Annotated in this window: 49 protein-coding genes and 1 pseudogene (2 of these 50 cut by a window edge); 16 read left to right on the forward strand and 34 right to left on the reverse strand. The window is 71.3% G+C overall.

The window, feature by feature from the left end; genetic code table 11:
• Nucleotides 1–436, forward strand: partial view of a YggS family pyridoxal phosphate-dependent enzyme gene (locus CFK39_RS11990; RefSeq protein ID WP_089066424.1) — the 3' portion only. It extends 323 nt beyond the left edge of the window; 436 of the gene's 759 nt are visible here — the last part of the coding sequence; the start codon falls outside the window, past its left edge; it ends in the stop codon at nt 434–436.
• A gap of 36 nt (nt 437–472) precedes the next feature.
• On the opposite strand, the gene CFK39_RS11995 is transcribed toward CFK39_RS11990, so the two are convergent.
• Nucleotides 473–1,582 (reverse strand): ROK family transcriptional regulator, encoded by a 1,110-nt coding sequence (locus tag CFK39_RS11995; RefSeq protein ID WP_089065657.1) that lies wholly within the window; start codon nt 1,580–1,582, stop codon nt 473–475.
• 135 nt (nt 1,583–1,717) lie between these two features.
• Between CFK39_RS11995 and CFK39_RS12000 the strand changes: the two genes are divergently transcribed.
• From CFK39_RS12000 to cls, 4 genes are all read left to right on the forward strand, one after another.
• The gene (locus tag CFK39_RS12000; protein ID WP_089065658.1) at nt 1,718–3,133 is read left to right on the forward strand and encodes an MFS transporter; all 1,416 of its coding nucleotides are present in this window, start codon (nt 1,718–1,720) and stop codon (nt 3,131–3,133) included.
• 100 nt (nt 3,134–3,233) lie between these two features.
• A complete protein-coding gene (locus tag CFK39_RS12005) occupies nt 3,234–4,370 on the forward strand; it encodes a trans-sulfuration enzyme family protein (RefSeq protein WP_089065659.1) in 1,137 nt (378 codons plus the stop codon).
• Between the two features lie 139 nt (nt 4,371–4,509).
• On the forward strand, nt 4,510–5,409 hold the full coding sequence (locus CFK39_RS12010; RefSeq protein WP_089065660.1) for a Bax inhibitor-1/YccA family protein: 900 nt from the start codon (nt 4,510–4,512) through the stop codon (nt 5,407–5,409).
• A 109-nt stretch (nt 5,410–5,518) separates the two neighbouring features.
• Entirely contained in the window at nt 5,519–6,991 is a 1,473-nt protein-coding gene (cls, locus tag CFK39_RS12015) for a cardiolipin synthase (RefSeq protein ID WP_420836222.1), read from the forward strand.
• A 9-nt stretch (nt 6,992–7,000) separates the two neighbouring features.
• Here cls and CFK39_RS12020 read toward each other — a convergent pair whose 3' ends face one another.
• The gene (locus tag CFK39_RS12020) at nt 7,001–7,807 is read right to left on the reverse strand and encodes a flagellar basal body-associated FliL family protein (RefSeq protein ID WP_089065662.1); all 807 of its coding nucleotides are present in this window, start codon (nt 7,805–7,807) and stop codon (nt 7,001–7,003) included.
• A gap of 53 nt (nt 7,808–7,860) precedes the next feature.
• The gene (locus tag CFK39_RS12025; RefSeq protein WP_245822546.1) at nt 7,861–8,628 is read right to left on the reverse strand and encodes a hypothetical protein; all 768 of its coding nucleotides are present in this window, start codon (nt 8,626–8,628) and stop codon (nt 7,861–7,863) included.
• Between the two features lie 348 nt (nt 8,629–8,976).
• Here CFK39_RS12025 and thiD point away from each other — a divergent pair, with 348 nt between their 5' ends.
• On the forward strand, nt 8,977–9,849 hold the full coding sequence (thiD, locus tag CFK39_RS12030; protein WP_089065663.1) for a bifunctional hydroxymethylpyrimidine kinase/phosphomethylpyrimidine kinase: 873 nt from the start codon (nt 8,977–8,979) through the stop codon (nt 9,847–9,849).
• Between the two features lie 223 nt (nt 9,850–10,072).
• On the opposite strand, the gene CFK39_RS12035 is transcribed toward thiD, so the two are convergent.
• On the reverse strand, nt 10,073–11,257 hold the full coding sequence (locus CFK39_RS12035) for a glycoside hydrolase family 3 N-terminal domain-containing protein (RefSeq protein WP_245822548.1): 1,185 nt from the start codon (nt 11,255–11,257) through the stop codon (nt 10,073–10,075).
• Between the two features lie 85 nt (nt 11,258–11,342).
• Here CFK39_RS12035 and CFK39_RS12040 point away from each other — a divergent pair, with 85 nt between their 5' ends.
• From CFK39_RS12040 to CFK39_RS12060, 5 genes are all read left to right on the forward strand, one after another.
• Nucleotides 11,343–11,534: a hypothetical protein gene (locus CFK39_RS12040; RefSeq protein WP_089065665.1), complete on the forward strand. Its 192-nt coding sequence runs from the start codon at nt 11,343–11,345 to the stop codon at nt 11,532–11,534.
• Nucleotides 11,531–13,702: a prolyl oligopeptidase family serine peptidase gene (locus tag CFK39_RS12045; protein WP_089065666.1), complete on the forward strand. Its 2,172-nt coding sequence runs from the start codon at nt 11,531–11,533 to the stop codon at nt 13,700–13,702. The genes CFK39_RS12040 and CFK39_RS12045 overlap by 4 nt, the downstream gene beginning before the upstream one ends.
• Nucleotides 13,699–14,349, forward strand: coding sequence for a DinB family protein (locus tag CFK39_RS12050; RefSeq protein ID WP_089066425.1), 651 nt, complete (start codon nt 13,699–13,701; stop codon nt 14,347–14,349). Before CFK39_RS12045 ends, CFK39_RS12050 begins: the two co-directional genes overlap by 4 nt.
• Nucleotides 14,346–15,806, forward strand: coding sequence for an alpha/beta fold hydrolase (locus CFK39_RS12055; RefSeq protein ID WP_172805665.1), 1,461 nt, complete (start codon nt 14,346–14,348; stop codon nt 15,804–15,806). Before CFK39_RS12050 ends, CFK39_RS12055 begins: the two co-directional genes overlap by 4 nt.
• 83 nt (nt 15,807–15,889) lie before the next feature.
• The gene (locus CFK39_RS12060) at nt 15,890–16,690 is read left to right on the forward strand and encodes a hypothetical protein (protein WP_089065667.1); all 801 of its coding nucleotides are present in this window, start codon (nt 15,890–15,892) and stop codon (nt 16,688–16,690) included.
• A gap of 38 nt (nt 16,691–16,728) precedes the next feature.
• Here the strand turns inward: CFK39_RS12060 and CFK39_RS12065 are convergent, their stop codons facing one another.
• Nucleotides 16,729–18,180, reverse strand: coding sequence for a DUF2079 domain-containing protein (locus CFK39_RS12065; protein WP_245822550.1), 1,452 nt, complete (start codon nt 18,178–18,180; stop codon nt 16,729–16,731).
• Nucleotides 18,181–18,348: 168 nt separating this feature from the next.
• Between CFK39_RS12065 and CFK39_RS17590 the strand changes: the two genes are divergently transcribed.
• Together CFK39_RS17590 and CFK39_RS12075 are read left to right on the forward strand one after the other, a co-directional pair.
• A complete protein-coding gene (locus CFK39_RS17590) occupies nt 18,349–20,529 on the forward strand; it encodes a S8 family serine peptidase (protein ID WP_172805666.1) in 2,181 nt (726 codons plus the stop codon).
• A gap of 65 nt (nt 20,530–20,594) precedes the next feature.
• Nucleotides 20,595–21,050 carry a hypothetical protein gene (locus CFK39_RS12075; RefSeq protein ID WP_157697160.1) on the forward strand — a complete coding sequence of 152 codons (456 nt, stop codon included), beginning with the start codon at nt 20,595–20,597 and terminating at the stop codon, nt 21,048–21,050.
• A 56-nt stretch (nt 21,051–21,106) separates the two neighbouring features.
• On the opposite strand, the gene CFK39_RS12080 is transcribed toward CFK39_RS12075, so the two are convergent.
• The 7 genes from CFK39_RS12080 to CFK39_RS12115 form a co-directional block, all read right to left on the reverse strand.
• Nucleotides 21,107–22,240 carry a sialidase family protein gene (locus CFK39_RS12080; protein ID WP_089065670.1) on the reverse strand — a complete coding sequence of 378 codons (1,134 nt, stop codon included), beginning with the start codon at nt 22,238–22,240 and terminating at the stop codon, nt 21,107–21,109.
• On the reverse strand, nt 22,240–22,938 hold the full coding sequence (locus CFK39_RS12085) for an N-acetylmannosamine-6-phosphate 2-epimerase (protein WP_089065671.1): 699 nt from the start codon (nt 22,936–22,938) through the stop codon (nt 22,240–22,242). The genes CFK39_RS12080 and CFK39_RS12085 overlap by 1 nt, the downstream gene beginning before the upstream one ends.
• 44 nt (nt 22,939–22,982) lie before the next feature.
• Nucleotides 22,983–24,929 (reverse strand): ROK family protein, encoded by a 1,947-nt coding sequence (locus tag CFK39_RS17365; protein WP_338027723.1) that lies wholly within the window; start codon nt 24,927–24,929, stop codon nt 22,983–22,985.
• A gap of 18 nt (nt 24,930–24,947) precedes the next feature.
• Nucleotides 24,948–25,736, reverse strand: coding sequence for an ABC transporter ATP-binding protein (locus CFK39_RS12100; protein WP_089065673.1), 789 nt, complete (start codon nt 25,734–25,736; stop codon nt 24,948–24,950).
• Entirely contained in the window at nt 25,733–27,793 is a 2,061-nt protein-coding gene (locus CFK39_RS12105) for a dipeptide/oligopeptide/nickel ABC transporter permease/ATP-binding protein (RefSeq protein WP_089065674.1), read from the reverse strand. The genes CFK39_RS12100 and CFK39_RS12105 overlap by 4 nt, the downstream gene beginning before the upstream one ends.
• A 1-nt stretch (nt 27,794) precedes the next feature.
• Nucleotides 27,795–28,760, reverse strand: coding sequence for an ABC transporter permease (locus CFK39_RS12110; protein WP_089065675.1), 966 nt, complete (start codon nt 28,758–28,760; stop codon nt 27,795–27,797).
• A gap of 96 nt (nt 28,761–28,856) precedes the next feature.
• On the reverse strand, nt 28,857–30,494 hold the full coding sequence (locus CFK39_RS12115) for an ABC transporter substrate-binding protein (protein WP_089065676.1): 1,638 nt from the start codon (nt 30,492–30,494) through the stop codon (nt 28,857–28,859).
• Between the two features lie 236 nt (nt 30,495–30,730).
• Here CFK39_RS12115 and CFK39_RS12120 point away from each other — a divergent pair, with 236 nt between their 5' ends.
• Both CFK39_RS12120 and CFK39_RS12125 read left to right on the forward strand, forming a co-directional pair.
• Nucleotides 30,731–31,456 carry a FadR/GntR family transcriptional regulator gene (locus CFK39_RS12120; protein ID WP_089065677.1) on the forward strand — a complete coding sequence of 242 codons (726 nt, stop codon included), beginning with the start codon at nt 30,731–30,733 and terminating at the stop codon, nt 31,454–31,456.
• Between the two features lie 51 nt (nt 31,457–31,507).
• Complete coding sequence (locus CFK39_RS12125; protein ID WP_089065678.1) at nt 31,508–32,044, forward strand: arsenic metallochaperone ArsD family protein; 537 nt, start codon at nt 31,508–31,510, stop codon at nt 32,042–32,044.
• 30 nt (nt 32,045–32,074) lie between these two features.
• Here CFK39_RS12125 and msrA read toward each other — a convergent pair whose 3' ends face one another.
• The 10 genes from msrA to CFK39_RS12175 form a co-directional block, all read right to left on the reverse strand.
• Nucleotides 32,075–32,767 (reverse strand): peptide-methionine (S)-S-oxide reductase MsrA, encoded by a 693-nt coding sequence (msrA, locus tag CFK39_RS12130; protein WP_157697161.1) that lies wholly within the window; start codon nt 32,765–32,767, stop codon nt 32,075–32,077.
• Nucleotides 32,768–32,795: 28 nt separating this feature from the next.
• Entirely contained in the window at nt 32,796–34,307 is a 1,512-nt protein-coding gene (allB, locus tag CFK39_RS12135) for an allantoinase AllB (RefSeq protein ID WP_089065680.1), read from the reverse strand.
• Nucleotides 34,308–34,371: 64 nt separating this feature from the next.
• Nucleotides 34,372–35,592 (reverse strand): glycerate kinase, encoded by a 1,221-nt coding sequence (locus CFK39_RS12140; RefSeq protein WP_089065681.1) that lies wholly within the window; start codon nt 35,590–35,592, stop codon nt 34,372–34,374.
• A 34-nt stretch (nt 35,593–35,626) separates the two neighbouring features.
• Nucleotides 35,627–37,438, reverse strand: coding sequence for a glyoxylate carboligase (gcl, locus tag CFK39_RS12145; RefSeq protein WP_089065682.1), 1,812 nt, complete (start codon nt 37,436–37,438; stop codon nt 35,627–35,629).
• A gap of 27 nt (nt 37,439–37,465) precedes the next feature.
• Complete coding sequence (locus tag CFK39_RS12150) at nt 37,466–38,362, reverse strand: 2-hydroxy-3-oxopropionate reductase (protein WP_089065683.1); 897 nt, start codon at nt 38,360–38,362, stop codon at nt 37,466–37,468.
• 59 nt (nt 38,363–38,421) lie between these two features.
• Nucleotides 38,422–39,252 (reverse strand): hydroxypyruvate isomerase family protein, encoded by an 831-nt coding sequence (locus CFK39_RS12155; RefSeq protein WP_089065684.1) that lies wholly within the window; start codon nt 39,250–39,252, stop codon nt 38,422–38,424.
• A 208-nt stretch (nt 39,253–39,460) separates the two neighbouring features.
• Nucleotides 39,461–40,303, reverse strand: coding sequence for a bifunctional allantoicase/(S)-ureidoglycine aminohydrolase (locus CFK39_RS12160; protein WP_089065685.1), 843 nt, complete (start codon nt 40,301–40,303; stop codon nt 39,461–39,463).
• Nucleotides 40,300–41,685 (reverse strand): DUF6986 family protein, encoded by a 1,386-nt coding sequence (locus CFK39_RS12165; RefSeq protein ID WP_089065686.1) that lies wholly within the window; start codon nt 41,683–41,685, stop codon nt 40,300–40,302. Before CFK39_RS12165 ends, CFK39_RS12160 begins: the two co-directional genes overlap by 4 nt.
• Nucleotides 41,682–43,313 carry a malate synthase A gene (aceB, locus tag CFK39_RS12170; protein WP_089065687.1) on the reverse strand — a complete coding sequence of 544 codons (1,632 nt, stop codon included), beginning with the start codon at nt 43,311–43,313 and terminating at the stop codon, nt 41,682–41,684. The genes CFK39_RS12165 and aceB overlap by 4 nt, the downstream gene beginning before the upstream one ends.
• Before the next feature lie 70 nt (nt 43,314–43,383).
• The gene (locus CFK39_RS12175; protein ID WP_089065688.1) at nt 43,384–44,805 is read right to left on the reverse strand and encodes an NAD-dependent malic enzyme; all 1,422 of its coding nucleotides are present in this window, start codon (nt 44,803–44,805) and stop codon (nt 43,384–43,386) included.
• Between the two features lie 223 nt (nt 44,806–45,028).
• Between CFK39_RS12175 and CFK39_RS12180 the strand changes: the two genes are divergently transcribed.
• Nucleotides 45,029–45,802 carry an IclR family transcriptional regulator gene (locus CFK39_RS12180; protein WP_089065689.1) on the forward strand — a complete coding sequence of 258 codons (774 nt, stop codon included), beginning with the start codon at nt 45,029–45,031 and terminating at the stop codon, nt 45,800–45,802.
• A gap of 91 nt (nt 45,803–45,893) precedes the next feature.
• Here CFK39_RS12180 and aceE read toward each other — a convergent pair whose 3' ends face one another.
• The 12 genes and pseudogenes from aceE to CFK39_RS12240 form a co-directional block, all read right to left on the reverse strand.
• The gene (gene aceE / locus CFK39_RS12185) at nt 45,894–48,680 is read right to left on the reverse strand and encodes a pyruvate dehydrogenase (acetyl-transferring), homodimeric type (protein ID WP_089065690.1); all 2,787 of its coding nucleotides are present in this window, start codon (nt 48,678–48,680) and stop codon (nt 45,894–45,896) included.
• Between the two features lie 93 nt (nt 48,681–48,773).
• Complete coding sequence (locus CFK39_RS12190) at nt 48,774–50,384, reverse strand: nucleobase:cation symporter-2 family protein (RefSeq protein WP_089065691.1); 1,611 nt, start codon at nt 50,382–50,384, stop codon at nt 48,774–48,776.
• A 75-nt stretch (nt 50,385–50,459) separates the two neighbouring features.
• Nucleotides 50,460–51,386 carry a factor-independent urate hydroxylase gene (gene pucL / locus CFK39_RS12195; protein WP_089065692.1) on the reverse strand — a complete coding sequence of 309 codons (927 nt, stop codon included), beginning with the start codon at nt 51,384–51,386 and terminating at the stop codon, nt 50,460–50,462.
• A 56-nt stretch (nt 51,387–51,442) separates the two neighbouring features.
• A pseudogene (gene uraH, locus CFK39_RS12200) lies at nt 51,443–51,768 on the reverse strand (hydroxyisourate hydrolase).
• Nucleotides 51,765–52,262, reverse strand: a complete 498-nt coding sequence (uraD, locus tag CFK39_RS12205) for a 2-oxo-4-hydroxy-4-carboxy-5-ureidoimidazoline decarboxylase (protein ID WP_089065693.1) — start codon at nt 52,260–52,262, stop codon at nt 51,765–51,767. The pseudogene uraH and the gene uraD overlap by 4 nt, the downstream one beginning before the upstream one ends.
• 231 nt (nt 52,263–52,493) lie before the next feature.
• Nucleotides 52,494–52,856: a peroxiredoxin gene (locus CFK39_RS12210; protein ID WP_245822552.1), complete on the reverse strand. Its 363-nt coding sequence runs from the start codon at nt 52,854–52,856 to the stop codon at nt 52,494–52,496.
• A 119-nt stretch (nt 52,857–52,975) separates the two neighbouring features.
• Nucleotides 52,976–53,155: a hypothetical protein gene (locus tag CFK39_RS12215; RefSeq protein ID WP_089065694.1), complete on the reverse strand. Its 180-nt coding sequence runs from the start codon at nt 53,153–53,155 to the stop codon at nt 52,976–52,978.
• Between the two features lie 372 nt (nt 53,156–53,527).
• On the reverse strand, nt 53,528–54,079 hold the full coding sequence (locus tag CFK39_RS12220; RefSeq protein ID WP_089065695.1) for a hypothetical protein: 552 nt from the start codon (nt 54,077–54,079) through the stop codon (nt 53,528–53,530).
• The gene (locus tag CFK39_RS12225; protein WP_089065696.1) at nt 54,079–55,416 is read right to left on the reverse strand and encodes a DUF58 domain-containing protein; all 1,338 of its coding nucleotides are present in this window, start codon (nt 55,414–55,416) and stop codon (nt 54,079–54,081) included. The genes CFK39_RS12220 and CFK39_RS12225 overlap by 1 nt, the downstream gene beginning before the upstream one ends.
• Entirely contained in the window at nt 55,413–56,423 is a 1,011-nt protein-coding gene (locus CFK39_RS12230; protein WP_157697162.1) for an AAA family ATPase, read from the reverse strand. The genes CFK39_RS12225 and CFK39_RS12230 overlap by 4 nt, the downstream gene beginning before the upstream one ends.
• Nucleotides 56,420–56,926 carry a hypothetical protein gene (locus CFK39_RS12235; protein ID WP_089065697.1) on the reverse strand — a complete coding sequence of 169 codons (507 nt, stop codon included), beginning with the start codon at nt 56,924–56,926 and terminating at the stop codon, nt 56,420–56,422. The genes CFK39_RS12230 and CFK39_RS12235 overlap by 4 nt, the downstream gene beginning before the upstream one ends.
• Nucleotides 56,923–57,443, reverse strand: partial view of a DUF4129 domain-containing protein gene (locus CFK39_RS12240; RefSeq protein WP_089065698.1) — the 3' portion only. It continues 238 nt past the right edge of the window; the window shows 521 of its 759 coding nt (coding positions 239–759); its start codon lies off the right edge, out of view; the stop codon is at nt 56,923–56,925. Before CFK39_RS12240 ends, CFK39_RS12235 begins: the two co-directional genes overlap by 4 nt.

The raw sequence follows: 57,443 nt of genomic DNA on the forward strand, positions 1-57,443 counted from the left end.
GGACGTGGTGGCCTTCGCCGAGACGATCCACAGCGTGGACCGGGAGGGGATCGCCGATGCGCTCGAGCGCCGCGCCGAGATGGCGGGGCTCCAACGGGACGTGCTGGTGCAGGTCAACACCTCCGGGGAGGAGTCCAAGGGCGGGTTCGCCCCCACCGTGGAGGCGCTCGCACCAATCGTCGAGCGGCTGCGGGCCAGCAGCGTGCTGCGGCCCGTCGGCCTGATGACCATCGGGGCGAACACCAGCGACGCCGACGCCGTCCGCGCCTCGCTGCACCGGTTGCGGGAGCTGCGTGACGCCGTGCGCGAGCAGCTCGGCGCCGAGGAGCTCACCGAGCTGTCGATGGGCATGAGCGGCGACCTCGAGATCGCGGTCGAGGAGGGCGCGACCATCGTCCGGGTCGGATCGGCGATCTTCGGGGCCCGCCCTGCCTGAGCACCGGGCCGGCTGAGCCCCGGACCGGCGGAGCGCTCAGCCCGGCTCGGGCCCCACCAGCGCGGTCGGCAGCCCGTACTCGTGCTCGAGCACCTGGCAGGCGGCCCCGGCGGCGATCAGATCGATGCCGCGGGTGGACAGCAGCACCTCCACATGGAGGCTCGCCTCGCCGTGCAGTCCCTCGGCGAGAGCTCGTCGGACCGCCTCCATCGTCACCCGGTGATGCGCGTAGACGGCGCGGCCGCCGAGCACCACGCGGTCCACATCCACCAGCCGCACCAGGTCCAGCACCACGGTGGCGAGCACGCGGGCGGCCAGCTCCTGATCGCCGGCCTCGAGGGCGGCGAGGTACTCGGCCTGGGCGCAGCCGCGGCGTCCGCAGGGACAGGGCAGCCCGTCCATCCGCACCACGGTGTGCCCGACCTCCCCGGCCTGCGAGTGGGCGCCGCGCACGATCACGCCGTCCAGGCGCAGGCTCGCTCCCAGCCCCTCTTCGGCGAGCACCAGGGCGGCATTGTCCAGCAGGCCCGGCTGGGACCAGCTCTCACCGACCAGCGCCGCCCGGGAGTCGTGATCGAGATGGACCGGCAGTGCGAGCTCCTGGAGCAGCAGGGCGCGGATCGGTGCGCCCCGCCAGGCGTCGGCGGAGGAGGCCGAGCCGCCGTAGACGCCCTCGACCGGATCGACCGGCCCCGGCATCCCGACGCCCACCCCGAGCAGCTCCCCCCGGCCGTGACAGGCGAGCTCCCGAGCCGTCCCGGCGAGGTCAGAGATCAGTGCGGGCACCGGCCGGCCGGGGTCGATCCTGACGCTGCGACGCTCGAGCACCTGCCCGGTGAGGTCCGCCACCACCCCGTGCAGGCGGGTCCGGGTCAGATGCAGGCCGATCGCCCGGCGGGACTCGGGCACGATCCGGTACAGGGTGGTGGGCTTTCCCGGCCCGGAGGAGAAGGAGCCGCTCTCGGCCATCAGTCCCCGGTCCATCAGCCGGGTGAGGATCTTCGAGATCGCCTGCGGGGTGACCTGCAGGGCCTCGGCCAGGCCGGTGCGGGCGACCGGTTCGCCGCGCCGGGCGACGGCGAGCACGGCGGCGTCATGGGCGCCTGCCACGCGGTCCAGCGGTCCGGTCGGTCTCACGCCGCTCATCCTCCCACGCCCGGGATGTGTGATGAGGATCTGTCCTCGCACCCCCTTGACGTAACGCAACAGCGTTGGCTTATTGTGGTCCCTCGGTCGACGACGCCCTCCTGACCCTGCACCTCCGATCGTCGAGGACCTCCCATGACGCTCCACACCGCTTCCCGCTCGGCACCGCCGCCCGAGGCGACCGAGAACCCCCTCCCCGCCCCGCACGAGCTCTCCATCCGCCGCCGCACCCTCGCCCTGCTCGCCCTCGCCCTCGGCGGCGTGGGCATCGGGGCCTCCGAGTTCGCCACCATGGGCCTGCTGCCCGGGATCGCGGACGGGCTGCTGAGCGAGCAGATGGCCGCCGAGCCCACGGCCGGCATCGCCCGCGCCGGCGGGCTGATCACCGCCTACGCCCTCGGCGTGGTCGTCGGCGCCCCGGTGCTGGCGCTGCTGTCGGTGCGCTGGAGCCGGACCTCCATGATCATCGCGCTCGCCGTCGCCCTCGCCGCCGGGACCGTGCTGTCCGCGCTGATGCCGACCTTCGAGCTCACCCTGGCCGCCCGCTTCCTCGCCGGGGTGCCGCACGGCGCCTACTTCGGGGTCGCCTCGCTGCTGGCCGCCTCCCTGATGGGCCCCGGCAGCCAGGGCAAGGGCGTCGCCGTCGCGCTGTCCGGGCTGACCGTCGCGAACCTCGTCGGGGTCCCGCTGATGACCGCCCTCGGCCAGGTGGCCGGCTGGCGCACCGTGTACCTCGTGATCGCCGGGATCTTCCTGGCCACCGTGCTCGCCCTGCGGTGGACCCTGCCCCCGCAGCCCGCCGTCCCGGGGCGCCGTGCGGTCGACGAGCTCCTCGCCCTGCGCCGCCTGCAGCTGTGGATCGTGATGGCCATCGCGGCGGTCGGATTCGCCGGCGGGTTCGCCGTGTTCAGCTACGTCGCCGACATCACCACCCAGATCTCCGGCGGCTCCGCGACAGTGGTGCCGTGGGTGCTCGCCGCTGCGGGAGCGGGCATGACGCTCGGCAACGTCCTCGGCGGGATCACCACCGACCGCTCCCTGCGGGGCACCCTGCTGCTGGGCTTCCCGCTCTACATCGCCGCGCTGATCGGGCTGTTCCTCGCCGCCCCCGGCTCGCTGCCCGGCCTGGTGATCGGCTTCTTCGCCGTCAACACCGCCAGCTCGGCGCTGAGCCCCGCGCTGCAGACCTGGCTGATCCGGGTGGCGCACCGCTCCGAGGTGCTCGGCGCCTCCCTGAACCACGCCGCCTTCAACGTCGCCAATGCGCTCGGTGCCGCCCTCGGCGGTGCGGTGATCGCCGGCGGTCTCGGCTTCCGGGCCCCGATGGTGGTCGCGATCGTGCTGGCGAGCACCGGATTCGTCCTGGTCGGCGCGACCCTGGTGGCGCTGCAGCTGCGGTCGCGGCGCACCCTGGCCGTGCTGGCCGAGCACGAGGGCACCTTCACCGGCTCGCTCCCGGTCATCGCGGCGGAGGAGGAGCACGAGGAGCACGAGGAGCGCGAGCCGGCCTCCACCACCACCGGCATACTCCCGGTGCTGGCCGACGCCTGAGCCCCGCTGCGCTGTCACAAACGGTCACGGATCCCGGGAGTCCCCCTCACGGAGCCCTACTGTGACGGGGAGAGACCGAACCGAGGAGCGAGGAGCCGCCGTGCACATCCAGACCGCCGCCGTGCATACCCTGCAGGACTTCGAGCACGGAGCCGTGGTCCCGCCGGTCCACCTCGCCTCGACGTTCGAGCTCGACCGGGCCAGCGAGGAGGGCGCCTTCGCCTACCAGCGCGGCGCCAACCCCACCCGGGCCCAGCTCGAGACCGTGCTGGCCGCCCTCGACGGCGCGGAGCACGGCTTCGCCTTCGCCTCAGGGATGGCCGCGACCGCGGCGGCGCTGTCGACCCTGGTCGTCGGCGACGAGGTGCTGCTGCCCGCGAGCGTGTACGGCGGCACCTATCGCTTCGTGGACCTGGTGCTGCCCGGCCGCGGCGTCACCGGGCGCTTCGTCGATGATCTCGGCGCGCTCACCGATGCGGACTTCACCCCCGCGACCCGGGCGGTCTTCGTCGAGACCCCCGCCAACCCCACGCTGCGGATCACCGATCTGCGGCGCATCGTCGAGCTCGCGCACCGCCACGGGGCGCTGGTGATCGTCGACAACACCTTCATGTCGCCGGTGCTGCAGCGACCCCTCGAGCTGGGGGTCGACGTCGTCGTGCAGTCCGCCACCAAGTACCTCGCCGGGCACTCCGACCTGCAGGCCGGTGCCCTCACCACGAACGACGAGGCGCTCGCCGAGGCGTTCGCACTCGCGCAGAAGGCACAGGGCGGGGTGCTCGCCCCGCAGGACTCCTTCCGGCTCATCCAGTCGATCAAGACCCTCCCGCTGCGGCTCGAACGGCAGCAGGCCAATGCGGCGGCGATCGTGACGCATCTGCGCGGCCGTGAGGACATCGCCCGGGTCTGGTACCCCGGCTCCCACAGCGAGCAGGAGGCCCGCATCCACGCCTCCCAGGCCACCGGCACGGGCGCGGTGCTGTCCTTCGAGCTGGAGGAGGGTCTGGACCGCATCGCCTTCCTCGAGGCGCTGCGCTATCCCGCCTATGCGGTGAGCCTCGGCGGGGTCGAGACCCTGATCTGCCGCCCGGCCACGATGACGCACGAGGCCATGACGGACCAGGCGCGGCAGGCTGCGGGGATCTCCGCGGAGCTGCTGCGCCTGAGCGTCGGCATCGAGGACCTCCAGGACCTGCTGGACGATCTCGATCAGGCGCTCGCCGCGGCTGCTCGCTGAACGTCGCCCGCTGCGCGCTTCGCTCGGAGCGGAGCGCGCACACAGCAGGGTCTCGGGATCCGACGGTAGGATGCCCGGGTCGGTCCACGGTCGCCCCACGGCGTCCGCGCAGGACCCCCGATCCCACGTGAGGAGCCACATGGCACGCCACAACATCGTGTTCGGCCGCGATCAGTCCGTGCGAGGCGGTGCGAACCACCACGCCCCCCAATTCGGTCAGAGCGCCCGGACCGCCCCGGCACAGGACACCCAGTGGTCCTCGGGCTTCGCCCCGCAGGGAGCACAGCAGGGCGACTCGCTCGAGGCGATCTACGCCCGCCCCTCCGCGACGGGGCATGACACCGGGCGGATGACCCTCAAGGATGCGCTGAACGCGATCACCGCGACCCTCGGCATCATCGTCGTGGTCGGCTTCGCGGTCGCCCTGCTCCCCTACGCGCTGTCCCTCGTGGCCGGCGAGGCCGGTGCCCAGGCGGGCCTGGCGATCACCGGTGTCGCCACTCTGATCGGCGTGATCGGCGGCCTGGTCGCCGCGCTGGTCAACATCTTCAAGAAGCAGCCCTCCCCGGTCGCGGTGATCGCCTACGCCGGCTTCGAGGGCCTGTTCCTCGGCGGGATCAGCGGCACCCTGGAGTACTTCTACCCCGGCATCGCCCTGCAGGCCGTGGTGGGCACCCTCGCGGTGGCCGGCACCGTGCTGGTGCTGTTCCGCATGGGGGTGCTGCGCACCTCGCCGCGCCTGAACAAGATCTTCTTCGTCGCGATGATCGCGTACCTGCTGTTCGGACTGGTCAACATCGGGCTGATGCTGATGACCGGCCAGAACCTGCGTGACGGCATGCTGGGCCTGGCCATCGGCGGCCTCGCCGTGGTGATGGCCTCCTACTCGCTGGTGATGGACTTCGAGGACGTCCAGCGCGCCGTCGAGGGCGGGGTCCCGCGCAAGTACGCCTGGCGCGTCGCCTTCGGGCTCGCGGTCACCATGGTGTGGATGTACATCGAGATCTTGCGGATCCTCGCGATCCTGCGCGGGGACTGAGCAGGGCACGGCGCGGCACGGTCCGCGCCCGTATGCTGAACGGCGGGTCCCCCCCCGGGGCCCGCCGTTCTGCTTCCCCGCGAGAGGATCACCGATGACCGACGCCTGGATGTGGGTCGTGGACCACGGGGCCCTCTGGCTCCCGTACGTCTACTTCGCCGTGGATATCGTGCTGCGCCTGGTGAGCCTGATCGTCGTGCCGCGGAACCGTCGCCCCGGCTCGGCGATCGCCTGGCTGCTGGCGATCATGGTGCTGCCGCTGATCGGCTTCCCGCTGTACCTGCTGCTGGGCAAGGCGCGGCTTCCGCGCGCGCGGCGTGAGAAGCAGCAGGTCGTGAACCGGCTGATGCGGGTGCGGGCGCAGAACATCCCCGACAGCGAGCTCGACGAGGACGTGCCCAGCTGGATGCAGTCCGCAGTGCGGCTGAACCGGGAGCTCGGCGCCTTCCCGCTGACCGGCAACAACTCCGCGGATCTCGAGATCGACTACGAGACCTCGATCGCGGCGATGGCGGCCGACGTGCGCTCTGCACGCGAGAACGTGCACGTGCTCTTCTACATCATGGGCCTCGACGAGGTCACCGAGGACTTCTTCGAGGCGCTCGCGGAGCGGGCGGACGCCGGGGTCACGGTGCGGGTCCTGTACGACCACTGGGGTGCGCTCAGCCACCGCACGCAGTACCGGGCGATGCGTCGGAAGCTCGACGCCCACGGCATCGAGCACTTCCCGATGAACCCGATCCAGCCCATCCGCGACGGTGCCTTCCAGCGCCCAGATCTGCGCAACCACCGCAAGATGGTGATCGTGGACGGCGAGATCGGCTGGATGGGCAGCCAGAACCTCATCGCCTCCCACTACGACAAACCCGCGAACATCCGCCGGGGCCTGCACTGGCAGGAGACGATGGCCCGCTTCCGCGGTCCGATCGTCTCCGAGCTGAACCTGCTGTTCGCCACGGACTGGTTCTACGAGTCCGAGCAGATGCTCGAGATGGAGACGGTGGTGAAGCGCTCCCCCGACACCTCCGGGACCTACGAGTGCCAGCTGGTCCCCAGCGGCCCCGGCTTCGTCTCGGAGAACAACCTGGCCCTGTTCAACCAGCTGTTCTATTCCGCCACACGGCGCATCGTCGCCGTTTCCCCCTATTTCGTGCCGGATGAGTCGATGCTCGCCGCACTGGTCACCGCTGCCCGGCGCGGGGTGGAGGTCGAGCTGTTCGTCTCCGAGATCGGTGACCAGTTCTTGGTCTTCCACGCGCAGCGCTCGTACTACTCGGTGCTGCTGGAAGCGGGGGTGAAGATCTGGCTCTACCGCGCCCCCACGATCCTCCACGCCAAGCACCTCACCATCGATGATTCCGTGACGGTGATCGGTTCCTCGAACATGGACATCCGCTCGTTCCTGCTGCAGATGGAGTGCTCGCTGATGATCGGAGGCACCGACGCGATGCAGAAGATGCGGGAGGTGGAGGACACCTACCGCTCCCGCAGCCGCGAGCTCACCCTCGAGGAATGGCAGCAGCGGCCGCGCACGATGCAGGTCCTCGACAACCTCTGCCGCCTGGCCTCCGCAGTGGTCTGACGAGAGCGCTCAGGAGACCCCGGTGAGGGACTCGTAGGCCTCGGCGGCCGCCTCCTCGTGCTCGGTGACGCCGAGGGCGGTCTCGGTGCCGAAGACGCTGGGGCCCTCAGCGGTCTCCAGCACCACGATGACCAGCTCGGTCGCGTCGGTCTTCTCCATAGGAGCGGAGGCGAAGTTCACCGTGGCCGTGGTCCGGTATCCGGGGTTCCCGGCGATCGTGACCGGCTCGGTGATCTCGTCATCCAGGGTCCGGCCCGTGGTATCGCCCCAGATGCTCGAGTAGAAGAAGCAGTTCACGATCGTCTGCGAGGCGACCTCCGCGCCGGGGTACTCGATGCCGGGCTGCCATTCGACCGCACCCACGAAGGTGGTCGAGTACCAGGAGCTCTCGACCAGCGCCTGGGCTCCCTGGAGATCGTTCGTGTAGGCGATCCCGTAGGGGGTGGCGCGCTGCTGGTAGATGGCCGGCGGGATGAACTGCAGACCGCCGCCGCGCAGCTTTCCCGAGGGGTTCGTGGAGGTCCGCTCGGGCTCCGGGGTCCAGCAGCGCTCCGCCTCGACATCGGTCGGGCTGGGGGAGGGCGACTCCGCGCCATCGGCGCCCGCCGGATCCGTGGCGGTCGTCGAGCCCGTGACCGGTGGACTGCTGGCCTGCGGATCTCCAGAGCCGGGGCGGAGCACCAGATATCCGACCGTGCCCGCGATGACCAGCAGGAACACGACGGCGAACGAGATCCCGCCGATGAGCAGCGCGGTGCCGCGACTGCCGGGGCCGGGCTGCTGCTGGGTCGTGGGGAACTGCGGTCCGGTGTGCACGGGGGCTCCTTAGACGGGGTGTCTCGTTCTGGACCGGTGGCCCGGTCCTCTGGTCACTCGACGACGTCGAGGCTGGCGATGATGTCTTCGAGGTTCTGGACGTGCTCGGGCTGGTCGGCAGCGACATCGCTGGCCAGGGCGCTGGGACCGTCGGGAGTCTCGACGACGATCGCGGTGACGATCGAGGCGCTCGAGGACTGCAGCTGCTCGGGATCCTCGAAGTGGTACGTGGCCTGGACGATCCAGGCAGGCTCGCCATCCACGGTGAGGGCCTCGGAACGGTAGTCGGTCACCTCCGGGTGATCGCCGAAGAAGGAGACGACGCCCGCGGTGGTGGCATAGCACTGGAAGATCGCGACCGCCGCGTTCTCGCGCCCCGGGTAGCCGCCCTCGTCCTCGCCGAAGGTGACACGGCCCAGGTTGACCACGCTGTACCAGTTGCCCTCGACCTGACGGGCATCGGCGCCGATCTCGGTGAGATAGGGCAGCGAGCTCGTGATCCAGCCCGCGCCCCAGCTCTCCGGCACGGTGAACTCGAGGTCGCCGCCGCGGATCTTCCCGATGCCGGAGGCCGGAGCGGCCCGAGTGTTCTCCGGAACGGTGCATTCGGTGGTCGGCGCCTGGGTGAAGATCGGCGGGGGAGGCGCGATCTCCGGCTCCTCCGGATCGGGCACGTACTCGGACCGGCCCTCAGCGGAGCGCTCGGAGGTCGGGAACGCCGTGGGGCCGGGATCATCCAGGGCCGAGCGGAAGACGGTCTGGGACAGCACCAGTGCGATCACGGCCAGCAGCACCACCGCACCGCCGAGGACGACCAGCATGGTGGTGCGGGAGCGGCGCAGCGCGCGCTCACTGGGGCACCGAGGGTGGCGGGACCGTGATCGGAGTCGAAGCTCGGCAGGTCCTGCGAGGACGATGCGGAGAAATCGGGCAGGCCGGAATCCGTCGAGCGCCGCTCATCGCCTGGCTCCTGGCTCATCGTCACCTCCCCGACCCCCGGGTGATTCTCGCACGCCCGGTCCGTGCTCCGGCGACCAGGATAGTTCGCAGATCCGGAGGGAGAGGCCAGGCACGGTTGATACTCTCCGCTGACGGAGCAGGCCCCGCGCCTCGCCCCGCCCGGCTCCGCGCAGCCGTCGGAGCCCGGGACCCCGAGAGATGGAGACTGCATGCGCCCGCCCCTCGTCCTGACGATCGCCGCCTCCGAGTCCGACGGGGCCGCGGGCCTCCAGGCGGATCTGAAGACGTTCACAGCCCTGGGTGCCTACGGGGCCAGTGCGGTCAGCATGGTCTCGACCATCACCGCCCATGAGGTCCACGGCACCTACCCCCTCCCGGCGGACGTCGTGCGCGGGCAGATCGATGCGGTCGCCGCCGACCTGCGGCTGGACGCGACCAAGATCGGGGCCCTCGGCAGTGCCGCGGTCGTGGAAGCGGTCGCCGGAGCGGTCCGGGAGCACCGGGACCGCCTGGGGCGGATCGTGCTGGACCCCGTGATGGTCAGCGCCCACGGCACGCCTCTGATCTCCGCCGAGGGGGCCGGCGCGCTTGGGAAGCTGCTGCTGCCGCTGGTGGATGTGCTCACCCCGAACATGGCGGAGGCGGCGCAGCTGCTGGGACGGCCGCTGGCCACCTCGATCGAGGAGATCCGGGAACAGGCCCTGGCGCTGCAGGCGATGGGGCCCGGTGCCGTGCTGATCACCGGGGGGCGCCTGGAGGGTGAGGACGTGGTCGATGTGCTGGTCCATGCCGCCGGCACCGACCTGCTGCGTGCCCGCCGAGTGCCGGGCCGCCGGGTCCGTGGGGCGGGCTCGACCCTGTCGGCCGCGATCGCCGCACAGCTCGCCCGCATCGCCGGCTTCGACCGGGCCGGGCAGCTGGGGGAGATCGGGGAGGCCGGGGCCGAGGACGACCTGGTCACCATCGTCGCCTCCGCCCGCGAGTTCGTCGCCAGCGCGACCGAGAACGCCCAGGACTGGAAGCTCTCGCGGCGCTCCGGCGGCTACGGGCCGCTGAACCACCTGATCACGCTCGACACCTGAGCCGCCGACGCGCCGGGACTGAGCCGCCGACGCGCCGGGCCGGAAGCGCCGGCTCGCCGGGACCGAGCCGCCGACGCGCCGGGACTGAGCCGCCGACGCGCGGGCTCCTTGTGGCTGTTCCCCGATATCACTCACCAGTGAACGGGATCGGGGAATGGCTCGGCGTGCCACTCACGGGGTGCCACTCGAGGGGTGCCACCTATGGCGGGTCACTTCCGGTCCGTTACTGCTCCAGCAGCCCCAGCTCCTCCTTGAGCGCGAGCATCCTCCCGGCGGATTCCCGCACCCGCCGGGCCTGCTCCTCGCCCTGGTCGGCCCAGTCCTGGATCGCGTCGACCAGCTCACCGGTGAGCGAGGCGTCGGCGGTCAGCACCACGTCACCCCCGGCCGCGAGCAGCCGGGTGGCACGCTCGGGCACCGGCACCGAGGCGACAGCCTCCGCGGCGCCGACGTCGTCGGAGACCACGAGGCCGCTGAAGCCGAGCTCACCGCGCAGGAGATCCTCGACCGCGGCGGCAGAGAACATCGCGGGCACGTCCGGCTCCAGCCGGGGATAGATCGCCGAGGACATCATCACCAGACCCGCCCCGGCCCCGATCCCGGCCCGGAAGGACTCCAGGAACGGATCCCCGGCATCGGTGACCGGGTCCTCGATGCCCGCAGCGGAGAAATCGGTGTTCTCCTCCACCCGGCCCAGGCCGGGGAAATGCTTGAGAGTCGCGGCCACTCCCTGTGCGGCGAGCGCCTCCGTCGCCGCGACCACGCAGTCCCCGACCGCCTCCGGGTCGGTGCCGAATCCGCGCCCCAGCGCACCGACCGGTCCGTTGGCCCTGCCGAGGTCGGGATCCACGACGTCGGCGACCGGGGCGAGGGCCACCTGGATGCCGCGTGCGGAGAGGTCCTCGCCGATGCTGGTGTAAGCCTCGGTCACGGCGCGGGGACCCTGGGCACCGAGCTCCTCGGCCGAGGGAGTGCGGCGTGCGGCGTCCCCGCGCAGCATCCTCACCTGCCCGCCCTCCTGGTCCACGGCGATCAGCGGCGGGAGGTCGGGGCGGGAGCCCTCGTGGGCGGTGGCGATCATGCTGTCGACCGCGTCGGCGCTCTCCCAGACCTGCAGCAGGAAGATCCCCCCGGCGTGATGCTCCGACAGCACCTCTGACGGGATCTCGCTGCCCGCTGGGATCCCCACCAGGACCAGCTGACCTGCGAGCTCCCGTGGGGAGAGCTCGGCCAGTAGCAGCTCGGCCGGGCTCGGCGGAGCGGTGGTGGCCTCGGTCGTGGGATCTGTGCCGGGCTCCTCACCGCCGGCATTGCTCGCGCCGGTGCTGGCCGGCGACCTCGGGTCCTCGGGCGTGCAGGCGGCGAGCGCCGCGACCGGGGCCAGGGCCAGCAGATGACGACGTCTCATATGGCGAGTCTTCCACGCAGGGACGAGGCTGGCAGACGTGGGCGCGCGGGCCACCGATCCGTCCGCGCCACCGTAGGGTGGCCCCATGAGCATCTCCCCGCAGGAGCATCCCCATGGCGCCCGGATCGGGGCCGGCCCCGGCATGCCGCTGGACGTGTGGACCCGGTGGCTCGCGGAGCCCCGGCTCATCGAGACCGCCGAGGGCCGGGAGGTCTGGAAGACCGCCTGGAAGCGCGTCCTGACCGGCTTCACCACCTTCGACCAGGAGAACAGATGACCGACCCCGTCACCCAGAACGGCCCGCAGCTGCCCGCCCCCGATGGCAGCGCCGATCCTCATCAGTGGCTCGAGGAGGTCACCGGCGAGGACGCCCTGACCTGGGTGCGGGAGCGCAATGCCGCGGCCGAGACCGAGCTCGATGCGGTCGCCGATCCGCAGGACCCCTCGGGACCGCCGCTGGCCGCGACGCTGCAGGACCAGATCCTCGAGATCCTCGACGCGAAGGACCGCATCCCCGGCGTCACCAAGCGCGGGGACTTCCTGTACAACTTCTGGACCGATGCCGAGCATGAGCGCGGGCTGTGGCGCCGCACCACCCTGGACTCCTACCGCACCGACGATCCCGAGTGGGACGTGCTGCTGGACGTGGATGCGTTGAACGAGGCCGAGGGGGAGGACTGGGTGTGGCACGGCGCCCGCCTGCTGCGCCCCGCCGGGCTGGACGAGGGGGAGCCCTACCGCCACGCCCTGATCGACCTCTCGCACGGCGGGGCCGACGCCGACGTCACGCGCGAGTTCGACCTCGAGAACCGCCGGTTCGTGCCGGCCGCCGAGGGCGGCTTCGAGCGCCCCGAGGCCAAGGGCTCCCTGAGCTGGATCGACACCGACACGGTCTGGGTCGCGACCGACTTCGGCGAAGGCACCGTGACCAGCTCCGGCTACGCCCGTCAGGCCCGGATCTGGCATCGCGGCACCCCGCTGGAGGAGGCCGAGCTGGTCCACGAGGTGGCGGAATCGGATATGGCCGTCTTCGCCGCGCATGACTCGACCCCCGGCTGGGAGCGGGACTGGGTGATCGAGGCCCACGCCTTCTACGACATGACGGTGCTCGTGGTGGACCGTTCGCAGCAGCCGCCCGTGCTGCAGCGGGTCGACGTCCCCGCCGATCTCGAGGCCAACGCGCACCGGGATCTGGGCATCTTCTCGCCGCGCAGCGACTGGGAGGTCGGGGAGTCGACGTATCCCTCCGGTTCTCTCGTGGTCGGCGACTTCGCCCGGTTCCAGGAGGGTGAGCCCGAGCTGCACATGCTGTTCGAGCCCACCGCGACCACCTCGCTGGCGGACATGACGATCACCCGCACCACCGTGGTGCTCTCGATCCTCGAGGACGTCGTCCACCGCCTCGAGGTCCACACCCGCGACGAGCACGGCCACTGGGTTCAGCGCGACCTGTACCCCGAGTTGCGCGGTGCGATCGGGGTCGCTGCGGTCGATGCCGACCTCAGCGACGAGGTGTGGGTGACGGTCACCGATTTCATCGATCCCACCCGGCTGCTGCTGGGCGATCTCTCCGAGGTCGCGGAGGACGGGCAGGCCGGGGAGCTCGTCCGGGTCAAGTCTGCTCCGGCGCGCTTCGACGCCGAGGGTCTCGACGTCAGCCAGCACTTCGCGGTCAGCGACGACGGCACCCGCATCCCCTACTTCGAGATCTCCCGCCCGGACCGGGTCGAGGCCGGGCAGCTCCAGCCCACCCTGCTGTACGGCTACGGCGGCTTCGAGATCTCCCTGACCCCGTCCTACCTCGGCGGGATCGGCAAGGCCTGGCTCGAACGGGGCGGCACCTATGTGCTGGCCAACATCCGCGGCGGCGGCGAGTACGGCCCGCGCTGGCACCAGGCCGCGCTCAAGGAGCACCGCCACCGCGCCTACGAGGACTTCTCCTCGGTGGCGAAGGATCTGCTGGAGCGCGGGGTCACCGACCGCGATCACCTCGCGGTGCGCGGCGGCTCCAACGGCGGCCTGCTCACCGGCAACATGGTCACCCAGTACCCGGAGCTGTTCGGGGCGGTGATCATCCAGGTGCCGCTGCTGGACATGAAGCGCTACAGCCACCTGCTCGCCGGGGCGTCCTGGATGGCCGAGTACGGAGATCCGGACACCGAGGACTGGGAGTACCTGCGCAGCTTCAGCCCGTACCACCTGCTCGCGCAGGACCGAGCGGAGGAGTACCCGCCGACCTTCGTGCTGACCTCCACCCGCGACGACCGCGTCCATCCCGGGCACGCCCGGAAGTTCACCGCCGCGATGGAGTCCCTCTCGGCCGATGTGCGCTACTGGGAGAACATCGAGGGCGGCCACGGAGGAGCGGCCACCAACGAGCAGGCGGCCAGGATGAACGCCCTGCTGTACACCTTCCTGTGGGCCACGATCGGGGCGGACTCATGACCGCGGCCAGTACGCCGCAGGAGCCCGCTCCCGTCCCGTCGGGCGGCGCGGTCGAGGACCTGGACACCCTCGTGGATCGGCTCGCCGCGGAGCAGAGCGAGCCCGGCGCTCCGGCGGCGGGACCCGCCGGGACGGCGGCCGAGGCCGACGGGCGACCGGAGCCGCCGCTGCTGGCGGGGGAGCGGGAGACCCTGGAGGGCTTCCTGGACTTCCTGCGCGCCACGCTGCTGTGGAAGGCCGCCCCGCTGAGCGACGAACAGGCCTCACGGCGACTGGTCGGCTCCGACACCACCGTCACCGGGATGCTCCGCCACCTGGCCGACACCGAGCGGTACTGGTTCCGGGAGGTCCTCGGCGGTGTGCCGCTCGAAGACGTCGGCTACTGCTGGTCCGACGGCCAGGACACCGATCGCGAATGGCGGCTCCCGGCCGGGGCCTCCCTCCGGGACGCCCTCGACGACTACCGCGGCGCGACCGAGCAGTCCCGGTCCCAGCTCGCCGGTCGCGAGCCCGAGGAGGAGCTCCACGGCGGGAACGAGGTGCGGACCGTGCGCTGGGTGCTGACCCATATGGTCGAGGAGACCGCGCGCCACGCCGGGCAGCTCGACATCCTGGTGGAGCTGCTGGACGGCCGGACCGGAGAATGAGCGCCGCCCCGGTGTCACCGGCCTCCGCGCTGTCCCTGGCACCCGACTTCTTCGACCGGTCGGCGCAGGACGACCTGCTGCAGCTGCGCAACGACCTGATGACCGTCTACCGGGAATTCTCGGCCGACGACCCGCGGCTGTTCCCGCTGCGCTATGCCCGCACCGTCCCGCGTCGACCGCGCGCCGCGTCACCGCGACCGCGCACCGGCGAGCCTGCTCGGGCGCGGCCCCCGTCGGGCATCGCCCGCCCGCAGGTGCCGGTGCTGCTGATCCCCGACGGGCCCGCGCGGGCCTCCGTGCTGCCCTACGACGTGCTGCGACGCAGCCTGGCCGGCCGCGGACTGGACGTGCTGATGATGGAGCACCGCGGGGTGGGCCTGTCCCGGCTCGATGCGCGCGGCGAGACCCTGCCCGCGCACATCATGACCCTGCGCGAGGTGATCGGGGATCTTCTCGCGGTGCTCGACCACGCGCGCATCGAGCAGGCCGCGGTGGTGGGCAGCGGCTACGGCGCCTATCTCGCCCAGGTGCTCGCGATCCTGCATCCGCAGCGGGTGCATTCCCTGGTGCTCGACTCCCCGCTGACCAGTGCCGGGGACGAGGTCCTGGCCCAGCAGGCCCTGCGCGACCGGTACTGGGACGGCACCGAGCCGGCGACCGCCGCCACCGCTCGCACGCTGCGCCGGCTGGCGCAGGAGGGCACGATCGACGCCCAGCGGGCGGGTCCCGTGGTGCTGGCCGTGCATGAGCACGGCGGGCCGCAGGCGGTGCGTGAGCTGGTCGACCTGCTGGCCGTGGGCCGAGGGAACCTGACCTGGACGAGTGTGCGCCAGGTGCTGAACCAGGTGTGGCTGCAGTCCACGCCCTATGTCGTCGAGCACGATCTGACCGCCCGGATCGCGCACACCGAGCTCGGCGGCGGGCATCATGCCGATGACGGCCCGCTGGATCCGCTGGTGAACGAGGCGGAGCAGGCACGCGCCGTACCGCCGTTCCGCGGGGAGAAGCTGGACCTGCACCAGCTGGCCCCGGCGATCAGTGCCCCGACCCTGGTGATCACCGGCACCCAGGATCTGGTCTCCCCACCGCAGATCGCCCACGAGCTCGCCCGCAGGATCCCCTCGGCGCGACTGCTCGAGGTCCCCGGGGCGCGCCACTCGATGCTCGATACCCGCAGCCGGATCCTCCAGGTCGCCGCACGCTGGAGCGCCTGCGGGACTGCGCATCTGCTGCCCGAGCGTGCCGCGGAGCTGGCCGCGCTGCCGGTCTCGGCCACGGACCTGGCGCTGTCCCGCGGCCTGCAGATCGCGCTGGCGGCCGAGCGGCTGTCACCCTGGCGGCTGCGTCTGGCCTCGGCACGGGCCGAACGTGAGCGGAACCTGCGCGCGAAGGCCCAGGTCGATCCCCGCTCGCACCTCGGGCGCCGGGGCGGCATCGACCGCGCGGACCCGGTGTGAGACCCGAGCCCGAGAAGTCGGGGGACGGGGCGAGGAACAGTAGTCTGACCCCTGGCGATATCGGACGGGGTGGAGGGGCGCGGATGCGGGGAAGCACGAGTCGACGGCGAGCCACGGGCATCCGCGCCACGGTCCCGCCGAGCTCCCGCCAGGGCCTGCTGCGCGCTCTCGCCGTCGCCAGCATCGTCGGGGTCGGCACGGTGACCGGCTTCGGTGCGGCGGGACTGGGTCCCCTCGCCGCGCTCGCCGGAGATTCCCCCGAGACGCCCGCGGAGACGGATCCGCAGATGCCGCCTGCCTCCGACGGTGGTGGGGCCGTGGCGACGACGGGAACCCCGACCGCCGTGCCGACCTCCGAGGAGGAGCCGACGGAGGACGAGCGCGTCCCGACCCCGCCGCCGTCGGAGACCGACGCTGCAGCGATAGAGGACCCGCCGGCGCCCACCGCCGACCCGGCCCCCACCGGGACCGACCAGGAGCGCCGAGGCGGCCGGGGCAGCAGCTCTTCCGACAGCGGGCGCCGGGCAGGCGGCTCCGGTGGGGGCGCGTCCTCCGGGCACGGGAACGGTGGGCAGACCACACCGGCGGCGCCGGGGTCCCCGCCCGTGGAGCAGCCGTCGCGCACGCCCGAGCCGAGCGAGACCACCGGCACGCCGGCCGGCTCCCCGAACCCGCCGACCGACCAGTCGACGGACCCGTCGACCGATGAAGCGACCGATGAATCGACCGGGGAGTCGACCGAGCAGCCCGGCCCCGGGGACCCCGGCACGACGAGCCCCTCGGAGGGTTCGGGCGAGGAGGCGACCGAGGGCACGGGCGAGGAGACCGGTGAGACAGGTGACGGTGGGACCGAGCCGACCGCCGACCCATCGCCGACCTCGTAGCCGGTGCCCCGTCGGCGCCTGCGCGGCAGCTCGCGCCGCTACGTGCGGCACACCACCGTGAACCCGCCGTCCCTGTACACCTGCTGGTAGTCGGTGCCCCACTCCTGCTCCGCCCAGATCGCGAGATCCGCGGGCGGGGTGCCGGCCCAGGAGAAAGCGTAGTGGTCGCCGAGCACGCAGTCGGGCACCCGCCGGTTGGGGCCGTGCAGCCACTGCACGTCATGGTCCGGGACCGCCTGGGCCAGCAGCGTGATGTCCACGGCGAGCACCGCACCGTCGGGCACCGCGGCCAGTGCCTCGGCAGCGCTCGGAGCCCGCCAGGAGGGTTCCCAGCTCGCCGGCCGCAGCACATCCAGCACCGGCATCGCCGGTCCGAGGGCGAGGGTCACCGCCGCCGAGGCCGCGACTGCGGTGATACGGACCCGCCGCCCCGGTCGCTGCGCGTCCCGCCGCCACCAGGCGGTGGCCCGTCCGGTGCGCCGATCCCCGAGGGCATCGAGCAGCGCGGCCAGCGCGATCGGCATCAGCACGGCGTTGTAGTGCCAGTACCAGTCCCAATAGAACTCGACCGTCCCCGTGAAGCGCCAGGCCAGAGTGGGGAGCATCAGCCAGATCAGCGGTGAGCGCCCCCCGATCAGCCCCGCCGCCGCCAGCAGCATCGCCGCTGTCAGCCACTTCGCCGGGGGCCAGAACACCTCCAGCGCAGAGCCGAGGTTGTCCGTGTAGTCGTACTGCCCGGCGGTGTTCAGCCACGGCAGGATCACGAAGGTCGACAGCACGAACCAGCCGGCACCCCACCCGGCCAGGGCGATACCCCATCCGCGATGAGGGCGATACCGCAGTGCGATCATCACACCGAGCAGCGCGACGGTCAGCCCCAGATCCTCCTTGACCAGCACCAGCGGCGCCGCCCAGAGCACGGCCACCGGCACCTTCCCCCGCAGCAGCGCCGTCAGCGACAGCGCCAGCAGCGGCACCGCGAAGGCGATCTCGTGGAACTGCACCGAGACCGCGGACTGCAGACCGAAGGAGAACACGTACGCGCCACCGGCCAGCATGCCGAGGCCGGGCCCCAGGCGATCGATCGCCAGACGCGTCAGCGGGATCGCGGAGAGACCGAACAGCAGCGCCTGCGTCCACAGCAGCGCCTCGCCGGAGGGCCAGACCCACCACACGGGGGCCAGCAGCACCAGCAGCGGATGGAAGTGATCGCCCAGCAGGTTCACCCCGTCACCCTTGATCGGCACGATCGGGGCACGCAGCTCCCCGTAGGCCCGTGCGAGCTGCGTGAAGATCCCCAGATCCCAGGACCGGGCCACCAGGTGGTGGAACTGCTGGGAGCCCTGCAGGCCGTAGGCGAGGGACGCCACCATCGCGAGCACCACGGGAACGATGCGCCGGGCTCGATCCACCGCCTGTTCCGCAGCCGGTGCGGCCCCGCCCGTCGGATCGAGGGCCGCAGGGGCTGAGGTATCGGTCGGGCGGTCCACCCCGCGAGCGTATACGGCCGCTCACGGTGGCCCGCTCGCGCGGATTTCGGCATTCAGCCTCAGAACCGGCCGCCCCATGATGGAATGCTGAACGCCGGCGTACGTTGCGGGACCCCACCTCGCGACGACGCGCCGCACCCCTTTTCCCACCTCCGGAGGAATGCAACGATGCACTTCACCCGCTCAGATCTGCCCCGACCCCGCGGCGCGCTCGCCGCCGGCGCCGGTGCCGCCCTCGTGGCCGGCATGCTGGTCGCCTCGCCCGCCATGGCCGATGGCGATTCTCCCGACTTCCTCGGCTCCGCTGCGGACCTCGGCGTCGAGGTCCCCACCCCCGACGACGTCCTGGACTCCGCCGAGGCCGCGATCCCGGGCCGCTGGCTCGTCGAGGTCTCGGGCGATCCCGTGCTCCGCGGCGGCAGGGCCTCGACGAACACGCGAGCACAGGAGAAGGTCCAGCAGCGGGCCGAGGCCGTCGAGATCCCGATGGACGTCGAGGAGACCTTCGTCGCCGGCTGGAACGGCATGTCCGTCTCGATGAGCGACACGGACGTCGCCGAGCTCCGCACGGTGCCCGGCGTGTCGGCGGTCTACCCGGTGCTCGAGGTCGAGATGCCCGAGCCGGTCGATGCCTCCCCGGAGGACGTCTACGGCAACGCCATGACCGGCGTGGACCAGGTCCAGCAGATCGACGGCCTGAGCGGTGAGGGCGTGACGGTCGCCGTCATCGACTCCGGCATCGACTACAACCACCCTGATCTCGGGGGCTCCGGCACCGACGACCAGACCAAGGACTTCCCGGGCGACCGGGTGATCGGCGGCTACGACTTCGTGGGCGATGCCTACGACTCCGCTGAGGGGACCCCGGTCTCCCCGGACGAGTATCCCGATGACTGCGGCGGTCACGGCTCCCACGTCGCCGGCATCATCGGCGCTGACGGCGACCGTTCCACCGGCGGCGTGCTCGGCGTGGCGCCCGGTGTGGACCTGCTCTCCTACCGGGTGTTCGGCTGCGAGGGCTCCAGCAGCACCGAGGTGATCCTCGAGGCGATGGAGCGGGCGATGGAGGACGGCGCCGACGTGGTGAACATGTCCCTCGGCGCGAGCTTCGTGACCTGGCAGGACTATCCCACGGCGCAGATGTCCGATGTGCTCACCGACAACGGGATCACCATGGTGATCTCCGCGGGCAACGAGGGCACCGCCGGGACCTTCTCGAGCGGCGCCCCCGGCGTCGCCTCCGGCGCGATCACGGTCGCCTCGGTGGACAACACCGACCGCCGCTCGCCCTATGCCCTCGCAGCCGGCCGGGAGATCGCCTACGGCCCGGCGACCGGCGGCTCCGCTGCCGTCCCGACCGCCGGAGAGCTCGCACTGATCTCCGCGGGTGCCCCGGGCACCGAGGCCGCGCAGGGCTGCGACGCCTCCGTCGTCCCGCCGGCCACCGGTTCGGGCCAGGCCCTGCTCATCGAGCGCGGCGAATGCTCCTTCCACCTCAAGGCGCTCGCGGGCCAGGAGGCCGGCTATGACGCCGTGATCCTCTACAACAACGCCCCCGGTGTCGTGAACCCGACCGTCGAGGGCGACCCGGAGATCACGGTCCCCGTGGTCATGATCGGCCAGGACGACGGCCTCGCTCTGCAGGAGGCGCTCGCCTCGGGCGAGGTGACCTGGGCCTGGCAGGAGGGCGCGGCGGTCTTCGAGAACCCCACCGGAGGGCTCGTCTCGGACTTCTCGTCCTACGGCCTGACCGCTGAGCTGCAGCTGAAGCCGGACGTCGCCGCCCCCGGCGGTTCGATCTGGTCCACGCTCCCGCTGGAGCAGGGCGGGCACGGCTCCATGTCGGGCACCTCGATGGCGGCACCGCACGTCGCCGGTGCGGCGGCCCTGCTGCTGGAGTCGGAGCCGGATCTCGGGCCCGCCGACGTGAAGGCCGCGATGATGAACACCGCGGATCCGCTGACCTGGTCGCTGATGCCGGACGTGGGCTACCTCGAACCGGTCCACCGCCAGGGCGCGGGCCTGCTCGACATGGTCGGCGCGGTGCACACCGCGACGAGGGTCGAGGAGCCCTCGGTCTCCCTCGGCGAGGGCGAGGCCGGTCCGCAGACCGTCACGCTCACCGTCAGCAACGATTCCGAGACGGAGCAGACCTACACCGTCGGCGTCCGCCACGGCATCGCCACCAGCCACCCCACCTACGACCCGGGTTCTACGATGCCGAGGGCACCGCGGAGCTCGGTGCGGACACGGTCACCGTACCCGCGGGCGGCAGCACCGAGCTCACCGTCACCCTCGGCGAGGACTTCGGCGAGGACGGCATCATCTACGGCGGCTGGATCACGCTGACCGGTGCGGAGGACGACATCGTCGTCCCCTTCGCCGGGCTCTCCGGTGACTACCAGGCGCTGCCGGTGCTGGATGACCAGGGGATGGGCCTGCCCGCCCTCGGGATCTCCGACGGGGCCGGCAGCGTGCTGCTGGATCCCGACGGCGATCACACCTACACGATGCAGGACGGGGACATCCCGTACATCGCGTACTACTTCGGCTACCCCGTCGAGCGTCTGGAGATCCAGGCTTACAGGGTCACCAGGGGAGGGAAGACCAAGCCGGTCAACCCCGCCGTCAGCCTGATCGACGCCGCCGACCACCTGGGCCGCTCCGCGGCACCCGAGGTCTACGGCTGGGACGGCAGCTACCCGCGCAAGGGCACGAAGCCCAGGACCGTGAAGAACGGGGACTACCTCCTCGAGATGCGGGTGCTGAAGCCCCTGGGCGATCCGGACAACCCGGATCACTGGGAGACCTTCACCTCCCCGCGGTTCTCGATCGACGACCCGGACCCGCGCAGCGGCGCAACCCGCTGAGCTGAGAGGATCGCCAGGGCGGCGGCACCCGGTCCCCGGGTGCCGCCGCCCTGCTCTCAGGCCCTCAGCTGCTCGGCCTCGAGCCGGGCGAAGCGGATCTCCCTCGACTCGACCTCCCAGAGGATCCCGATCGCCTCGTCATCCAGCGCCTGGACCACGGAGTAGTCCAGCGGCCCGGGCTCGAACACCAGCGCCTCCTGCCAGGTCTGCCCGTCATCGTGCGAGGTGCTGAGCGTGCCTCGGATCCGGGCGAAGCGGTCGTGGGCGCCGGTGAACAGCAGCTCGCGTGCCCGCGGGTCCTCGCTCGGGGCCTCGGGGAACCGTCCGGCGAGCTGGGCATTGTTGCCGGGGTCCACGAACTGCGGATCGACGCCCCGATCCGCCCAGCTCTGCCCGCCATCGGCGGAGACGGCGATGCGCCGATGCCCGCCGCGGGCATGATCGCGCGAGTTCAGCAGCACTCGGCCATCGGAGAGCTCCACGATCGTGGTCTCATCCATGTCCTCGCCGACCGGCTCTCCACGCTGCCAGGACTCGCCGTGGTCGTCGGAGTAGAGCACGTAGGAGCGCACCACCTCGCCGCCGGCCGCCGGGGACGCGGCGGCGGCATGGAACCAGCCGCAGTACGGCTGCAGCAGCCTCCCCGCGTACGGGCCGCGCCGCAGCACGATGCCCGCCCCGGAGGTGGGGAAGGCGGTACGGATCAGCGCCGGGGGAGCGGCGACCTCGGTCACCGAACGGAACTCCCAGCTGCGGCCCGCGTCCTCGGAGATGCCGACGGCGGAGCCCATCACGTCCCGGTCCGCGTCATCGGCGCCCGCGACCGCGTCCCACACCCCGCGATCCTTCGCATGGGTATGGAAGACCAGCACCCGTCCCGAGGCGGGATCGTGGAGGTAGCTGGGGTCGCAGTACCAGTGCCGGCCTGTGCGGTCCGCGTCCCGCAGCTCCTCGAAGGGGCCCCAGGTGCGGCCGCCGTCCAGAGACCGCCGCTGCACCAGCCCCGTCGGGTCGGGGACGTCCTGGCCGGTCTCCCGGCCGTCGAAGCCGGCGAGCAGGTGCCCGTCGCCGAGGTGGACCAGGCCCACGATCCGGTAGCGGGGCCAGGGCCCCTCCCCGGCGCGGGCGAGCACGGTATGGGGCACGGGGGCGTCGGGCACGGGCGCCGGGGACGAGCCGAGGGAGATCATCAGCGGGCCTCCGATCGGGCGTCCGTGACGGCGGTGCAGAACCAGCGGGTGATGCTGGTCGGGTGGGTGATCGCGGTGCCGACCACGACCGCGAACGCTCCGGTGGCGCGAGCGTCGGCCGCCTGCAGCGGGGTGTGCACCCGGCCCTCGGCCACCAGCACCGAGGTCGGGGGCAGCTGCCCCGCGAGCTCGCCCAGCAGCTCCAGGTCCGGGCCATCGGTCCGCGGACGGGCCGGGGTGTACCCGGCCAGAGTGGTGCCGATGAGCTCGATCCCGAGATCGGCGGCGGCCAGGGCGGACTCGAGGCTGTCGCAGTCCGCCATCAGCGGGCCCTCGAAGCGCTCCCGCACCGCGGAGACCGTCTGGGCGAGGGTGCGGTCGTCGGGTCGGGGGCGGGTGGTGCCGTCCAGGGCGAGGATGTCGGCGCCCGCCTCGATCACCGCGAGGCAGTGCTCGAGGGTGGGGGTGATGAAGACCCCCTCCTCGCCGTCCTTCCAGATCCCGATCACCGGGACGTCCACGGCGGACTTCACCTGAGCGATGTCCTCGAGGCCCTGGGCGCGCACCGCGGAGGCGCCGCCCTGCTGGACCGCCGAGGCGACCTGCGCCATGGTGCGCGGATCGCGCATCGGCTCACCGGGATAGGCCTGGCAGGAGACGATCAGGGAGCCCTCCAGGGCGGAGACCAGGGGATGCATGGCGAGCCTTTCAGCAGACGGAGCGGGGAGCGGGGGTGTTCAGCTCAGGCGGACAGGTCATCGAGCGCGCGGGCGGCGGCGCCCAGCAGTGCGGCATGGCTGCCGGCGGTCGCGGCGAGCACGGGGGTGTCGGCGACGACGTCCATCGCCTCCTGCGCGATGCCGCGGCTCACGGCCTCGCGCCAGAGCCCGCCGACCTCGGCGACCCCGCCGGTGAGGGCCACCACCTCGGGATCCAGCACGTTCAGCAGGCCGCCGATCACCCGGCCCGTGGCGAGCCCGGCGATCCGGTACGCGTTCAGAGACGCGCTCGCACCGGCCGCGGCCGCGGCCGCGAGCGAGTGGCCGTCATGCACCGAGGCGTCGGCCCCGAGCCGGCGAGCGAGCTGCACGATCCCGGGACCCGAGGCGAGCCCCTCCAGGTGCCCCGTCCGCCCGCAGGGACAGGGGACGCCCTCGGCCTCCGGCACCGCGACGTGGCCGACATGGCCGGCGGAGCCGTGGGAGCCGAGCACCGCCCGACCCGCGATCACCTGAGCACCGCCGAGACCGGTGCCCACCGCGATCAGCAGCATCGAGGCGCGGCCGCGGCCAGCTCCGAAACGGGCCTCGCCGAGCCCGTGGGCGTGGACGTCGTTCAGCACGCTGACCGGGACGCCGAAGCGCGCCTCCAGCGGGGTGCGCACATCGGTGCCCGCCCAGCCGGTGAGGGAAGCGGTGGCGTGGGTGACCCGCCCGAGAGCGCTGTCGATGACCCCGGCGCAGGACATCCCCACCGCGCGCACCCGGGTCCCGGAGCTGACCTGCTCGGCCAGCTCCGCGACGGCACCGAGGATCGCCTCCGGACCGGCGGTCGCGGGTGTGGCCACCTCGGCCACCCGTTCGATCCCCGGTACCGCACCCTCGGTGGGTGTGCCGGTGCTCGACGTCCCCGCACCGTGCACCAGCGCGCCGCGGATCTTGGTGCCCCCGAGGTCGAGGGCGAGGACCGGATCAGGCATCCGCGACCCCGGCCGCCGTCCCACCCTCGGCGCCGCCGAGCAGACCCGTCTGCTCGAGGATCGCGCGGATGCGCCCCACGGCGTCCCCTCGATCGGGGACATGGGCCGGGCCATGGAGTTGGTGGAGAAGATCCCCAGCTCCCGCAGCGCGGTCTTGAAGGCGCCGACGCCGCCGGCGGGACCGACCTTGTCGGTGGGCTGGAAGACGATCTCGAACAGGGCGGCCAGTCGGTCCTGCTCGGCGCGCACCAGCTCCCAATCGCCCGCCTGAGCGGCCCGGTGCATGCGCACGAAGCCGGCCGGGTCCACGTTGCCGAGCCCCGGCACGGAGCCGTCGGCCCCGGCGAGGTAGGCGCCGTCGACGACCACCTCATGGCCGGTCAGCAGCGTCAGCGGGGAGCCCGCAGCGCGGTTGGCGGCCGCGAGGCGACGGAAGCCGACGTCGTCGCCGCTGGAGTCCTTGACCCCGGCGATCACGCCATCGGTCCCCAGCCGCAGCAGCTGGGCGGGGGCCAGTTTCGTGTGCACGCACACCGGGAGGTCGTAGGCCCACAGCGGGCGGTCGGTCGCAGCGGCGATGGCACGGAAGTGGGTGTCGATCTCCTCCGGGCCGGTGATCGCGTAGAACGGGGCGGTCGCGACGTAGCCGGCCAGGTCGAAGCGCTCGGCGGCGCGCACATGCTGGATGACGCGGTCGGTCTGCATGTCGATGGCGCCGGCGAGCACCGGCACCTGCCCGGCGACGGTCCCGGTGACGGCCTCCAGCACGGCGGCGCGGCGCTCGTCGTCCCAGAAGGCGACCTCACCGCTGGAGCCCAAGGCGAAGATGCCGTCGACGCCGCCCTCGAGGAGGCGGCCGACCAGACGCTCGAGCGAGGGCAGATCGATCTCGCCCTCGGCGGTCAGGGGGGTCAGCAGCGGGGGGATGACGCCGGTGAGGGGGTGGTGGTCATGAGGGTGATGCTCCTTCGAGGATCGGAAAGGGTGCAGGACGCCGGTGCGGCGTGCTCAGAGCAGCGAGGGCGCTGCGGCCAGCAGGGTCCGGGTGTACTCGTCCTGCGCCTCGGTGAAGATCTGCGCCGAGGAGCCGTGCTCCACGACCTTCCCGTGGTGCATGACGATGATCGAGTCGGAGATGAAGCGGACGGTGCTGATGTCGTGCGAGATGAACACCAGGCCCAGGCCCAGCTGCTCCTTGAGGTCGGTGAGGAGGTTCAGCACCTGCGCACGGACGGAGACGTCCAGGGCGCTGGTCGGCTCATCGGCCACGATGATCTGCGGCTCCAGCGCGAGTGCCCTGGCGATCGCGACGCGCTGGCGCTGGCCGCCGGAGAGTTGGCGCGGCATCACCGCGAGCGCGGACTGGGGCAGGCCCACCAGGTGCAGCAGGTCCTTCACCCGGCCCCTGCGCTCGGCCTCGGTGCCGATGCCGTGCACCCGCAGCGGATCCACCAGGGTCTCCTGGACCGCCAGTCGGGGGTTCAGCGCGGTGGAGGGATCCTGGAAGATCACCGAGACGGTGCGTCCCAGCTCCTTGCGGGCGGCGCGATCGCGGGCCATGGCCCGGCCGTTGAAGAGCACGCTGCCGCGGGTGACCGGCTGCAGTCCGGTCATCACCCGGGCCAGGGTCGATTTGCCGGACCCGGATTCGCCGACCACGCCCAGCACCTCGCCGCGACGCACGGAGACGCTCACGCCGTCGACGGCGCGGATGGAGTCCGGGCGCAGCAGGCCGCCGGTGCGCAGGCGGTGGACGACGTGCACGTCCTGCAGCTCGATGGTCGGTGCGGAGGTCATCGCGTTTCTCCTTCGAGGGATGCGGGCACGGCGCCGGTGGTCGCCACGCGGTGGCCGGGGGCGTCCACCTCGAGCAGCCGCGGGCGGGCCGTCGGATCGGCCGAGGGGTCCAGCGAGCGCGGGGCGAAGCGGTCGCCGCGGGCGAAGTCGCCGGGGGAGGGGACGATGCCGGGGACCTGGTGCAGGCGCTCGGCGCCGGCCTCGATCGACAGCACCGAGCCCAGCAGGCCGCGGGTGTACTCGTGGCGGGGATCGATCAGCAGCTCGTGGGTGGGGGCCTGCTCCATCACCTGGCCGGCGTACATCACGGTGATGCTGTCGGCGAGCTGGGACACCAGGGCCAGGTCGTGGCTGACGAACACCATCGCGAAGCCGAGCTCCTGGCGCAGACTGTTCAGCAGCTCCACGACCTGCTTCTGCACCGTGACGTCGAGCGCGGTGGTGGGCTCATCGGCGATCACCAGGCGCGGGTCGCGCGTCAGGGCCATCGCGATCAGCACGCGCTGGCGCTGACCGCCCGAGAGCTCGTGGGGGTACGAGCTGAGGGTGCGGCGGGGATCCAGGCCCACCAGCTCGAGCAGCTCCTCGGCACTGCGGGTCCCGCCGCGCCGGGTCAGCTGCGCCATCTGGGAACGGATCAGCATCGAGGGGTTCAGGGAGCTCAGCGCGTCCTGGTAGATCATCGCGATCTCATGGCCGCGCAGGGCATTGAGCCGCTTCGGCGAGAGGCTCAGCAGGTCGGTGCCGTCGATCTCGACCGTTCCGCTGATCCGTGCCGTGGAGGGCAGCAGCCCCATGATGGCCAGGGAGGCGACGGACTTGCCGGACCCGGATTCGCCGACCAGGCCCATGGTCTCGCCGGGACGGACCTCGAAGGAGACCCCGTCCAGGATGTCGATGTCGCCGTGGGCCTGCGGGAAGGCGACCCGCAGATCCTCCACCCGCAGCAGCGGCGGCCCGGAGATGTCCACCTGCGGACGCTCCGGCCGTGCCAGCTCCGCCCGGCGCAGGGCCGTGAGGGAGTCGAGCAGCAGCCGGTGCGAGGGGTCCTCCTCGGTCGCGCCGATCAGCTCGGAGCTCTCGCCCGGCTGCTCGGCGGTCGGTGCCGAGGGGCCCTCGGCGTGCGTGGTCGGCGCGGCGACCTCCTCGGCCCCGACCAGGGCCTGCTCATCGGCCTCGACGTCGATCTTCGCGCGGACCCGGGGGCTCGCCATCGCGTCGGTCAGGCCCTCGGAGAGGATGTTCAGGCAGAGCACCGTCAGCAGGATCGACAGACCCGGGAAGAACGTCGGCCACCAGTAGCCCGACAGCAGCAGCTGCTTGCCGTCGGCGAGGATGTTGCCCCAGGACGGCGCCGGGGGCTGCACACCCGCGTTGATGAAGGACAGCGAGGCCTCCAGCACGATCGCATCGGCGACCAGCACGGTCGCGAACACCATGATCGGGGCGATGCAGTTGCGCGCCACGTGCTTGAGGAGGATCCACGGGGTGGAGGCACCCATCACCTGGGAGGCGGCGACGTAGTCCTCGCCGAACTGGGAGAGCACGTTGGCACGGATCACGCGCGCCAGCTGCGGCACGTACAGGAAGCCGATCGCGAAGATCAGCACCGGCAGCGAGGTGCCGAACACGGCCACGAACACGGCGGCCAGGGCGATCCCGGGGAAGGACATGATCACGTCGAGCGTGCGCATGAGGATCTCGGAGGGCAGCTTCGCGGCGGTGGCGGCGAAGGAGCCCAGCACCATCGCGGCGACCAGCGCCGCCGCGGTCGCGGCCAGGCCGATCAGCAGCGAGGAGCGGGCGCCGTGGATGACGCGGGAGAGGATGTCGCGGCCGATCGCGTCGGTGCCCATCCAGTGCTCCGCCCCGGGGGCGACCACGGGGGTGCCGGTGGCCAGCGGATCGTAGGGGGCCACCAGCGGGGCGAAGATCGCGACCAGGGCCAGCAGGGCCAGGAAGCCCACGGCGATGCGGCTGGGCCAGGGCAGGGCGGTCAGGGGGGCCAGCGGGCTGCCGCTGACGGAGCGAAGGCGGGATCCGAGCTTCGGTCGCATGTCAGATGCTCCTGATGCGGGGGTTGATGAGGACGTACAGGACATCCACGATGATGTTCACGACGATGAACGCGACGGCGACCACGAGGGTCACGCCCTGCACCAGGAAGACGTCGTTGCGGGTGACGCCGTCGAGGATGAGCTGGCCCATGGCCTGGATGTTGAAGATGATCTCGATGATCACCGCGCCGCCCATCAGGTAGCCGACCCGCAGGCCGAGCACGGTGACCGGGGTGATCAGGGCGTTGCGCAGCACGTTGCGGCTGACCACGACCGGGTAGGGGACGCCCGCGCCGATCGCGGTGCGCACGTAGTCGCGGTCCAGCTCCTCGACCATCGCGGTGCGGACCACACGGATCAGCGAACCGGCGACGGGGACGCCGAGGGCGAGCGCGGGCAGCGCGATGTTGCGCACGTAGGTGCCGGGGTCCTCGAACAGCGGGACCCATCTCGAGACCAGCGCCGGGAAGAGCCCCCAGCCGCCGGGGATCTCGCCGAGCCACTGGATCAGCAGGATCGCCAGCCAGAACGACGGGGTCGCGAGCGCGGCGATGGAGAAGATGCGGATGACCTGATCGATCCAGCCGTCGCGGAACAGTGCGGCGAGCACACCGAGCACGGCGGAGATCACGATGGCGATCAGCAGGCCGAGGAAGGTCAGCTGCAGGGTGATCGGGAAGGCCTGGGCCACGACCTCGGTGACCGGGACGTTGCCGCTGGTGGTGCCGAGATCACCGTGGAACCAGCCACCGACGAACGAGAAGTAGCGCTGCAGCAGCGGGTCGTTGAGCCCGTTCGCGGCGCGGTAGTTCTCCAGCGCCTGCGGGGAGGCGGACTCGCCCAGCGCGCGGCGGGCGGGGTCCGTGGGCGAGAACGACATGATGACGAACACCAGCAGCGCAGCGCCGAGGATCATGATCGGCAGCGAGATCAGGCGTCGGCCGATCAGGCGGACGAGTTGGGACACAGGGATCTCCGGTGGGGTCGGTGCACAGGGGCGGCGCGGGGCGCGAGGCACCCCCGCGTCGGGGCCGACGGGCGGTCGGCCCCGACATCGGAAGGGTCAGGCGGAGTTGGTCGTCGAGACGTCGATGAAGCTCAGCCCCGTCAGCGAGATCGGCTCGAAGTCGATCAGCGTGGAGCCGTTCCAGGCGGTCGGAGCCTTGCGGTGGAAGAGCGGGTACAGCGGGACCTCGTCCGAGAGCAGGTCGAACAGCTGGCCCCAGATCTCCTCCTGCTCGGAGACGTCGGTCGATTCCAGACCCTGGGCCAGCAGCTCCTGGACCTCGTCGTAGGCACCGACGCCCTTCCAGTGCATGCGGTTCTCGGTCCAGACATCGTTGCCGTACCACCAGCGCATGAGCAGATCCGGGTCGTTGCCGAAGACGGAGGGGTCGCCGGGGGCGACCATCACGTCATAGGAGTCCGGGTCGGAGTCCACCGTGTTGTACACGTCGGCGGACTGCTTCTGCTCGAAGGCGACCTCGATGCCGAGGGCGGTGAGCGATTCCTGGATGATCGGCGTGCACTGCTGGACCCAGCCGTGGTCGGTGACCAGCATCCGCAGGGAGGTCAGCCCGGTCTCGGCGAACAGGGACTTGGCCTTCTCCGCGTCCAGGGAGTAGACCGTCGAGGCCTCCTTGTAGTTCGGGTGGTCCTCCTGGACGAAGCAGCTCGCCGCCGTCGCCTGGCCGCTCAGCCCGGTCTCGATGACCTTGTCCATGTCGATCGCGTACAGGAACGCCTGGCGGTTGCGCACGTCGTTGAAGGGGTTGTCCGGGGCATTGTTGAACATCGCGAACAGCAGCCCGAAGCCGCCGACGGATTCGACGTCGGCCGTGGCCGCGAGCTGGTCGATCGACAGGTAGGGCACCGAGTCGATGGCCTGGACGGTCTCGGACTGCAGGGCGTTGGTGCGGGTCGCCGCGTCCGGGATGATCTGCCAGCTCATGGTGGCGGCCTTCGCGGGCATCGGGCCGGTGTAGTCCTCGAAGCGCTCGAACTCGACGATCTTGGAGGCCGCGCCGCTGTCGGTCATCTTCCAGGGCCCGGTGCCGATCGGGTCGGAGTCGAAGGCCTTCGGGTCCGCCTCGACCGCGGCCCGGGGCACGATCTTCACCGTCGAGAGCCGCTCGGCGAACACGCCGGTGGGGGTGGTGAGGGTGAAGGTGACGGTGGTGTCGTCCTTCTTCTCCACGCTCTCGATGAAGGGCACGAACTGTGCGTACAGCGAGGCGTTCTCCGGGTCCAGCACCCGCTCGAAGGAGAAGACGACGTCCTCGGTGGTGACGGGCGAGCCGTCGTGGAAGACCGCGCCGTCGCGCAGCGTGACATCCACGCTGGTGCCGTCGGCGGTGGGGACCTCGGTGCCGAGCGCCGCGTACACCTCGCGGGTCACGGGATGCAGCTCGGTCAGCCCCTCCAGGGTGTGCCAGTTGACCGCGATGGTCAGCGCCGCGGAGGTGGTCATCGGGTCGTAGCCGTTGGTGCCGAGCTCGTAGCTGATGGCCGCGGTGAGGTGGCCGTCCGGATCGGCCTCGCCCGCCGGTGCGCCGCCGCCGTCGGAGCCGGAGCCGCTGCCGCCGGAGTCCGTCGGTGCGCAGGCGCCGATGCCGGCCACGATGCCGGCCGCGCCGGCGATGGCGGCAGAGCCGCGGAGGAAGCCACGTCGGCCGAGCCGACCAGTGGAGTTGGAGATCACCGTTGATGCATCCCTTCTGGATGGTCCCGGCGCCGGCGGCGACGGGAGGGGGACGTCGTCCTCGCGGGTCGACGGGGGTCCGCCGCTGTGCGAAGATCAGACGTATGATGTCTGATGACTGAGGACAGTACATCATGGATCACGTGACCGCCACCACCGTGCGCGGCAGTCGTGATCGATCGGTGACCTGGGGATCGGACCGACGTCGCGGGAGCGACCGGTCCAAAGGAGGAGGCATGGTGCGCAGCAGGAACAGGGGCAACAGCGTCGTCGAGCGCGTGCAGGAGCTGATCCTGACCGAGGGCCTGACGCCGGGGGACCCGATGCCCACCGAGAGCGCGCTGTGCGAGCGCCTGGAGACCTCCCGCTCCTCGGTGCGCGAGGCGATGCGCACGCTGGCCTCGCTGGACATCGTCGAGGTGCGCCACGGTCACGGCACCTTCGTGGGGCAGCTCTCCCTCGCACCGCTGGTGGACGGGCTGCTCTTCCGGGCCCGGCTCGACGACGGCAACGACCTGCGCGCCCTGCGCGAGGTGGTCGAGCTGCGGATCGCACTGGACCTCTCGGTCGCGGACCAGCTGGTGGAGATCTACCGCGAATCCCACAACCCCGATCTCGAAGGACTGGTCGAGCAGATGCGCGGGCTCGCCTCCTCCGGCCGCCCCTTCCCGGAGGCCGATGCCGCCTTCCACACCGAGCTGTTCTCCCGCCTGGACAACGGCCTGCTGCGCCAGCTCGCGCAGGCCTTCTGGGAGATCCATACCGTCGCCGTGCCGCTGCTGCAGCTCCCGCCCGCCGAGGACATCCTGGACACCGTCGATGCCCACCAGGCCATGCTGAGCGCGCTGGAAGCCGGGGACGCGGCCGCCTACCGGGCGGCGGTCATCGAGCACTACCGCCCGCTGGGGCGGGTGCTGGATGCGGCCTCGCGCGCGGAGATCCTCCCCGTCGCCCCCGCCTGAGCCGGCGATGCGCCCGGTGCCCGCGCCGCGGCGAGCGCTACCGTGGGGGTCATGAGCGATGCGCACGATCCCGCCGCGCCGGCGGCACTGGACATCTTCCTGCCCTCCCCGCCACCCGATCACGAGCAGCAGGAGGCCTTCCTCGACGAGGCCGCTGCGCTCGCCCTGGACGGCCAGCCGATCACCGTCTATCTGCAGGACGAGGACGCCTGGGCCTTCCAGGAGTGCGAGCCGGTGCGGGCGCTGCTCGACTCCGCGGGGGAGGGGGCGCTGCCGGTCACGCTGCTGGGTCTGGACATCGTGGTCACCGCGGTCTATCCGAGCAGGGAGCAGATGACCCGGTTCGCGAGGGAGGGCGGAGCGCGCCGCACCCCGACCTCGGCCGCGGCGGCGGCCTGCGGGCCCGGCGGCACGCCGACCGGCGGGGCACCGCTGCCGCGCGAGGCGGGCGGCTTCGCGGCGCAGCTGATGGGGGCCGCCCCGGCCCCGGCGCGGCCGGAGGGCGGCCCGGACATCGGCGGCCGACGCAACCTCATGGGCGGCGACCACGGCGACGGGCTGCCGGAGCCGGGGACCCCGGCGCACTGAGCCCGCCCGGCCTGCGAGACGGCGATCGCCTCAGAGCGAGCAGGCCACCCCGTTGAAGCCGTGATTGCAGTAGCCGGTGGGGTGCTTCGCCAGGAACTGCTGCTGCTCGGCCTCGGCCGTGTAGTACACGCCGTTGCCGGCCGCGGCCAGCGGGAGCAGCTCGGTGCTGATGGTGCCGCGGCCGGCCTCGTCCAGAGCCTGCTGGTAGCGCCGCGCGGAGGAGCGCACCACCTCACCCTGCGCGGGAGAGGTCCAGTACACGGCGCTGCGGTACTCGGTGCCCACGTCATTGCCCTGCCGGTTCGCGGTGGTGGGATCGTGCTGCTCCCAGAACTGGGTGAGCAGGGCGCGCAGGGTCTCCTCGCCGCCGGAGTAGATCACGCGCACCGCCTCGGTGTGGCCGGTCTTGGCGGAGAAGACCTCCTCGTAGGTGGGGTGCGGCGTGAATCCGCCGGCGTAGCCCGAGGAGGTGGTGTGCACGCCCGGGACCTGCCAGGCGATCCGCTCGATGCCCCAGAAGCATCCGCCGGCCAGGATGATCTCCTCATGGCCCGCGGGCCAGGGCCGCGGGTCGACGGGGGAGTCGGGGCCGAGCATGTCGGTGCCCAGCACGAGGTGCTCGCGCGCGAGCGGATAGGGATAGCGATCCCGGCCGGGGAGCGCGTCCGCGGACGCGACCATCTCCTTCTTGTGCCCGTACAGGAGATCCATCATCTGCCACATGGGACCCACGGTAGTCCTGTCCCGGGCCTCATGCCTCCCCGTGGCGCAGCAGCTGCCCGGTCGGGGCATCGAAGTCCACCCGCTGCCCGCGCAGGTAGGTCGCGCGGACCCGGCCCTGGAGCGTCTTGCCCTGGTACGGGGTGATGGGGTTGCGGTGGTGCAGCTGACCGGCGTCCACCACGAAGGTCTCCTCGGCGGCGAACACGGCGAGATCGGCATCGAATCCGACGCGCAGCTGCCCCTTCGAGGTCAGGCCCACCCGCTCCGCGGGGGCGGTGGACATCCAGCGGACCACGCGCTCCAGATCGATCCCGCGGCGGCTCGCCTCGGTCCAGATCAGCGACAGGCCGAGCTGCAGGGAGGAGACCCCGCCCCACGCAAGGGCGAAGTCGCCGTCGCCCGCATTCTTGAGCTCGAGGGTGGAGGGGGAGTGGTCCGAGACGATGAAGTCGATGGTCCCCTCGAGCAGGCCCTGCCAGAGCTGCTCGCGGTTGTCCTCCTCGCGCACGGGCGGGCAGCACTTGAAGGCGGTCGCCCCGTCCGGGATCTCCTCAGCGCTCAGGGTGAGGTAGTGGGGGCAGGTCTCGACGGTGAGGTCGAGCCCCTCCCGCTTCGCGGCGGCGATCGTCTCCAGCGAGTCCGAACTGGACAGGTGCAGGATATGAGTGCGACCACCCGTGGTCCTGGTGCGCTCGATGACCGCGGAGATCGCCAGATTCTCGGCATCTCGGGGGCGGGACTGCAGGAAGCCCTGGTAGGCACCTCCCGCGGTCTGCGGGGCATTGTCGATCGTGTGGGCGTCCTCGGCGTGCACGATCATCATCGAGCCGAAGGCGGAGGTCTCCGTCAGGGCCTCCTCGAGCTCATCCGCGGTCAGCGGAGGGAACTCATCCACTCCCGAGTTCAGCATGAAGCACTTGAATCCGAAGACGCCGGCGTCATGCAGCGGTCGCAGCTGCGGGAGGTTGCCGGGGATCGCCCCGCCCCAGAACCCGATGTCCACGAAGGCGCTGTCCCGGGCGAAGAGCTGCTTGTACTCCAGCGCCGGGGGGTTGACCGTCGAGGGGATGGAGTTCAGGGGCATGTCCAGCACGGTGGTCACCCCGCCGGCGGCCGCGGCGCGGGTGGCGGTGGCGAAGCCCTCCCACTCGGTGCGCCCGGGCTCGTTGATGTGCACGTGGGTGTCCACCAGGCCCGGCAGCAGCGTCTCGTCGTCGGCGAGCTCGACGATCTCACGGCCCTGCAGCGCAGCGCCGAGGGGCTCGATCGCTGCGATCCTGCCATCGCGGATGCCGATCTCGCGGGCGGCGAAGCCGTTCTCGCCCGCCACGCGACGTCCCCTCAGCACGAGATCGAACGGCCTCCCCGGATCCTGCGGGGACTGCTCATCGCTCGCCCGGGGTCCGGGGGCGGCAGCGGGGGCCTCGCCGTGCTCGCGGTGGAAGTCGGCGATGAGTCGCCGCACGCGATCGGGATCGTTCAGGGCGACCCCGGTCACGGGGGCGTCGGTGCCCTGGCCTCGGGAGTCCTGTGTCGTCATCGTCTGTCCTTCTGCTGGTGCGTCCCGGCCGCTCGTCACGGTCGGTGCTGGGGATGGGCCGCGCTCATCCGCCGGCGACGGGGTAGGGGTCAGTCTGCTGTGCAGGGTCCGGGTGGCGGGAGGCGAACAGCTGCTGCCCGATCTCGGCACCCACCTCCTGCAGCAGCCGAGGGGCCTCGGCCATGCTGGAGCGGGCGTCCTCCGCGCGCTCGAGCAGCGTGTGCACGGCGGCGAATCCCGCCTCCCGCAGCTGCTGCGGGGGCAGCAGGCTGCGGCCGCAGACCACGATGGTGGGGATCGAGGCCGCCTGAGCCGTGCGCAGCACGCCCAGCGGCGCCTTGCCTCCCAGGGACTGCGCATCGAGGCTGCCCTCGCCGGTGATCACGAGCGAGGCCCCTTCGATCCGCTCCGCGAGGCGGACCAGTTCCAGCACCACGTCGATCCCCGGCCTGCGATGTGCACCGAGGACGGCGAGCGCTGCGAATCCCAGCCCTCCGGCCGCCCCGGCGCCGGGCGCGAGCGCGACCTGCCCGGCAGCGGAGCCGAGCGCCTCCTCGGCGCGGTCCCGCCAGCGGGTCAGCCCCTCCTCGAGCGCGGCGACCTGTGCGCCCTCCGCGCCCTTCTGCGGCCCGAAGACGGCAGCGGCGCCCTGCGCGCCGAGCAGGGGGTTGTCGACGTCGGCGGCGAGCACGAACTCCGCACCCGCCACGGCCGGGGAGAGGCCCGAGAGATCGACGCGGGCGAGGTCCCGCAGGGCTCCGCCCCCGCCCGCGAGCTGCTCGCCGGCGGCGTCGAGGAACCGGGCGCCGAGAGCGGTGAGCATCCCGGTCCCCCCATCGGTGCAGGCGCTGCCGCCCACACCGAGGATGATCCGCTGTGCGCCCTGCTCGAGCGCATGCGCGATCAGCTCGCCGGTTCCGCGGCTGCCGGCCCCGAGGGCGTCCAGGAGCGGATCTCCGTCGGCATCGCGGGGGAGAGCGTCCAGGCCCGAGGCCTGGGACATCTCGATCACGGCGGTGGGGGTGGCGGTGGTGTCGTCGAGGGCGGCATAGACCGCCTCGACGGGCAGCCCCACCGGGCCGGTGACGGTCAGCGTCCGGGAGGAGTACCCGGCGCTGAGCGCCGCCTGGACCGTGCCCTCGCCACCGTCGGCCACCGGGATGGCGACGATGTCGAGGGTGTCCGGCTGCGCCGAGGCGGACCGCAGCCCCTTCTCCAGGGCTGCGGCCACCTCCTGCGCGTCCGCCGAGCCCTTGAACTTGTCCGGTGCGAGGATGATGCGCACTGCTGCCTCCTGTTCGCGGCTCGGCACGGCCGGACTACTTGCTCGCGAGGGCCGGTGCGGGCTCGGCGCCCTCGGTGACCTCGGTCAGCGGGGTGAGCGCGGTCGGGGCATCGTCCGCGGTCAGCGCCAGATCCTCGAACTCGTTCACCGAGTCGAGACCGCCACCCATGGAGATGTTGGTGACGCGCTCGAGGATGACCTCGACCACCACAGGGACGCGGTGCTCATCGGCCAGGCGGTTCGCCTCGGTGAAGCCCGCGGCCAGATCCGCCGGATCCTCGATCCGCACCGCCTTGCAGCCGAGCCCCTCGGCCACCTTGACATGGTCGACGCCGTATCCCTTGGTCTCGGGGGAGTTGATGTTGTCGAAGGCCAGGGAGACGTGGTAATCCATGTCGAAGCCGCGCTGGGACTGCCGGATCAGTCCCAGGTAGGAGTTGTTCACGACCACGTGGATGTACGGCAGATGGAACTGTGCGCCGACGGCGAGCTCCTCGATCATGAACTGGAAGTCGTAGTCGCCCGAGAGCGCGACGACCGTCTCGTCCGGCTTGCCGCGCACCACGCCGAGCGCCGCCGGTCCGGTCCAGCCCAGCGGCCCGGCCTGGCCTGCGTTGATCCACTTCCGGGGCCCGTACACGTGCAGCATCTGGGCACCGGCGATCTGGGAAAGCCCGATCGTGGAGACATAGGTGGTGTCCCGGCCGAAGGCCGAGTTCATCTCCTGGTACACCCGCTGCGGCTTGATCGGGATGTTGTCGAAGTTGGTCTTGCGGTGCAGGGTGCCCTTGCGGGCGGTGCAGGCATCGGCCCACTGCGACCAGTCCGGCAGCGAGGCCTTGCGCTCCCGCGCGACGGTCAGCAGCTGCTCCAGGGCGGCACCGGCATCGGAGACGATGCCGAGATCGGGGCTGAAGACCCGGCCGATCTGGGTGGCCTCGATATCGATGTGCACGAACTTGCGCTCACCGCGGTAGGTGGCGAGGTCGCCGGTGTGGCGATTGGCCCAGCGGTTGCCGATCCCGAGCACGACGTCCGACTCCAGGAAGGACACGTTGCCGTAGCGGGTGTGGGTCTGGATGCCCACCATGCCCGCCTGCAGACGATGGTCGTCCGGGATGCTGCCCCAGGCCATCAGGGTGGGGGAGACCGGGATGTTCAGCAGCTCGGCGAGCTCGACCAGCTGCGCGGAGGCGTTGGCGTTGATGACGCCGCCACCGGCGATGATGAGCGGCTTCTCCGCGCCGGCGAGCAGGTCCAGGACCTTCTCGATCTGGACCCGGCTGGCGGCCGGCTTGTCCGCGGGCAGCGGCTCGTAGGCGTCGATATCGAACTCGATCTCCGCCATCTGCACGTTGATGGGCAGGTCCAGCAGCACCGGGCCGGGGCGCGCGGAGCGCATGATCTGGAACGCCTTGGCGAAGGTGCCGGGGACCAGACCGGGCTCGAGGATGGTGGAGGCGTACTTCGTGACGGGCTTGGCGATCGACTCGATGTCGACGGCCTGGAAGTCCTCCTTGTGCAGCACGGAGGTCGGAGCCTGACCGGTGATGCACAGGATCGGGACGGAGTCCGCGGCGGCGGCGTACAGGCCGGTGATCATGTCGGTGCCGGCCGGGCCGGAGGTGCCGACGCAGATCCCGATGCCGCCCGTGGCGCGGGAGTAGCCGTCCGCGGCGTGCGAGGCACCCTCGACGTGGCGGTGCAGCGTGTGGCGGATCCCGCCGTGCTCGCGCATCGCCGAGTAGAAGGGGTTGATGGCGGCGCCGGGGAGGCCGAAGGCCTCGGTGGCCCCCTCCTTCTCCAGGATCAGGGCGATGGCGTCCACAGTGCGCATGCGAGTCATGATGTTCTCCTTCGAAGCAACAGGGGGTCAGGCGCGGGCGTCGTCGCCCGGGCGGGTCGAGAGCGCCTCGACCAGGGTGAACAAGCCGGAGTGGTCCAGGCCGCCGTCGCCGCGGGCGACGGTGGCACCGACCTGCTGGGCCACGAGGGAGCCGAGGGGGATGGTGACCCCCGCCTCACGGGCGGCCGAGGTCACGATGCCCATGTCCTTGTGGTGCAGCTCGAGACGGAAACCGGGGGCGAAGTCCCGGTCCAGGAGCTTCTGGCCCTTCTGCTCGAGCACCTTGGAGCCGGCCAGCCCGCCTCCCAGGACCTTGAGGGCGGCGGTGGTGTCCACGCCGTAGGCCTCGAGGAAGACGACTGCTTCGCTGACCGCCTGGATGTTGGCGGCGACGATGAGCTGGTTGGCCGCCTTGACGGTCTGTCCGGAGCCGGAGGGGCCCACGTGCACGATGGTCTTGCCGACCCCCTGGAGCACCTCGTCCACGGCCTCGACATCCGCCTTCTCGCCACCGATCATGATCGATAGCGCACCGGAGATCGCACCGGCCTCGCCGCCGGAGACCGGAGCGTCCAGCGGGCGCAGCCCGGCCTCGCGGGCCTGCTCGGCGAGCGCCGCGGCGACATCGGGGCGGATCGTGGAGGCGTCGATCCACAGGGCGCCGGCGGAGGCGTTCGCGAAGACGCCGTCCTCGCCGCCGACGACGGCCTCGACGTCGGGGGAGTCCGGGAGCATCGTGATGATGACCTCGGCCTCGCGCACGGCGTCGGCGACGGAGTCCGCGCCCTTGCCGCCCGCCTCGACGAGGGCATCGATCTTCCCGCGGGAGCGGTTGAAGCCGGTGACGTCGTGGCCGGCGGTGACGAGGTTCTTGGCCATGGGCAGTCCCATGATTCCGAGTCCGATGACAGCGATCTTGGTCATGTCGGGGTCCTTTCGCAGAGTGTTGCGCGTGGAGAGGGTGAGAAGCGGGGCAGAGGAGTTCAGCTGGTGGCGCCGGCGGGCTGGGAGAGCCAGTCGAAGGCCGTGGCGCGATCCTGCTTGTACTCGAGCGCGACCTCGCCCTCGTAGCCCAGGGCGCGCGAGCGCTGGATCCACTGGTCCAGGGGCAGCTCACCGGTGCCCGGGGCGCCGCGACCGGGGGAGTCCGCGATCTGGATGTGCCCGAACTCGGCGGCGTGCGCCTCGATCACGGCGGCGACGTCGTCACCGTTGACGGCGAGGTGGTAGAAGTCGGCGAGCAGAGCGATGTTCTCCGCTCCCGCCGCACGCACCCGGTCGATGATCGCCAGCGCGTCGGCCGCGGTCTTCAGGGGGTAGGCGTCGGCGCCGGAGACCGGCTCGAGCAGCACGGTGCCGCCGTTGGCGGCGACGGTGCGGGCCGCGAGCGCGAGGTTGGCCACGGCGGTCTCATCCTGGGCGGCCGCGTCCTGACCCTCGATGCGCAGGCCGTACAGGGCGTTGAACGCGCGGCAGCCGAGACGCTCGCCGAGTGCGGCGACGACCTCGACGTTCGCGGCGAACTCGTCCTCGCGGCCGATGGAGGAGACGATCCCGCGGTCGCCGCCGGGCATGTCACCGGCGAAGAAGTTCAGCCCCACCAGCTGGACCCCGGCGGACTCGATCGATGCGACGAAGTCGTCGATCTCCTGCTGGGACGGGGTGGCGCTGTCGAAGGGCCACCAGAACTCGACGCGCTCGAAGCCGGCGTCGCGGGCGGCCTGGGCCCGCTCGAGCACCGGCAGCTCGGACAGCAGCGTGGTGCAGTTGATGGCGAAGTCTCGCGGCGACGGCGTGGTGCTGGTGCTGGACATGGAGTGCCCCCTCGGGTCGTCGATGGTGGATCGGTCATTCTCGTAGCGTGGAAGAATTATTCCTTGTGATGGAAACACTACGGGGTGGACGTGGCGTCGTCAACCTCTGCGGGGCGGCGATCTGCTGCCGATCTCCCGCCGGAGCGCCGACGATCCCCGGCCGCTGCAGCGCGGGACCGGGGATCGCAGGTGGGAGGGGCGGGGGGGATCAGCCGGGCAGCGGCATGTGCCGGTGCATGTCCTTGTAGAGCAGGTAGCGGAAGCGACCGGGGCCGCCGGCATAGCAGGCCTGCGGGCAGAAGGCGCGCAGCCACATGAAGTCCCCGGCCTCCACCTCGACCCAGTCCTGGTTCAGGCGGTACACGGCCTTGCCCTCGAGCACGTACAGGCCGTGCTCCATGACATGGGTCTCCGCGAACGGGATGGTGCCGCCGGGCTCGAAGGAGACCACGGTGACGTGCATGTCGTGGCGGAGGTCATCGGGGTCCACGAAGCGCGTCGTGGCCCAGGCGCCGTTCGTGTCCGGCATCGGGGTGGGGGCGATGTCCTGCTCGTTCGTCACGAACGCGCTCGGCAGCTCGATGCCCTCGACGCGCTGGTACCGCTTGCGGATCCAGTGCCAGGTGGCGGGCGCGGTACCGGTGTTGCGCACCGACCACGTCGTCTCCGGGGGGATGAAGGCGTAGCCGCCGGGGCCCATCGTGTGCGTGGCCCCGTCGATCACGACGGTCAGCTCGCCGTCCATGAGGAACAGGACGCTCTCCGCCTCGGGATCGGTCTCCGGGCTCTCGCTGCCGCCGCCGGGGCCGACCTCCATGAGGTACTGGGAGAAGGTCTCGGCGAAGCCGCTCAGCGGCCGCGCCAGCACCCACAGACGGGTCTGGTCCCAGAACGGGAGGCGGCTGGTCACGATGTCCCGCAGGGTCCCGTGCGGGATGACCGCGTAGGACTCGGTGAACATGGCCCGGTCCGTCAGCAGGTCGGTCTGCGGGGGCAGGCCGCCGGGCGGGATCTGGTACGTGGGGGTACGGGCGGATGTCGAGTCGGTCATGCGGGTGAACCTCCAGGGGCGGGGGTGGTGGGTGCCGACGCGGCGCCGGCGGCGGCGCGCGGATGTGCCAGGGCGACCAGCTGCTGCGGATCCAGGCCCGTCGCGCTGCGCAGCTGGTCCTCCGGCACCGCACCGCACAGGAGGCCGCGGTGGACGAAGCGGGCCAGGGCGCGCGCCGTCGCCGGCTCGTCCATGACCGCGGACTCGACCTTCTCCACGTAGTTGCGCAGTCGCACTGCGGCTGCCGGGAAGCCCTCGGCGAAGAAGAAGTACGTCGCCAGGAAGCGGGTCGGCAGCTGGGCGGGATGCAGATCCCATCCCTGGTAGTAGCCGTGCTCGAGGGAGCGCCGCACCAGACGGGCGTGGTTCGCCCAGGCGGCGTCCCGCTGCGCCGGCTCGCCGAGGGGCAGGATGTTGGTGGACCCGTCGGACAGTCGCACCCCCGTCCCCGCCACGGCCACCTGCATGATCGCCTTGGCATGATCGGCCGCCGGATGCTCCATGGACTGGTATTCCGCGGCGATCTGCAGGCTGTCGGAATAGTCGTAGGTGCCGTAGTGGAGCGCCTCGACCCGGCCGTCGGTGCGATGGATGACATCGCCCAGCGGCGAGCGGCCGTCGACCCCCAGGATCAGCGGCGCGGTCTCCATCTGCACCTCGAAACGGAGCCGGCCATGAGCGAGGCCGAGCTCCTGCTCGAGGCGCTCGCAGGCGCGCACCATCACCTGCACCTGTGCGAAGGTGCTGACCTTGGGGAGGGTGAGCACCAGGCCGACGGGGAGCCCGTCGGGGCTGACCCCGGCCTCCCGCAGCCCGCCGCTGCGCACCAGGGTGCTCACGAACAGGTCCAGGGTGCGCAGCCCGCGCTCCCGGGTCGCCGCTTCGAAGCACTTGAAGCGGATCCCGATGAAGGGAGGAGCGGTCCCGGACCGGACGGCGTCGGCGACGGCCTGTGCCGCGGCGACCGCCTGCGCGTCCTCCGCCTGGTCGCCCTGGTCCCCGAAGCCGTCCTCGAAGTCGATCCGCAGATCCTCGATGGGCTCGGTGCGGAGCTTGTGCTCCACTGCGGCGACGACCGCGGCCTGAGCCTGCGAGGAGGTCCCCTCCGGTGCCACGGCGGTGGCCAGCTCCTGCAGACCGCCGTCCGCGACGGCGGCCAGGGCGCGTTCGCCCCAGGTGCGGGCGAGGTCCGGGGTGAAGGCATCAGCCGGCACGTAGACCGTGTGCACGGGCTGGCGGGTCCCGGGATCCCCGGGGAAGCAGCGCTCCAGCAGCTCATCGGTGGCGGCGAGCTCCTGGTCCGCTCTGCGGAGGAACGCTGCTCCGAGCACGCCCTCGGCGGTGCCGGCGTGCTTCCTGTCCTGCATGTGCGTCGTGCTCATCGATCCCCCAGGACCTCGTAGGCGGGCAGGGTGAGGAAGTCGAGGTACTCCGTCTCCAGCACGAGCTGGGTGACCAGCTCGATCGCCGGCTCGACGTACTGCGTGAAGACCTCGTCCCCGAACTCCTCGTGGAGCACCTCGCGCTGGGTGCCGATCGCCTCGCGCACCAGCTCGATGGTGGCCTTGTTGCCGGTGTCCTGGTAGACGATCCCGTTGTGGATCTGCTGCCAGATCTGCGAGCGGGAGATCTCGGCCGTGGCCGCATCCTCCATCAGGTTGTTGATCGCCACGGCGCCGTTGCCCGAGAGCCACACCGCCACATAGCGGAAGGCCACGTAGAGGTTCTGGTGGAGCTCCTCCTCCGTGCGGACCGAGCCGGCGCTGGCCACATCCAGCAGCTGGTCCGCGGTGACCTCCACGTCCTCGCGGGTGCGATCGATCTGGTTGGGGCGGTCCCCGAGCACCTCGTCGAACACCTCGCGGCAGGTGCTCACGAGATCTGGATGGGCGACCCAGGAGCCGTCGAAGCCGTCCCCGGCCTCACGGGTCTTGTCCTGTCGGACCTTGTCGAACGCCGCGGCGGTGACCTCCGGCTCGCGCCGGTTGGGGATGAACGCCGCCATGCCGCCCATCGCGACGGCGCCGCGACGGTGGCAGGTCTTGACCAGGAGGTCCGTGTACGCCCGCATCAGGGGCGCGGTCATCGTCACGGACGAGCGGTCGGCGAGGATGAAGCGCTCGCCGGCGTCGCGGAAGGTCTTGATGATGCTGAACAGGTAGTCCCAGCGCCCGGCGTTCAGCCCGGAGGCATGATCGCGCAGCTCGTAGAGGATCTCCTCCATCTCGAAGGCCGCCGGGATGGTCTCGATCAGCACGGTGGCGCGGACGGTCCCGTGCTCGATCCCGAGATGCTCCTCGGCGACCGTGAACACCTCGTCCCACAGGCGGGCCTCGAGATGGGACTCCAGCTTGGGGAGGTAGTAGTACGGGCCATGGCCGTTCTCGAGCAGCTGCTTCGCCGTGTGGAAGAAGTGCAGGCCGAAGTCGACCAGCGAGGCGGAGGCGCTCTCGCCGCCGATGCGCACATTGTGCTCGGGCAGGTGCAGGCCGCGCGGCCGGGTGACCACGACCGCCGTCGGCGCGTCCTCGCGCAGCCGGTACTCCTTGCCCTCCGGGGAGGTGAAGGCGAGGGAACCACGAGCCGCGTCGCGCAGGTTGCGGATCCCGCCGATCTGGTTGGCCCAGGTCGGGCTCGAGGCATCCTCGAGGTCCGCCAGCCAGACCTTCGCGCCGGAGTTCAGGGCGTTGATCGCCATCTTCGCCGGAGCCGCCGGGCCGGTCATCTCGACGCGACGATCCTGCAGTGCGGGCGGCGCCGCGGCCACGGTCCAGGAGTCGTCCTCGCGGATCGCGCGGGTCTCGGGCAGGAAGTCGAGCCGACCGGAGGCGGAGGCCTGCTGGCGCTTCTCGGTGCGCAGCGCGAGCAGCTCGTGGCGGCAGGCGTCGAAGCGCTCATGCAGCAGGGCGACGAAGTCGAGCGCCTCGGTGCTCAGGATCTCCTCGGCGTGCTCGAGCCCCTCCGGGACGGTGGCCTCGAGGGTGGCAGTGGTGCGGGTGGTGGTGGTCATGTTCTCTCCGTTCATGGGAACTGCGGAGGGCGGTGGTCGGTGGTGTCGAGCGGTCGCGCGGACCGGAGGCTCAGACGGCCGCGGTCTCGACGGTATCGGGGGCCGGCTGCGCGGACGCGATGCTGTTGTGCACGGCGTCGGCCACTGCCGGGGCGACGGTGGCGTCGAAGACGCTGGGGACGATGTAGCTCGCGTTGAGCTCCCCTGCGCGCACGCAGTCGGCGATCGCGCGGGCGGCGGCGACGAGCATCTCGGTGCGGATCTCGGCGGCATCCGCGTCCAGCAGTCCGCGGAACAGGCCGGGGAAGGCGAGGACGTTGTTGATCTGGTTGGGGAAGTCGGAGCGGCCGGTCGCGACCACGGCGGCGTGGCGGGCGGCGGCCAGCGGATCGACCTCGGGAGTCGGGTTCGCCATCGCGAAGACGATCGAGTCCTCGGCCATCGCGGCGACGTCCTCCTCCTCGAGGATGTTCGGGCCGGAGACTCCGATGAAGACGTCCGCGCCGACCATGGCCTCCTTCAGCGTCCCGGTGAAGTTGTCGCTGTTGGTGTTCTCGGCGATCCAGCGGCGGTGCTCGTCGGCGAGGTCGCGTCCCTGGTGCACCGCGCCCTGGCGATCGCAGGCGATGATGCGCCCGGCGCCCTCGTGGTGCAGCAGCTGGATGATCGCGTGGCCTGCGGCGCCGACGCCGGAGACGACGATGCGGGTGTCCTCGATCTTCTTGTCGACCACGCGCAGTGCGTTGTACAGCGCGGCCAGGGCGACGATCGCGGTGCCGTGCTGGTCGTCGTGGAAGACGGGGATGTCGAGCTCGTCCTGCAGGCGGGCGAGGATCTCGAAGCACCTCGGGGCGGCGATGTCCTCGAGGTTGATGCCTCCGTAGACCGGGGCGATCGCCTTGACGATGCGGATGATCTCCTCGGTGTCGGTGGTGTCGAGGCAGACCGGCCAGGCGTCGACGTCCGCGAAGGACTTGAACAGGGCGGCCTTGCCCTCCATCACGGGCAGCGCGGCCGCCGGACCGATGTCGCCCAGCCCCAGCACGGCGGTGCCGTCGGTGACGACCGCGACGGTGTTGCGCTTGATGGTCAGCCGGCGGGCGTCGGCCGGGTTCTCGTGGATGGCCATGCACACGCGGGCGACGCCGGGCGTGTAGGCGCGGGAGAGGTCGTCGCGGTTGCGCAGGGAGACCCGCGGGGTGACCTCGATCTTCCCGCCGAGATGGATGAGGAACGTGCGGTCGGAGACCTTGCGGACCGTGACCCCGGCCTGCTCCTCGAGAGCGGCGACGACGCGGTCGCGGTGGTCGTCGTCGACCACATTGCAGCTGACGTCCACGATGAGGTGGTCCGAGGCGGACTCGACGATGTCGAGGGCGGTGACGGCGGCTCCGGCGACAGCGACGCTGGAGGCGATGGTGCTGGTCGCATCGATGCTGGCGGGGATCTGAACTCGTAGGATGAGCGAGTGTCCGGGACTGGGGGCGGCCATGTCATGTCCTCCTGGGTGAAGTGCGATCTGGATGCTCCCTGCGGCGGTGCCCGGGCGGGCAGGACCACGAGGGGCTAGCTATGGAAGTTTTATTCCGCATGATGGATACTATGGTTGACGGGGGCCGAGCGCAAGGCCGTACTTCCCGGTAAGACATGATCACTACGATGGATTCCACCCGGCCGCGAGCGCGGTCGACGTGAACGATGAGATGAGGGGCCAGATGGCGACCAAGCAGAGCTCAGGCGGAGTGCAATCCGTGGAACGGGCCTTCCACCTGCTCGAGGTGATCGCGGCCGCCGACGGAGAGATCTCGCTCAGCGCCCTGTCGCAGTCCGTCGATCTTCCGCTGCCCACGATCCATCGCCTGCTGCGCACCCTGGTCACCCCGGGGTATGTCCGCCAGCTCCCCAACCGCGCCTACGTGCTGGGTCCGCGGCTGATCTGGCTCGGCGAATCCGCCACCCGCCAGCTGGGCCCCACCGGGCGACCGGTGCTGCAGCGCCTCGCGGACGAGCTGGGGGAGTCGGCCAACATGGCGGCGCTGGACGGCCAGATGATCGTCTATGTCGGTCAGGTCCAGTCCAGCCGCTCCATGCGCATGTTCACCGAGGTCGGTCGACGTGCCTACCCGCATGCGACCGGTGTCGGCAAGGCGATCCTCGCCGGGATGCCGGACTCGGAGGTCGAGAAGATCGTCCGCGCGACCGGCATGCCGCAGCCGACACCGAAATCCGCGGCCACCTTCGACGAGCTGCTGAAGCGGCTGGAGGTGGTGCGCGAACAGGGCTACGCGATCGACGAGGAGGAGCAGGAGCTCGGGGTGCGCTGCTACTCGATGGCGGTTCCCGGGGAGCACTCGCGGATCGCGATCTCGGTCTCCGGGCCGTCCTCTCGGGTGGACACCGCATTCGGTGAGCGTGCCGTGCCGCTGCTGCGGGACGCCGCCGCACAGCTGTCCCGGGAGATGGGCCTGGAGCAGAGCGTGAACGCCTGAACCTCTGAACGTGAACGCCGCCCGCTCGCGGGCAGGCCGACGCCCCCGTCCTCACCGCGGCTGTGCCGCGAGAGGGCGGGGGCGGTGACGTTCAGGCGTCTCCGCCGGTGGCCCCGCTGGTGCCCGACGTGGGGTCGTTGAGCCGATAGCGCTCGATCGCCTGCAGCGGTGCCTCGGCGGGCATCTCGCCCCGAGCCGCGAGCATCTGCAGGGTGCGCACCACCACGCTGTGGGTGTCGGTCCCGAAGAACCGGCGGGCGCCGGCCCGCGTATCGGAGAACCCGAACCCATCGGTCCCCAGGGTCGCGAAATCGTTCGGGACCAGATGGCGGATCTGATCGGGGACGTCGGAGCAGAAGTCGGAGACGGCGACCATCGGCCCCTGCGCCCCGGCCAGCTTCTGCGTCACGTACGGGACCCGGGCGGGCTGCTCGGGATGGCGGAACGTCTGCTTCTCCGCCTCCAGGCCGTCGCGGCGCAGCTGGTTCCACGACGTCACCGACCAGACGGCGGCCGCGACGCCCCATTCCTCGGCCAGAAGCTGCTGAGCCTCGAGGGTCCAGGGGACGGCGACCCCGGAGGCGAGCAGCTGGGCCTGCGGCCGATCCTCCGCGCCGACGGGCGCGGGTGAGACCTGGTGGATGCCCCGGATGATCCCGTCGACGTCGACATCCTCCGGCTCGACCGGCTGCTGGATGGGCTCGTTGTACACGGTGAGGTAGTACATGACGTCATGGTCCTCGTCCGCGGTGCCGTACATCTGCTCGATGCCGCGGCGGACGATGTGCCCGATCTCGTACCCGAAGGCGGGGTCGTAGTGGATCACCGCGGGGTTGGTCGACGCCAGGACGGGGGAGTGCCCGTCCATGTGCTGCAGCCCCTCACCGGCCAAGGTGGTGCGACCGGCGGTGGCACCGATCACGAATCCTCTCGCCAGCTGATCCGCGGCGGCCCAGAACGAGTCCCCGGTGCGCTGGAACCCGAACATCGAGTAGAAGACGTAGACCGGCACCATCGGCTCGCCCTGGGTGGCGTAGGAGGTGCCGGCGGCGGTGAAGGCCGACGTCGCCCCCGCCTCGTTGATGCCGGGATGCAGGATCACACCCTGCTCGGATTCCTTGTACGACAGGAACAGTTCACGGTCCACCGAGAGGTACTGCTGCCCGTCGGGGTGGTAGATCTTCGCCGTGGGGAAGAAGGCGTCCATGCCGAAGGTGCGCGACTCGTCGGGGACGATCGGCACGATCCGGTGGCCGAAGGACGGATCCTTCATGAGGTCCTTGAGCAGCCGCACGAACGCCATGGTGGTCGCCGCGCTGTTCTTCCCGCTGCCGCGGGCGGCCGAGGCATAGGCCTTCTGGGGAGGCAGGGCGATCGGGGTCGTGGACGGCCGCCGCTCGGGCAGGGGCCCGCCCAGCTCTCGCCGACGCTCCAGCAGGTACTCGAGCTCGGGTGATCCGGGCGCCGGCCGGTAGTACGGAGGGGCGTACGGATCGGCATCCAGCTCCTGGTCGGAGATCGGGATGCGCAGATGATCGCGGAAGCCCTTGAGATCCTCGATGGTCATCGTCTTCATCTGATGGGTGGCGTTGCGGCTCTCGAACCGGCTGCCCAGGCCGTGCCCCTTCACGGACTTCGCGAGGATCACGGTGGGGGCGCCGGTGTGCTCGACCGCCGCGCGGTAGGCGGCATACACCTTGCGGGGATCATGCGCCCCGCGTCGCAGGGCCCAGATCTCATCGTCGGTCAGGGAGCTGACGAGGTCCTTGGTGACCGGGGAGCGGCCGAAGAAGTTGTCCCGGACGAAGCCGCCGGATTCTCCCTTGTAGGTCTGGTAGTCGCCGTCGAGGGTCTCGTTCATGATCCGGATCAGTTCACCGGACTCGTCCTGCTCCAGCAGCGGATCCCAGCCGCTGCCCCAGACGACCTTGACGACATTCCATCCGGCGCCGCGGAAGAAGCTCTCGAGCTCCTGGATGATCTTGCCGTTGCCGCGGACCGGACCGTCCAGCCGCTGGAGGTTGCAGTTGACCACGAAGGTGAGGTTGTCGAGTCGTTCGTTCGCCGCGTGCTGCAGCAGTCCGCGGCTCTCCGGCTCATCCATCTCACCGTCGCCGAGGAACGCCCACACCCGCTGCTGCGAGGTGTCCTTGATCCCGCGGTCATGGAGGTAGCGGTTGAACTGCGCCTGATAGATCGCGTTCATCGGGCCGATCCCCATGGAGACGGTCGGGAACTGCCAGAAGTCCGGCAGGCCCCGCGGATGGGGGTAGGAGGGCAGCCCGTTCTCGCCAGCGGTCTTCTCCTGGCGGAAGCCGTTCAGCTGCTCCTCCGTCAGCCGGCCCTCGAGGAAGGCGCGCGCGTAGTTCCCGGGCGAGGAGTGGCCCTGCCAGAACACCTGGTCGCCGCCGCCGGGGTGATCCGGGCCGCGGAAGACGTGGTTCAGGCCCACCTCGTAGAGGGTGGAGATCCCCGCGTAGGACGAGATGTGGCCGCCGACGCCGACGCCGGGGCGCTGGGCGCGGTGCACCATGACCGCGGCGTTCCAGCGGATGATCGCCCGGTACTTGCGCTCGAGTTCCTCATCGCCGGGATAGTCGGGTTCGAGGTCTGCGGGGATCGTGTTGACGTAGTCGCTCGCGCCCACGGAGGGGGTCCTCACGCCGTGCAGGCGCGCGCGCTCCACCAGGGAGGTGAGGATGCGCTGCGCATGAGCCGCTCCGCGGGAGCGGACCAGCCCGTCCAGCGATGCCGCCCATTCGCGGTCCTCCTCGCGGTCCGGTCCCGGCTCGACGGCTGCGCTCTGGTCGGGGACCGCCGGCGTCGCGGGAGCCGCCTCGGGATGGGGCCGGGTGTGGGTGGAAGCCGTGGGGTTCATTCAGGGTCCTTTCAGGGCGCCGCGGGGCGTCGTCGGGGGAGTCGTGATGCGGGGCCCGCCGGTCGTCGCCGGTGGGCCCCGCATGGGAAGGAATCAGCTGTTCGTGGGCCGTCCCGCACGGGGGACAGCGGCATCGTCCGCGACCGCGGTCTCGGCCGGGTCGGGGTGCGCCGGCGGATCCGTGGCGATCTCGCAGATGGGGACATCGATGATCTCGCCCTCCGCGGTGATGACCGGGACCTCCTGGCCGTTGCAGTCCACGAGCTTGCCGTTCTCGACGTAGTCGCCCTCCTTGAGCTGGCGGTTCAGGTGCTCGAGCGACTCGTAGGAGACGCCGCGGAGGGGGGCGCGGGCGAAGACCGATCCTTCACCGTCGGGCGGGTTCCCTGCCTTCAGCTCGTTGAACAGCAGGTTCAGCAGGACCGCGACGACGGCGGCGGAGCTGATGCCGGAGTGGAAGATGGTCTGGAACCAGGAGGGGAAGGCGTCGTAGATGTCCGGCTTGACGACCGGGAGCATGCCGGCGCCGAGGGACGCGGCGACGATGATCATGTTCGAGGTGCCCTGGTAGTTCACCTTCCCGAGCGTGCGGATGCCCGAGACGGCCACGGTGCCGAAGAGCACGATCCCGGCGCCGCCGAGGACGGGCGAGGGGATGGCGGCGACGAGCCGCCCGAGGACGGGGAGCAGGCCCAGGACGACGAGGATCCCGCCACCGGCGGTGACCACGAAGCGGCTGGTGACACCGGTGATCGCGACCAGGCCGACGTTCTGGGCGAAGGCGCTCTGGGTGAAGCTGTTGAACACGGGGGAGACGAACGAGGCGGCCATGTCCGCACGCAGCCCGTTGGCGATGCGCTTGCTGTCCACCTCGGTGTCCACGATCTCGCCGACGGCGATGATGTCCGCGGTGGTCTCGGTGAGGATCACGAGCACGACGATCGTCATCGAGACGATGGAGGCGATCTCGAAGACAGGGGGGCCGAAGGCGAACGGGCGGGGCAGCTCGAAGTAGGGGCCGTCCAGGACGTTGCTGAAGTCCGCCTGACCGGTGAGGGCGCCCAGCGCCGTGCCCAGCACGATGCCCAGCAGGATCGAGAGCCGGGAGATCGCGGCGTTGCCCAGCTTGGACAGCAGCAGGATGATCAGCAGCGTGGCGAACCCGAGGCCGATGTTGCCCAGGGAGGCGTATTCCGGCGCCTCGGAGTTGTTACCCATGATCCAGCCGCCCGCGACCGGGAAGAGCGACAGGCCGATGGCGGCGATCACGACGCCGGTCACGACCGGCGGGAAGAACCGGATGACCCGGGAGAAGAACGGGGCGATGAGGAAGCCGATGGCGGCAGAGGCCATGACCGCGCCGAACACGGCCTGGATGCCGCCGGGGCCGCTGACGATGGCGGTCATGGTGGCGACGCTCGCGAAGGAGGTCCCCTGGACCAGGGGCAGCTGCGAGCCGAAGAAGCGGATCCCGTAGGACTGCAGGATCGTCGCCAGCCCGCCGATGAACAGGCAGCAGGCGATCAGGACGGCCTGCTGCTCCGTCGAGACCCCGGCCGCACCGCCGATGATCAGCGGCGGGGCGATGATGCCGCCGTACATGGTCAGGACGTGCTGCAGGCCGTAGCCGAAACTCTTCTTGATCCCGAGGTTCTCGTCCTCGGGGCGTACTGAGGACCTCGTGGCCTCTGTGGTGACGCTCATGCTCTTACTCCTTCGTAAGGGGGGAGGCAGTCCGGGGCCCGCGCCGTACGGCGGGCCCCGGCTGAGGGGGAGGGGTCAGCAGAAGCCGCTGATCCCCATCCAGGCGTCCTCGGCGGTGGGCGCATCCTTGCGCTGGATGGTGGCCTCGATGAGGCCGAAGGGACGATCGGCCGCGTAATGCGTCTCGAGGTTGTTCTCGATGCCGGCGAAGCTCAGGTCGTAGACGAAGTGGTGCTTGTTGGGGCAGGAGAACTTGATCTCGTCGATCTCCGGGTGGGCCGAGAGGACGGCCTTGCCCATGTGGTGGAGGGTCTCCTGGAGCGCACGCGAGTAGTGATCGGTGAACTTCTCGAGCATGATCTGCTTCACGCTGCGGTAGATGGCATCGAAGTCGACATCGGTGCTGTTGTAGCGCCACCGCGTGGCGATGTCCGTGGACATGACACGGTCATCGGTCTCCTTCAGGGTGGTGAAGCGGTCCTTCGGGTATCCCGAGAATCCGGACTGCGTGGACTTCAGGACCGTGAGGCCGTAGAAGCCGGAGATGACCGTGCGCTTCTGACCGTCCGTGACCAGCACCGCGGTGCGCTTCTCCTGCTTGGACTCGACGAAGCAGTGGTCGTGATCGTTGATCCGCTCCCAGGCGTGCTCCTCCGCGGCCCAGCGGCCGCCGGAGATCCACGCGAACTCGGAGGTGAAGTGGTCCGACAGGGCGAGCAGGAGCTGCTCGGGAGACTTGACCCCCTCGGTCTGGGCGAAGGCGAAGACCGTGTTCTTCTGGGTGTCGGTCGGGATGCAGTGGGCGTTGTCGCCCTTGGTGTGCATGTCCTCGAGGTCGCCGCGCAGCTGCGAGGTGACGGTGACGTCCCGGATCTCGTGGCGGTCGGTGTCCCGGGCGATGCGGACGACGTGGTTCTCGGCCTTGCCGTACTGGGTGGGCCCGAGGACGATCTCGGCAGTCTCGGGATCATCCGTGGTGCGGTTCTGGATCGTGTCAGTCATCTGAGATCTCCTTCAATAGTGGTGGATCGTGCGGGAAGGGGCAGTCGGTCCGTGGGTCAGCTGCCCCGGTAGGTGGAGAAGGCGAAGGGGCTCAGCAGGAGCGGGACGTGGTAGTGGTCCTGGTCCGGCTGAACCGTGAAGTCCACGGTGACGCGGGGAAGAACGTCGCCTGCTCGCGGCCGGCGAAGTACTCCCCGGTCTGGAACGTGATGCGGTATTCGCCCGGATCCAGCACCGCGGGCCCGAGCTCGCGGGCGCGGCCGTCGGCATCGGTTCTCGCCGAGGCGATGCGCTCGCCGTCGGCGGTCTCGAGGTGCAGGACGATGCCGGTCGCGGGGGTGCCGGTCATCGTGTCCAGGACGTGTGCGGTCAGGTGGCTCATGCGGTCAGGAGTCCTTCGAGTCGGAGGGTGGCGATCTGGCGGAGCTGTTCGGCGACGACCAGGAGCTCGCGATCCGGCTGATTGGCCATCCGCTCCTCGAGCGCGTCGAGGATCTGTGCGGGGCTCCTGCCGGCTGCGCGGATCAGGAAGACCCGGCCGAAGCGTTCTTCGTAGGCGATGTTCCGTGCTCGCAGCTCCCGCTGCAGCTCGGCATCGTCGGGATCGATGGCACTCTGCTCGGACCGGGAGAGCCCGGCCTCGGCGCTCTGGCCCTCGGCGCGGTCGCCGATGCGGGGATGGTGGGCGAGCGCCTGATCGATCTCCGTCTCGGTCAGCGGCTCGGCGGCGGTGCGTGATGCCTCCAGCAGCTCTTCGACAGTCCCGAAGGGGCGGGCGGCGATGATCTCGTCGCTCCATCGGGGGATGTCGAGCGCGGGGCGGAGCACCGCGGCCGCAGCCTCCGGCTCGAGTGCGTTGAACTCGTCGATGTTCATCTCCCACTTCCTCGTGGTGACGGGCCCGGTGACGGGGTCTCCGAGTGGAGTCGTCAGGGGCGGCGGGTGGCGATCAGGCTCCGACGCTGGAGTGCTGATCGAACTTTCTGTTTCCGCTACGTGGAAAGTTATTTTCGTTATGGATATTCAAGCGGGTTGCCTCCGGCCTGTCAAGAGCGTCGGCGCGGCGCGTCGCGAGGTGCCGACTGCGCCGCGCCCGAGGCTGCCGGATCAGGAGCCGAGGGCTCCGATGAGGCCGGCGACGTGGTCCGGGACCACCACACCGTAGTCGGCGCTGAGCACCGTCCCGTCCTCTTCGAGGACGATTGTGGTGCGCACGGGGCCGATGCTCGTCTCGCCGTTGATGGTCCGCTCGCCCCAGGCGCCCCAGGCCTGCGCGGTCTCGGAGCCCGGGTCCGACAGGAGCGGGAAGGAGAGGTCGTGCTCGCGCGCGAAGTCCCGGAGGGTCTCCGGGGAGTCGGCGGAGATCCCCAGGATGCGGTAGCCGTGCTCGGCGAAGCGGGACTCGTTGTCCCGGAAGTCGCAGGCCTCGGTGGTGCAGCCGGGGGTGAAGGCCTTCGGGTAGAAGTACACGACGGAGCGCTGGCCGCGGAGGTCTCCCAGGGAGACCTTCTCCCGCGGGCGTCGGTGAGGGTGAAGCCGGGGGCGCTGTCCCCGGGGCTGAGGCGGTCGGTCATGGTTGTTCTCCTCGGTCAGGCGTGGCGGGATGCGGCGGCGGTGGCGCAGGCGGTCGTCACCGCGACCGCCAGCATGAGCCACATCGGGAGCCGGTATCGGGATGGACGGTCGGACAGGACGAAGTCCGGATCGCAGGTGATCAGCGCGCTGTGGACCGAAGTCGTGGGCGTCGGCTGGGGAGGTGAAGTGGTCATGGCGTGCCTCCGGGGTTCAGTCGCGAGTGATGCGCGAGGTGCGGTTCGGATCCATCTAGTGGAAGAACATTTCCACAACATGGAAAGTAGCCGAAATCACTGCGCTCGTCAAGAGGACCCGGCGGAGGGGCTGCGTCGCGAAGGGGTCCGCTCGGTGACGGACCGGCTCGGAGTGCGCTCGACCTGCCGTTCGGCAGAATCGAGGCACGATTCTCTGCCCCGCCCGGATCGTGAGACGGGCACGGCTCGCAGGCGCGAGGTGCCGGCGGGAGGGGTGCTGGGGCTCGCCGGCGTCCGCGCGCACCGCCCGGTCGCATCACCCCGAGGGCGAAGGCGGCCTGCCCTGCTACAGCCGCAGCCGAAGCCGCAGCCTCAGCGGGAGCGCGGCAGCAGGATGAGGAACAGCGTGATCGCCGCGACGGTGCCGACGACCAGCATCCACGGCCCCAGGGTCAGCGGGGACAGCCCGAGCACGATCAGCCCGCCCAGCAGGCTCAGCACGAGCACGGGCAGCAGCGCGCGCAGCGCCAGGTGCCAGGCGGAGACGGCGAGCACCCCGTGCACGGGCAGGGTCGCAGCCAGCGCGAAGGCGCAATGCGCGATCAGCAGCGCGATACCGATCCCGGCGGCGCGCAGGAACGAGAGCTCGTCCTGGACGAGCAGGCTCAGCAGGATCGCGCCGGGAGGCAGCAGACCCACATTGCTGTCGGGGCTGCGGAACTGGACCAGCAGTCCCGCGGCGACCACGGCCGCGAGCACGACCGTCCCGAGATGTGCGAGCAGACCGATCCCATCGAGACGGAGCAGCAGCGCGAGGAGCGTGGCCCCGGCGCCGAGCGCCCACAGCAGCCAGTGCGTCGCGCTCACCTTCCGCAGCTCGAGCAGGCGCTCCGCGAGTGGATCGACGAACTGCCTCGGGCGCATCAGGACCTCCTCCTGCGCGGCGCCGAGCGGGCGGCCGAGAGGGACAGCAGCACCGGGGCGAGGGAGGAGGGGCCGGCCCAGGCGGTGATCGGCACCCCCGCCTCCCTCAGCTCCCGCACGGTCCGTTCGCGCAGCAGGCGCCGCATCGCCCAGGCCTCGGGCCAGAACCGGTGGGAGATCGTCCCGTCGACAGCCAGCGGCCTGCCCCGCAGCACGGACGTATCGCCGATGCTCGGCGGCAGGGTATCCACCACGATCACGTCGGCCCCATGGGCGACCAGCACCCCGATCTGAGCGATCACATCCTGGTTCAGCAGCGGCGTGCACACCACGGTGAGGGTCCCCGGCCGCACCGAGCGCAGCCGCCGCACCGGGCGCAGGGTGCCCTCATCCCGGCTGGCCCGCGACAGGGACGTGGTGAGCACCCGCAGCTGGCGCGGTCCGGAACCGGGCGGGACCGGACCGATCAGGTGCCCGATATCGAACACCGAGACCCGGTCCCCGGCGGCGAGATAGTGGCGGGCGATCGCCGCGGTGGCACGGATGGTCATGTCCAAGCTGGTGGGGTCCCCGGCCGCCGCCCAGGGCGCCGGCGCCACATCCGCGATGGTGTCGGTGACGATCAGGACCTCCGTGTCCTGCTCGGTGAAGGTCGCGTTGGTGTGCAGCTCGCGGGTGCGGCTGGAGACGCGCCAGTTGATGCGGTGCAGGCGGTCACCGGGCCGGAAGGCCCTCACCTCCGCCAGCGCGGTGCCGTCACCGCGTCGCCGGGACAGGTGCGCGCCGCTGACCCCGATCGGGGTGGGGACCTCCACCGGCGCATCGAGCACGGTCGAGGCCGGGACCACCTGCACCGCGGTGGGCGGCAGGGTCCGCTGCGCACGGTAGGCGCCGAGCGCATCGGCCACCACCACGTGCAGCGGGCCCACCCGGACCTGTCCCCAGCGCTGCGCGCTCACCCGCAGCTGCACCTCTCCGTCCCCGGTGAGGGAGCCGTGACGCGGAGCGAGGTCGACATGGGGCTGCATCGGCAGGGTCGCGGTGGTGAGCACCCCGGGAGCGGTCCGGACGAGGACGGCCGCGGTGCCGCCCTCCTCGATGCTGCGGCGGCCGAGGCGCAGCTGCGGCTCCGCCGCGGCGAGCTCCTCGCCGTGCAGGATGCGCCGGGCCAGAGAGACCAGCGCCCAGGCCAGCATCGGCATCCCGACGAGGATGAGCTCCGGCCGTCCCAGCGCGAGCGAGAACGCGAGCGCGGCACCCCCGATCACCGCGGCGCGCACCAGCGCCGCCGTCGGCCGAGTGCGCAGTCCCCTCCGCTGCTGGGACGGAGAGGTCACGCCGTTCCCTGGGGGACCGGCTCGACCGCGGCAGGCACGGCCACCTTCCCCAGGACCGCCTCGACCACACCGGCCCCGGTCGCATTCTGCAGCCACAGCTCGGGCTTGACCGTGACGCGATGGTCCAGGGCCGCATGGGCCAGGGCCTTGATGTCCTCGGGGACCACATAGGCGCGGCCGCGGATCACCGCGAGCGCCCGCGCGCAGGTGATCAGGGCGAGGGTGCCGCGGGGGGAGGCGCCGACCAGGGCGTGCTGATGGTCGCGGGTCGCAGCGACCAGCTCGACCGCGTAGTGACCCACCGAGTCCTCGACGTGGACGTCCTCGACGGCCTGCTGCACCCTGAGCAGCTCGGCGGCGCCGAGCACCTCGGGAACGGTCTGCTCCTCCCGGCGGCGATCGATCCGGCGGGAGACCACGTCCCATTCCTGCTGGGCGGTCGGGTAGCCGAAGGACAGCCGCAGCAGGAAGCGGTCCAGCTGCGCCTCGGGGAGGGGATAGGTGCCCTCGTGCTCGATCGGGTTGGCGGTGGCGAGCACGTGGAAGGGCTCGGGCAGCTCCCGGGTGGTGCCCTCGACGGAGACCTGCCGCTCCTGCATCGCCTCCAGCAGCGCGGACTGGGTCTTCGGCGGGGTGCGGTTGATCTCGTCGGCCAGCAGCAGCCCGGTGAAGACCGGGCCGGGCCGGAACACGAACTCGCCGCTGCGCTGGTCGTACACCTCTGCACCGGTGAGGTCCGCGGGCAGCAGGTCGGGGGTGAACTGGGCGCGCGTGAAGGGAAGCCCGAGAGCCTGCGCGAAGGAGCGTGCGGCCAGGGTCTTGCCCAGCCCCGGAAGGTCCTCGAGCAGCACATGGCCGCCGGCGAGGATGCCGGCCAGGACGAGCTCGAGGGGCTCGCGCTTGCCGACCACGGCGGTCTCGACGGCGTCGAGCACAGCGGTGGCCGCAGCGGTGGCGGCCTGGGCCGTCATCGGGGTCGTGGGGGGCGTCGTGGTGGTGCGGGTCATCTGTCCCTCTCCTCGCGCTGGGCGAGCTCTCTCAGGCAACGGTGCAGGGTCCGCCGGTCCAGGGGGCCGACGGGATGCTGCTCGGCATCGGGCTGGCGAGCAGTCTCGATCAGCCGGGTCAGGTCGGGGCTCAGCGGTTCGGCGTCCGGGTCGCGGCCGCGCTCATCGGCGATCTCCCCGAGCGTGCGGAGCAGCCCGCGGTGGGTCATGCGACGCCGGGGCTGGGCCCCGTAGGCGAGGTCCTCGAGACGGCGCACCCGGGTGTCCTGGGCGTGGGGCAGCGCATAGTCGACGTCGAGATCGAGCGCGGGCCCATCCAGCCGATCCGCGCGGTCGACGCCCACGTCGATGATCCACCAGATCGCCCCGCCGGCCAGCCCGAGGGAGCTCAGCACGGGCAGCGGGAGGAACAGGCCGAACAGGGTGCAGACGCCGTACAGGGCCAGGGAGACCAGGACTCCGAGCCCCAGCCTGGCCAGCAGCGGCAGCCAGGGACGAATCATCGCGGCTCCGCCCGATCCGCGCCGTCATCGAGGTCCGCTCTCAGCCCGTCCAGCAGCGCGAGCGCCTCCTCACGGTCTGAATCGGCCAGCTGTCGGGGATCGAACAGCGCCCGACGGTACAGATGGGCGAGCCGGTCCAGCGCGGCGCGGTCGAGGTCCAGCCTCCCGAGCACCGCCACCACGAACTCGAGCGTGGTCTGGGAGGGGTCGCGGCGCACCCCCGCCTCGGCGATCGCGCGCTCCAGCGCGAGCCAGGCCGCGATCACCGCGTCATGGGCATCCACCACGGTGGAGAGGCTGGTGCGGGCGTCCTCGAGGGCGGCCTTCGCCTGGAAGGTGGTGAGCTCGTCCTCATCGGCGAGGTCCGCGAGGGCGGGAGCGGGCCGGGCGAGCCGCTGTATCCGGTACGCCACCCAGATGATGAGGACGAGCAGGACCACGCCGAGGGCGATCAGTGCGATGAGCAGCCCGGTGCCCGATCCCTCCGGGTCGGGGGGCCGGGTGGGGGTATCGCCGG

Origin of the sequence: Brachybacterium avium, assembly GCF_002216795.1 — a bacterium.
GTDB classification, from domain to species: domain Bacteria; phylum Actinomycetota; class Actinomycetes; order Actinomycetales; family Dermabacteraceae; genus Brachybacterium; species Brachybacterium avium.

Coding starts and splice junctions, on each gene's coding strand:
- CFK39_RS12040 (WP_089065665.1), top strand. CDS start 11,343: ATGAGCATCTCCCCGCAGGAGCATCCCCATGGCGCCCGGATCGGGGCC.
- CFK39_RS12080 (WP_089065670.1), bottom strand. CDS start 22,240: ATGATCTCCCTCGGCTCGTCCCCGGCGCCCGTGCCCGACGCCCCCGTG.
- thiD (WP_089065663.1), top strand. CDS start 8,977: ATGCGCCCGCCCCTCGTCCTGACGATCGCCGCCTCCGAGTCCGACGGG.
- CFK39_RS12230 (WP_157697162.1), bottom strand. CDS start 56,423: ATGACCCGCACCACCACGACGCCCCCCACGACCCCGATGACGGCCCAG.
- CFK39_RS12220 (WP_089065695.1), bottom strand. CDS start 54,079: ATGCGCCCGAGGCAGTTCGTCGATCCACTCGCGGAGCGCCTGCTCGAG.
- CFK39_RS12000 (WP_089065658.1), top strand. CDS start 1,718: ATGACGCTCCACACCGCTTCCCGCTCGGCACCGCCGCCCGAGGCGACC.
- CFK39_RS12175 (WP_089065688.1), bottom strand. CDS start 44,805: ATGGCCGCCCCCAGTCCCGGACACTCGCTCATCCTACGAGTTCAGATC.
- CFK39_RS12050 (WP_089066425.1), top strand. CDS start 13,699: ATGACCGCGGCCAGTACGCCGCAGGAGCCCGCTCCCGTCCCGTCGGGC.
- cls (WP_420836222.1), top strand. CDS start 5,519: ATGTGGGTCGTGGACCACGGGGCCCTCTGGCTCCCGTACGTCTACTTC.
- CFK39_RS12120 (WP_089065677.1), top strand. CDS start 30,731: ATGGTGCGCAGCAGGAACAGGGGCAACAGCGTCGTCGAGCGCGTGCAG.
- CFK39_RS12100 (WP_089065673.1), bottom strand. CDS start 25,736: ATGACCTCCGCACCGACCATCGAGCTGCAGGACGTGCACGTCGTCCAC.
- CFK39_RS12155 (WP_089065684.1), bottom strand. CDS start 39,252: ATGTCCAGCACCAGCACCACGCCGTCGCCGCGAGACTTCGCCATCAAC.
- allB (WP_089065680.1), bottom strand. CDS start 34,307: ATGACGACACAGGACTCCCGAGGCCAGGGCACCGACGCCCCCGTGACC.
- CFK39_RS12150 (WP_089065683.1), bottom strand. CDS start 38,362: ATGACCAAGATCGCTGTCATCGGACTCGGAATCATGGGACTGCCCATG.
- CFK39_RS12085 (WP_089065671.1), bottom strand. CDS start 22,938: ATGCATCCCCTGGTCTCCGCCCTGGAGGGCTCCCTGATCGTCTCCTGC.
- CFK39_RS12010 (WP_089065660.1), top strand. CDS start 4,510: ATGGCACGCCACAACATCGTGTTCGGCCGCGATCAGTCCGTGCGAGGC.
- CFK39_RS12125 (WP_089065678.1), top strand. CDS start 31,508: ATGAGCGATGCGCACGATCCCGCCGCGCCGGCGGCACTGGACATCTTC.
- uraD (WP_089065693.1), bottom strand. CDS start 52,262: ATGAACATCGACGAGTTCAACGCACTCGAGCCGGAGGCTGCGGCCGCG.
- CFK39_RS12160 (WP_089065685.1), bottom strand. CDS start 40,303: ATGACCGACTCGACATCCGCCCGTACCCCCACGTACCAGATCCCGCCC.
- CFK39_RS12215 (WP_089065694.1), bottom strand. CDS start 53,155: ATGACCACTTCACCTCCCCAGCCGACGCCCACGACTTCGGTCCACAGC.
- pucL (WP_089065692.1), bottom strand. CDS start 51,386: ATGACTGACACGATCCAGAACCGCACCACGGATGATCCCGAGACTGCC.
- CFK39_RS17590 (WP_172805666.1), top strand. CDS start 18,349: ATGCACTTCACCCGCTCAGATCTGCCCCGACCCCGCGGCGCGCTCGCC.
- CFK39_RS12025 (WP_245822546.1), bottom strand. CDS start 8,628: ATGCTGGTCGTCCTCGGCGGTGCGGTGGTGCTGCTGGCCGTGATCGCA.
- CFK39_RS12055 (WP_172805665.1), top strand. CDS start 14,346: ATGAGCGCCGCCCCGGTGTCACCGGCCTCCGCGCTGTCCCTGGCACCC.
- aceE (WP_089065690.1), bottom strand. CDS start 48,680: ATGAACCCCACGGCTTCCACCCACACCCGGCCCCATCCCGAGGCGGCT.
- CFK39_RS12190 (WP_089065691.1), bottom strand. CDS start 50,384: ATGAGCGTCACCACAGAGGCCACGAGGTCCTCAGTACGCCCCGAGGAC.
- CFK39_RS12035 (WP_245822548.1), bottom strand. CDS start 11,257: ATGAGACGTCGTCATCTGCTGGCCCTGGCCCCGGTCGCGGCGCTCGCC.
- CFK39_RS11995 (WP_089065657.1), bottom strand. CDS start 1,582: ATGAGCGGCGTGAGACCGACCGGACCGCTGGACCGCGTGGCAGGCGCC.
- CFK39_RS12060 (WP_089065667.1), top strand. CDS start 15,890: ATGCGGGGAAGCACGAGTCGACGGCGAGCCACGGGCATCCGCGCCACG.
- gcl (WP_089065682.1), bottom strand. CDS start 37,438: ATGACTCGCATGCGCACTGTGGACGCCATCGCCCTGATCCTGGAGAAG.
- CFK39_RS12165 (WP_089065686.1), bottom strand. CDS start 41,685: ATGAGCACGACGCACATGCAGGACAGGAAGCACGCCGGCACCGCCGAG.
- msrA (WP_157697161.1), bottom strand. CDS start 32,767: ATGTGGCAGATGATGGATCTCCTGTACGGGCACAAGAAGGAGATGGTC.
- CFK39_RS12235 (WP_089065697.1), bottom strand. CDS start 56,926: ATGATTCGTCCCTGGCTGCCGCTGCTGGCCAGGCTGGGGCTCGGAGTC.
- CFK39_RS12045 (WP_089065666.1), top strand. CDS start 11,531: ATGACCGACCCCGTCACCCAGAACGGCCCGCAGCTGCCCGCCCCCGAT.
- aceB (WP_089065687.1), bottom strand. CDS start 43,313: ATGACCACCACCACCCGCACCACTGCCACCCTCGAGGCCACCGTCCCG.
- CFK39_RS12180 (WP_089065689.1), top strand. CDS start 45,029: ATGGCGACCAAGCAGAGCTCAGGCGGAGTGCAATCCGTGGAACGGGCC.
- CFK39_RS12105 (WP_089065674.1), bottom strand. CDS start 27,793: ATGCGACCGAAGCTCGGATCCCGCCTTCGCTCCGTCAGCGGCAGCCCG.